This is a genomic window from Alsobacter sp. R-9 (genome assembly GCF_054612375.1).
This window is the reverse complement of record NZ_JBTSWJ010000007.1, coordinates 202,949-259,798: the sequence shown is the minus strand read 5'-3', so window position 1 is coordinate 259,798 and position 56,850 is coordinate 202,949. Positions and strand designations below refer to the sequence as shown.

The 56,850-nt window shown below is 68.4% G+C and carries 51 protein-coding genes (2 of these 51 only partly in view); 33 read left to right on the top strand and 18 right to left on the bottom strand.

Annotated elements, in window-relative coordinates; translation table 11 throughout:
• Both ACX9GQ_RS13660 and ACX9GQ_RS13655 read right to left on the bottom strand, forming a co-directional pair.
• A protein-coding gene (locus ACX9GQ_RS13660; protein WP_459630106.1) for a hypothetical protein crosses the window boundary here: on the bottom strand, positions 1-18 show its beginning. The gene continues 585 nt to the left of window position 1, outside the view; the window shows 18 of its 603 coding nt (coding positions 1-18); its start codon is at positions 16-18; the stop codon falls past the left edge of the window.
• A gap of 34 nt (positions 19-52) precedes the next feature.
• Positions 53-1,327 (bottom strand): tyrosine-type recombinase/integrase, encoded by a 1,275-nt coding sequence (locus tag ACX9GQ_RS13655; RefSeq protein ID WP_459630105.1) that lies wholly within the window; start codon positions 1,325-1,327, stop codon positions 53-55.
• A 722-nt stretch (positions 1,328-2,049) separates the two neighbouring features.
• On the opposite strand from ACX9GQ_RS13655, the gene ACX9GQ_RS13650 reads away from it, so the two are divergent.
• From ACX9GQ_RS13650 to ACX9GQ_RS13630, 5 genes are all read left to right on the top strand, one after another.
• Positions 2,050-3,807, top strand: coding sequence for an outer membrane protein assembly factor BamB family protein (locus ACX9GQ_RS13650; protein WP_459630104.1), 1,758 nt, complete (start codon positions 2,050-2,052; stop codon positions 3,805-3,807).
• A gap of 95 nt (positions 3,808-3,902) precedes the next feature.
• Positions 3,903-4,769 carry a substrate-binding periplasmic protein gene (locus ACX9GQ_RS13645; RefSeq protein WP_459630103.1) on the top strand — a complete coding sequence of 289 codons (867 nt, stop codon included), beginning with the start codon at positions 3,903-3,905 and terminating at the stop codon, positions 4,767-4,769.
• Positions 4,770-4,794: 25 nt separating this feature from the next.
• A complete protein-coding gene (locus tag ACX9GQ_RS13640; protein WP_459630102.1) occupies positions 4,795-5,781 on the top strand; it encodes an ABC transporter ATP-binding protein in 987 nt (328 codons plus the stop codon).
• Positions 5,778-6,638 carry an ABC transporter permease gene (locus ACX9GQ_RS13635; RefSeq protein ID WP_459630101.1) on the top strand — a complete coding sequence of 287 codons (861 nt, stop codon included), beginning with the start codon at positions 5,778-5,780 and terminating at the stop codon, positions 6,636-6,638. Before ACX9GQ_RS13640 ends, ACX9GQ_RS13635 begins: the two co-directional genes overlap by 4 nt.
• 6 nt (positions 6,639-6,644) lie before the next feature.
• Positions 6,645-7,439: a substrate-binding periplasmic protein gene (locus ACX9GQ_RS13630; protein ID WP_459630100.1), complete on the top strand. Its 795-nt coding sequence runs from the start codon at positions 6,645-6,647 to the stop codon at positions 7,437-7,439.
• Positions 7,440-7,473: 34 nt separating this feature from the next.
• On the opposite strand, the gene ACX9GQ_RS13625 is transcribed toward ACX9GQ_RS13630, so the two are convergent.
• The 6 genes from ACX9GQ_RS13625 to ACX9GQ_RS13600 all read right to left on the bottom strand — a co-directional run bounded on the left by ACX9GQ_RS13625 (position 7,474) and on the right by ACX9GQ_RS13600 (position 13,434).
• Complete coding sequence (locus tag ACX9GQ_RS13625) at positions 7,474-8,097, bottom strand: zinc metalloprotease (RefSeq protein ID WP_459630099.1); 624 nt, start codon at positions 8,095-8,097, stop codon at positions 7,474-7,476.
• Between the two features lie 46 nt (positions 8,098-8,143).
• Complete coding sequence (locus ACX9GQ_RS13620) at positions 8,144-8,656, bottom strand: c-type cytochrome (protein ID WP_459630098.1); 513 nt, start codon at positions 8,654-8,656, stop codon at positions 8,144-8,146.
• Positions 8,657-9,204: 548 nt separating this feature from the next.
• Positions 9,205-10,866 (bottom strand): sensor histidine kinase, encoded by a 1,662-nt coding sequence (locus ACX9GQ_RS13615; protein WP_459630097.1) that lies wholly within the window; start codon positions 10,864-10,866, stop codon positions 9,205-9,207.
• A gap of 629 nt (positions 10,867-11,495) precedes the next feature.
• Positions 11,496-11,669 carry a hypothetical protein gene (locus tag ACX9GQ_RS13610; RefSeq protein ID WP_459630096.1) on the bottom strand — a complete coding sequence of 58 codons (174 nt, stop codon included), beginning with the start codon at positions 11,667-11,669 and terminating at the stop codon, positions 11,496-11,498.
• A 180-nt stretch (positions 11,670-11,849) separates the two neighbouring features.
• Positions 11,850-12,671, bottom strand: coding sequence for a class I SAM-dependent methyltransferase (locus ACX9GQ_RS13605; protein WP_459630095.1), 822 nt, complete (start codon positions 12,669-12,671; stop codon positions 11,850-11,852).
• A gap of 169 nt (positions 12,672-12,840) precedes the next feature.
• On the bottom strand, positions 12,841-13,434 hold the full coding sequence (locus ACX9GQ_RS13600; protein ID WP_459630094.1) for a hypothetical protein: 594 nt from the start codon (positions 13,432-13,434) through the stop codon (positions 12,841-12,843).
• A gap of 234 nt (positions 13,435-13,668) precedes the next feature.
• On the opposite strand from ACX9GQ_RS13600, the gene ACX9GQ_RS13595 reads away from it, so the two are divergent.
• The 3 genes from ACX9GQ_RS13595 to ACX9GQ_RS13585 all read left to right on the top strand — a co-directional run bounded on the left by ACX9GQ_RS13595 (position 13,669) and on the right by ACX9GQ_RS13585 (position 17,577).
• On the top strand, positions 13,669-15,024 hold the full coding sequence (locus ACX9GQ_RS13595) for an MFS transporter (protein ID WP_459630093.1): 1,356 nt from the start codon (positions 13,669-13,671) through the stop codon (positions 15,022-15,024).
• A gap of 100 nt (positions 15,025-15,124) precedes the next feature.
• On the top strand, positions 15,125-16,753 hold the full coding sequence (locus ACX9GQ_RS13590; protein WP_459630092.1) for a PEP-utilizing enzyme: 1,629 nt from the start codon (positions 15,125-15,127) through the stop codon (positions 16,751-16,753).
• A complete protein-coding gene (locus tag ACX9GQ_RS13585; RefSeq protein WP_459630091.1) occupies positions 16,750-17,577 on the top strand; it encodes a PEP/pyruvate-binding domain-containing protein in 828 nt (275 codons plus the stop codon). The genes ACX9GQ_RS13590 and ACX9GQ_RS13585 overlap by 4 nt, the downstream gene beginning before the upstream one ends.
• 91 nt (positions 17,578-17,668) lie before the next feature.
• On the opposite strand, the gene ACX9GQ_RS13580 is transcribed toward ACX9GQ_RS13585, so the two are convergent.
• Positions 17,669-18,568: an alpha/beta fold hydrolase gene (locus ACX9GQ_RS13580; protein WP_459630090.1), complete on the bottom strand. Its 900-nt coding sequence runs from the start codon at positions 18,566-18,568 to the stop codon at positions 17,669-17,671.
• Positions 18,569-18,664: 96 nt separating this feature from the next.
• On the opposite strand from ACX9GQ_RS13580, the gene ACX9GQ_RS13575 reads away from it, so the two are divergent.
• Entirely contained in the window at positions 18,665-19,390 is a 726-nt protein-coding gene (locus ACX9GQ_RS13575; protein WP_459630089.1) for an SDR family NAD(P)-dependent oxidoreductase, read from the top strand.
• A 29-nt stretch (positions 19,391-19,419) separates the two neighbouring features.
• On the opposite strand, the gene ACX9GQ_RS13570 is transcribed toward ACX9GQ_RS13575, so the two are convergent.
• From ACX9GQ_RS13570 to rfaE1, 4 genes are all read right to left on the bottom strand, one after another.
• A complete protein-coding gene (locus tag ACX9GQ_RS13570; protein ID WP_459630088.1) occupies positions 19,420-20,472 on the bottom strand; it encodes an AGE family epimerase/isomerase in 1,053 nt (350 codons plus the stop codon).
• A gap of 273 nt (positions 20,473-20,745) precedes the next feature.
• Positions 20,746-23,364 (bottom strand): FG-GAP-like repeat-containing protein, encoded by a 2,619-nt coding sequence (locus ACX9GQ_RS13565; protein ID WP_459630087.1) that lies wholly within the window; start codon positions 23,362-23,364, stop codon positions 20,746-20,748.
• A 206-nt stretch (positions 23,365-23,570) separates the two neighbouring features.
• On the bottom strand, positions 23,571-27,035 hold the full coding sequence (locus tag ACX9GQ_RS13560; RefSeq protein WP_459630086.1) for an FG-GAP-like repeat-containing protein: 3,465 nt from the start codon (positions 27,033-27,035) through the stop codon (positions 23,571-23,573).
• Between the two features lie 685 nt (positions 27,036-27,720).
• On the bottom strand, positions 27,721-29,169 hold the full coding sequence (rfaE1, locus tag ACX9GQ_RS13555) for a D-glycero-beta-D-manno-heptose-7-phosphate kinase (protein WP_459630085.1): 1,449 nt from the start codon (positions 29,167-29,169) through the stop codon (positions 27,721-27,723).
• A gap of 219 nt (positions 29,170-29,388) precedes the next feature.
• On the opposite strand from rfaE1, the gene ACX9GQ_RS13550 reads away from it, so the two are divergent.
• The 3 genes from ACX9GQ_RS13550 to ACX9GQ_RS13540 are packed head-to-tail and all read left to right on the top strand — an operon-like array spanning position 29,389 to position 32,266.
• Complete coding sequence (locus ACX9GQ_RS13550) at positions 29,389-30,507, top strand: glycosyltransferase family 9 protein (protein ID WP_459630084.1); 1,119 nt, start codon at positions 29,389-29,391, stop codon at positions 30,505-30,507.
• Positions 30,504-31,469, top strand: coding sequence for an ADP-glyceromanno-heptose 6-epimerase (gene rfaD / locus ACX9GQ_RS13545; RefSeq protein WP_459630083.1), 966 nt, complete (start codon positions 30,504-30,506; stop codon positions 31,467-31,469). The genes ACX9GQ_RS13550 and rfaD overlap by 4 nt, the downstream gene beginning before the upstream one ends.
• Positions 31,470-31,507: 38 nt before the next feature.
• Complete coding sequence (locus ACX9GQ_RS13540) at positions 31,508-32,266, top strand: class I SAM-dependent methyltransferase (RefSeq protein WP_459630082.1); 759 nt, start codon at positions 31,508-31,510, stop codon at positions 32,264-32,266.
• 78 nt (positions 32,267-32,344) lie between these two features.
• Here ACX9GQ_RS13540 and ACX9GQ_RS13535 read toward each other — a convergent pair whose 3' ends face one another.
• Positions 32,345-32,959 (bottom strand): D-glycero-alpha-D-manno-heptose-1,7-bisphosphate 7-phosphatase, encoded by a 615-nt coding sequence (locus ACX9GQ_RS13535; protein WP_459630081.1) that lies wholly within the window; start codon positions 32,957-32,959, stop codon positions 32,345-32,347.
• 268 nt (positions 32,960-33,227) lie between these two features.
• Between ACX9GQ_RS13535 and ACX9GQ_RS13530 the strand changes: the two genes are divergently transcribed.
• Both ACX9GQ_RS13530 and ACX9GQ_RS13525 read left to right on the top strand, forming a co-directional pair.
• On the top strand, positions 33,228-33,875 hold the full coding sequence (locus ACX9GQ_RS13530; RefSeq protein ID WP_459630080.1) for a DUF2238 domain-containing protein: 648 nt from the start codon (positions 33,228-33,230) through the stop codon (positions 33,873-33,875).
• A gap of 73 nt (positions 33,876-33,948) precedes the next feature.
• A complete protein-coding gene (locus tag ACX9GQ_RS13525) occupies positions 33,949-35,169 on the top strand; it encodes a CaiB/BaiF CoA transferase family protein (RefSeq protein ID WP_459630079.1) in 1,221 nt (406 codons plus the stop codon).
• 12 nt (positions 35,170-35,181) lie between these two features.
• On the opposite strand, the gene ACX9GQ_RS13520 is transcribed toward ACX9GQ_RS13525, so the two are convergent.
• Together ACX9GQ_RS13520 and ACX9GQ_RS13515 are read right to left on the bottom strand one after the other, a co-directional pair.
• Positions 35,182-35,817 carry a LysE family translocator gene (locus ACX9GQ_RS13520; RefSeq protein ID WP_459630078.1) on the bottom strand — a complete coding sequence of 212 codons (636 nt, stop codon included), beginning with the start codon at positions 35,815-35,817 and terminating at the stop codon, positions 35,182-35,184.
• 94 nt (positions 35,818-35,911) lie between these two features.
• Positions 35,912-36,223, bottom strand: a complete 312-nt coding sequence (locus tag ACX9GQ_RS13515) for an NIPSNAP family protein (protein WP_459630077.1) — start codon at positions 36,221-36,223, stop codon at positions 35,912-35,914.
• 224 nt (positions 36,224-36,447) lie between these two features.
• On the opposite strand from ACX9GQ_RS13515, the gene ACX9GQ_RS13510 reads away from it, so the two are divergent.
• On the top strand, positions 36,448-37,584 hold the full coding sequence (locus tag ACX9GQ_RS13510; RefSeq protein WP_459630076.1) for an acyl-CoA dehydrogenase family protein: 1,137 nt from the start codon (positions 36,448-36,450) through the stop codon (positions 37,582-37,584).
• 3 nt (positions 37,585-37,587) lie between these two features.
• On the opposite strand, the gene ACX9GQ_RS13505 is transcribed toward ACX9GQ_RS13510, so the two are convergent.
• Complete coding sequence (locus tag ACX9GQ_RS13505) at positions 37,588-38,472, bottom strand: NmrA family NAD(P)-binding protein (protein ID WP_459630075.1); 885 nt, start codon at positions 38,470-38,472, stop codon at positions 37,588-37,590.
• An 85-nt stretch (positions 38,473-38,557) separates the two neighbouring features.
• Between ACX9GQ_RS13505 and ACX9GQ_RS13500 the strand changes: the two genes are divergently transcribed.
• The 14 genes from ACX9GQ_RS13500 (at position 38,558) to ACX9GQ_RS13435 (ending at position 52,697) form a co-directional block, all read left to right on the top strand.
• Positions 38,558-39,475 carry a DMT family transporter gene (locus ACX9GQ_RS13500; RefSeq protein WP_459630074.1) on the top strand — a complete coding sequence of 306 codons (918 nt, stop codon included), beginning with the start codon at positions 38,558-38,560 and terminating at the stop codon, positions 39,473-39,475.
• A 141-nt stretch (positions 39,476-39,616) separates the two neighbouring features.
• Positions 39,617-40,372 carry an SDR family NAD(P)-dependent oxidoreductase gene (locus ACX9GQ_RS13495; RefSeq protein ID WP_459630073.1) on the top strand — a complete coding sequence of 252 codons (756 nt, stop codon included), beginning with the start codon at positions 39,617-39,619 and terminating at the stop codon, positions 40,370-40,372.
• 72 nt (positions 40,373-40,444) lie between these two features.
• Positions 40,445-41,359, top strand: a complete 915-nt coding sequence (locus ACX9GQ_RS13490) for an SDR family oxidoreductase (protein ID WP_459630072.1) — start codon at positions 40,445-40,447, stop codon at positions 41,357-41,359.
• Positions 41,356-41,766, top strand: a complete 411-nt coding sequence (locus tag ACX9GQ_RS13485; protein ID WP_459630071.1) for a MaoC family dehydratase — start codon at positions 41,356-41,358, stop codon at positions 41,764-41,766. Before ACX9GQ_RS13490 ends, ACX9GQ_RS13485 begins: the two co-directional genes overlap by 4 nt.
• Positions 41,763-42,203 (top strand): MaoC family dehydratase, encoded by a 441-nt coding sequence (locus ACX9GQ_RS13480; protein WP_459630070.1) that lies wholly within the window; start codon positions 41,763-41,765, stop codon positions 42,201-42,203. Before ACX9GQ_RS13485 ends, ACX9GQ_RS13480 begins: the two co-directional genes overlap by 4 nt.
• Positions 42,200-43,366, top strand: coding sequence for an acetyl-CoA acetyltransferase (locus tag ACX9GQ_RS13475; protein WP_459630069.1), 1,167 nt, complete (start codon positions 42,200-42,202; stop codon positions 43,364-43,366). Before ACX9GQ_RS13480 ends, ACX9GQ_RS13475 begins: the two co-directional genes overlap by 4 nt.
• Before the next feature lie 7 nt (positions 43,367-43,373).
• Complete coding sequence (locus ACX9GQ_RS13470; RefSeq protein ID WP_459630068.1) at positions 43,374-43,796, top strand: Zn-ribbon domain-containing OB-fold protein; 423 nt, start codon at positions 43,374-43,376, stop codon at positions 43,794-43,796.
• A gap of 1 nt (position 43,797) precedes the next feature.
• Positions 43,798-45,033, top strand: coding sequence for an acyl-CoA dehydrogenase family protein (locus ACX9GQ_RS13465; RefSeq protein ID WP_459630067.1), 1,236 nt, complete (start codon positions 43,798-43,800; stop codon positions 45,031-45,033).
• A 14-nt stretch (positions 45,034-45,047) separates the two neighbouring features.
• Entirely contained in the window at positions 45,048-47,153 is a 2,106-nt protein-coding gene (locus tag ACX9GQ_RS13460) for an acetate--CoA ligase family protein (protein ID WP_459630066.1), read from the top strand.
• Between the two features lie 66 nt (positions 47,154-47,219).
• Complete coding sequence (locus ACX9GQ_RS13455; protein ID WP_459630065.1) at positions 47,220-48,020, top strand: enoyl-CoA hydratase/isomerase family protein; 801 nt, start codon at positions 47,220-47,222, stop codon at positions 48,018-48,020.
• Between the two features lie 16 nt (positions 48,021-48,036).
• Positions 48,037-49,200, top strand: coding sequence for an acyl-CoA dehydrogenase family protein (locus tag ACX9GQ_RS13450; RefSeq protein WP_459630064.1), 1,164 nt, complete (start codon positions 48,037-48,039; stop codon positions 49,198-49,200).
• Positions 49,201-49,241: 41 nt separating this feature from the next.
• Entirely contained in the window at positions 49,242-50,798 is a 1,557-nt protein-coding gene (locus tag ACX9GQ_RS13445; RefSeq protein ID WP_459630063.1) for a long-chain-fatty-acid--CoA ligase, read from the top strand.
• Entirely contained in the window at positions 50,795-51,550 is a 756-nt protein-coding gene (locus ACX9GQ_RS13440) for an SDR family NAD(P)-dependent oxidoreductase (RefSeq protein WP_459630062.1), read from the top strand. The genes ACX9GQ_RS13445 and ACX9GQ_RS13440 overlap by 4 nt, the downstream gene beginning before the upstream one ends.
• A complete protein-coding gene (locus ACX9GQ_RS13435) occupies positions 51,543-52,697 on the top strand; it encodes an acyl-CoA dehydrogenase family protein (protein WP_459630061.1) in 1,155 nt (384 codons plus the stop codon). Before ACX9GQ_RS13440 ends, ACX9GQ_RS13435 begins: the two co-directional genes overlap by 8 nt.
• 42 nt (positions 52,698-52,739) lie before the next feature.
• On the opposite strand, the gene ACX9GQ_RS13430 is transcribed toward ACX9GQ_RS13435, so the two are convergent.
• The gene (locus ACX9GQ_RS13430; protein ID WP_459630060.1) at positions 52,740-53,414 is read right to left on the bottom strand and encodes a TetR family transcriptional regulator; all 675 of its coding nucleotides are present in this window, start codon (positions 53,412-53,414) and stop codon (positions 52,740-52,742) included.
• A 151-nt stretch (positions 53,415-53,565) separates the two neighbouring features.
• Here ACX9GQ_RS13430 and ACX9GQ_RS13425 point away from each other — a divergent pair, with 151 nt between their 5' ends.
• The 4 genes in view from ACX9GQ_RS13425 to ACX9GQ_RS13410 are tightly spaced (at most 18 nt apart) and all read left to right on the top strand, a layout consistent with a single transcriptional unit that may run on beyond the window.
• Positions 53,566-54,345, top strand: coding sequence for an enoyl-CoA hydratase/isomerase family protein (locus tag ACX9GQ_RS13425; RefSeq protein ID WP_459630059.1), 780 nt, complete (start codon positions 53,566-53,568; stop codon positions 54,343-54,345).
• Between the two features lie 9 nt (positions 54,346-54,354).
• Entirely contained in the window at positions 54,355-55,914 is a 1,560-nt protein-coding gene (locus tag ACX9GQ_RS13420) for a long-chain-fatty-acid--CoA ligase (RefSeq protein ID WP_459630058.1), read from the top strand.
• Between the two features lie 18 nt (positions 55,915-55,932).
• A complete protein-coding gene (locus ACX9GQ_RS13415; RefSeq protein ID WP_459630057.1) occupies positions 55,933-56,718 on the top strand; it encodes an SDR family NAD(P)-dependent oxidoreductase in 786 nt (261 codons plus the stop codon).
• Between the two features lie 8 nt (positions 56,719-56,726).
• Positions 56,727-56,850, top strand: the start of a protein-coding gene (locus ACX9GQ_RS13410; RefSeq protein ID WP_459630056.1) for an SDR family NAD(P)-dependent oxidoreductase. Its footprint extends 674 nt past the window's final position; the window shows 124 of its 798 coding nt (coding positions 1-124); it begins with the start codon at positions 56,727-56,729; the stop codon falls past the right edge of the window.

Genomic DNA, 56,850 nt, shown 5'->3' with positions numbered 1-56,850 from the left:
CTCAGACTTTTCGTCCATGCGCTACCTCAGGGCGGCCCACGTCGGAGGCGATTTAGCGTCGCACTCGGTCCCGGCGGATGGCAACGACATTCGCAGCGCAGTCCACGCTGCAGTGGTCGGACCAAGCTGCCATCAGCTTTCTCCTCTTCTCCAAAGCATCACCCCGGCGATACGCGGCTTCGACCTTGTCCTTTAGCGTGTGCGCCAGCGCCGCCTCGGCTAAGTCCCGCGGGAACGAGGTCTCCTCGCCGCACCAATCGCGGAAGGCGGAACGGAAGCCATGCACGGTGCAATCGACATCTAGTCGGCGGAGGACCATTTCCAGCGCCATGCTTGAAAGGCCTCGGCCCGGCTTCTGGCCGGGAAACACGAAGGCGCCGGGACCGTCGTCCTCCCGCAGCTTGGCCGCGTCCTCCAGGATCGCAAGGGCACGGTCGCTCAGCGGTACACGGTGCTCCCTACCCGCCTTCATCCGCTTCGCCGGGACCGTCCAGACCTTCGCCGCGAGGTCGATCTCGCTCCACCGCGCGCCGAGCACTTCGCCGGAGCGCGCCGCCGTCAGGATCGTGAATTCCAGCGCCAGAGCACTCAGCCCGCGCGTGCCGCGAAGCCGGGCGACGAAGGCCGGAACTTCGGCGTAGGGCATCGCAGCATGGTGGCCGCGCGTGAGCCGCGCGCGCTTTGGCAGGAGCCTGTCGAGGTGATTGCGCCACTGGGCCGGATTGGCGCCCGCGCGGTGGCCCTTGGCGGTAGCGGCGCCAAGCACCGCCTCGATGCGCCCCCGCAGTCGCGAGGCCGTCTCCGGTGCGGCCTGCCAGAGAGGCTTTAGGACCGCGAGCACATCCGCCGTGTCGATCGCATCCACCGGCTTCGCCCGGAGGGCCGTAAGCGCCTTGACGTGCTCGGCGTGAGCCTTCGCCTCGGTGCGGACCTTGCTGGCCGTGTAGGGCTCGGCGCCGAGCGTCACGCGCCACTGGGCGCGGTGCTTCGGGTTCCTCCATGCCGGCTCCATGCTGGCGATGAGGGCATCGGCCTCCTCGCCGAAACTGGGGACCGCCTTGGGGACCGCCGGGGCGGCGTTCGGCTCGGCGCCGTTGGCGAGAGCCTTGCGGGCCGTGTCAGCCTTCACCCGCGCATCGGCGAGCGTCACGTCGCGGGCCGAGCCGAGACCGAACTCGCGCGGCTTGCCGCCCTTGGCGTACCGGAGAACCCATTTCCGGGAGCCGGTCTCCGAGACGATGAGATAGAGGCCGCCGCCGTCGGAGTGCTTGCCTGCCTTGGCCGTCGCGACCGCCTTGGCCGAGAGCCTGTTGATCCCCTTCGCCATCGCCGTCACTCCTCTGGTCCCCAACTTGGTCCCCAAACTGGAACCCGATTGATGACGCACGATAGCGAATGGCGGCGGATAAGTGAATCCATCTCCTTCCCGTTCGTTTCAGTTTTTCAATGGCTTGTCAGAGCTATCGCCGGATGGCTGCGAATGCCGACGGAGAGGGATATGACGGACTCCGTCTCCGCCATCCCAAGTTTAAGCCCAGCCCCCCTTGCGCACGCCGTCTGGCATGTCAGGTTCCTGGCATCGGCGGGGATCGTACGGGCGGGAGGGCGCGGACCGCGAATGGCGACTTGCGTGCCGTCGGCTCGACGTGATCGGGGATGGCCGCCGGAGCCTTGGCGCACTCTGTGGCCCCTCGCGGCATTCGCGATGGCGCGATCCGCACTCCGGTGACGCCGGACAGAGGGACGATTTCCACCCTGCATGGCTGATTTGCGCGCCCCGCATGCGCCATTACGTTCGCTCGCCAGGGGAATAAATCACCCAATGAGGATGTGGAAATAATATACTTTCTTTACCTGCCGTCACAACTATACGATAGCTGGTTCTGGGCAGTGCTCCGACCGTGTTTGACGCGCTGCAGCACTGCTCCCGCTAGCCTTTCGTCGTAGGCGCCAGTGGGCCCCCCATGATACGAAATGCGTCGTGGCTTTCTGGCGAAAGCCGCGTCACGGCAAGCCGCAGGCGAGCCGAACAAAACATGGGGGGAAGCAATGATCGCGCAGGCACTTCTGCGTTCGACAATTCTTGCCACTACGCTGACGGCGATCGCTGCGACAACGGCTCTCGCGCAGACGTCCGCCGCCAACAACCCGGCGACCCGCATCAGCACCGTCACGGACGAGATGCTGAAGAATCCGCCGGACGGCGACTGGCTCATGTGGCGCCGGACGTATGACGGCTGGGGCTACAGCCCGCTCGACCAGATCAACAAAAGCAACGTCAAGAACCTGCAACTCGTGTGGTCGTGGGGCATGACCCCCGGCGGCACGACGCAGGAAACGCCGCTCGTGCACGACGGCGTCATGTACGTGCAGAACTCGACCCACCTGATCCAGGCGCTGAATGCGGCCACGGGCGAGTTGCTCTGGCAGTACCAGTACCGCCTGCCCGAGGGCACCCTCCCGAACGGCGTCCGCAACAAGGCGATCTACGGCGACAACCTCTACGTCGCCACCCGCGACGCGCACATCCTCGCCATCAACGCCAAGACCGGCAAGCTCGTCTGGGACCAGCAGGTCGCGGACGTCAAGAAGGGCTGGGGCTACACCAGCGGGCCGCTGATCGCCAATGGCGTGCTCATCCAGGGCATGACGGGCTGCTCCAACGCGCAGCCGGGCGGCTGCTTCTTCTCCGGACATGACCCCAAGACGGGCAAGGAGCTGTGGCGCGTCAACACGATCGCGCGCGGCGACACGCCGGAAGGCAACAGCTGGAACGGCGTCCCGACCGAGGCGCGCTACGGGGCGTCGGCGTGGATCGCGGGCTCATACGACGTCGAGCAGAACCTGTTCTACGCCGGCGTCGGCCAGCCCTACCCCTGGCCGGCCGTCATCAACGGCCTCCTGCCGAAGAACCCTGATCCGAAGTACACCAACAACGCGCTGTACACGGACTCGACCCTTGCCATCGATCCAACGACCGGCAAGCTGAAGTGGTATCACCAGTACCTGCAGAACGACACGCTCGACCTCGATTACGTCTACGAGCGTCTGATCCTCGACCTGCCGGTCAACGGCCAGACGCGCAAGACCGTGGTGACGACGGGCAAGCTCGGCATCATCGAGGCGATCGACCGGACCAACGGTGAGTGGCTGTGGGGCAAGGAGACGGTCCCGCAGAACGTCGTCCAGTCGATCGATCCCAAGACCGGCGCCAAGACGATCAACCCCGCGGTGATCCCGCAGCTCGGCCAGACGACCTTCAACTGCCCCGCGGACCCCGGCGGTCGGGCCTGGCAGGCGACGTCCTACAGCCCGAAGACGCGCATGCTCTACCTGCCGACGGTCGAGTTCTGCTCCAACACGGTGCTGAACCCGCTCGACCAGGGTCAGGTCTACACGGGCGGCGGCCTCGCCACCTACAACCGCGTGCCGGTGCCGAACGGCGACGGCAAGATCGGGCAGGTCCGGGCCGTGAAGCTGGACGACCGCACGGACGCGTGGATGTACCGCCAGTATGCGCCGGTCACCACCTCGACGCTGCCGACCGCGGGCGGCCTCGTCTTCGTGGGCACGCTGGACCGCAAGCTGCTGGCCTTCGACGACACGACGGGCGAGCTCTTGTGGACGAGCCCGACCTTCCCGAACTCGATCGAGTCGTTCCCGATCTCGTTCATGGCGGGCGGCAAGCAGTACATCGCGGTCGTGACGAACTGGTCCTCGGGCCTCGGGCGCCTGAAGCTCATCACTCCCGACATCGCGCTTCCGGCACACAACCCCCACGAGGTCTACGTCTTCGCGGTGCGCTGACGCCACCGGCGCGCGCCTCATAGCGTGCGCGTGACATGATCGACAGCGAGACGGACCGGTTCCCGGCCCGTCTCGTTTTTCGACGAGGTGCGGGCTTGTCAGTGTTCCGGCTCTTCCTGCGCGCCGCCGTGGGGCTCGGACTTGCCGCCATCGTGGCGGTGCCGGGCGCCAGGCAGGCGCGCGCCCAGCTCGAACCTGAATTCTACAACGACCAGCCCTACGCCTACGGCGAATGGAACATGGGGCGGCGGACGGACGACTCGCAGTTCCGGTACTGCATCGACCGGCGGGACCCGGACTTCGAGCAGGACGGCGAGATCGCGGACGCCATCGCGCACGGGTTGCTGCTGCAGCCGCAGCGCTACGTCATCCCCAACGACGCCGAGCTCGAGGACCTGACCCGCCTCTACTCCATCCTTCTCCAGCATTGCGACGTCGTCATGGGCTTCAAGCTCATTCCCGGCGGATATCCGCCATGGGTTGGCGTGACGCGCGCCTATGCGGAGGTTGCGTATGTCTACGTCACCGCGAAGCCCGGGTTGCGCGCGCTGGCGGACCTGCCTCCCGGCCGACCCATCGCGGCCACGGGCGGCACCACCGCCCATGTGAGGCTGGCGAGCTACAATCTGAGCCTCCAGCCGCAGCAGCGCTGGCCGATCTTCCCGTATGGCAGCGACCAGATGGCGCTGGAGGCAGTGGCGGGAGGCATGGCGGATGTCGGCCTCGTCTGGGCCCCGAGCTTCCGCGCCATCCAGAAGGATAACCCGGCGCTCGCGTCGTTCAGGGTGATCGCGCCCACGCCCCTGCCCGCCACCTCCCTCGGGGTGGGGGGCCTGCTGCTGCGCCAGAACACTTTCCTGCGCAACGCGATCGACCAGGCCATCGCGGCCCTCACGGCCGATGGCTCCATACCCGCGATCCTGGGCCGGTACGGTTCCAGAAACCCCGGGCCGGCGCGATGATGCGATCGTCCCGGAGGCGACGGCCGTGAGCGCCATCGGACCTGCGATCCGGATCGCCTCCGTGACCAAGCGCTACGGACGCACGCTGGCACTCGACGGCGTCAGCTTCGACGTGCCACGACAGCAGGTGTTCGCGCTGCTGGGGCCCAACGGCGCCGGCAAGACGACGTTGATGCACATCCTTTGCACGATCCTCGCGCCGGACGGCGGCGTGGCGGAGATCGCAGGGTTCGACGTCCGTCGCGATCCCGTGGAGGCGCGAAGCCGGCTCGGAATCGTGTTCCAGGAGCCCAGTCTCGACGACCGTCTCACCGTGCGCGAGAACCTCGAGATCCACGGGCTCGTGTTCGGCGTGCCGCAGCCCCTGCGTCGCCGGCGCATCGCCGAGATGCTCGCGATGGTGGATCTCACGGACTGGGCCGACAAGCCGGCACGGGCGCTCTCGTCCGGCATGAAGCGCCGCGTGGAGATCGCCCGCGCACTGATCCACGATTCGGAGATCATGCTGCTTGACGAACCAACCGCCGGGCTGGACGCCCAGAGCCGCGCGCGAATGTGGGACTATGTGCGCCGCCTGAAAGCGGAGAGGCAGCTCACGGTGCTGGTGACCACCCACTACATCGAGGAGGTGGAGGACGCCGACCAGGTCTGCATCATCGACAAGGGAAAGGTGCTGGCGATCGACACGCCCGCCGCGCTGCGTCAGCGCCAGGGCGAACAGGTCCTGGTGTGCACGCCGCGTTCCGAGGCCGACCACGCTGCCATCCTCGCGCGCTTCGCCGACAGGATTGCGCACCAGGAGGGAGGCGAGATCGCGATCAGGGCAGACGAAGCCTTCATCGAGACCTTTCTCGACCAGTTCGGCAACCGGGTGCGGGCCCTGTCGACCAAGACGCCCAGTCTCGAGACCGCGTTCCTGTCGCTGACCGGACGGGAATTGCGGGATCGCAGTGCCGACGCTCGAGACGTGACACTCGCCTTCGGCAAGCGCGGCGGGGAGCATACGCGATGATCGGCGATGCAGGCTCCGGGGCTGCCCCGCCTGTCCGGCAGCGTCGCTCCTGGCTGATGCTGCAACTCGGGGGTCTCTACGGGCTCTGGCTCCGCGAGGTCATGCGCGCGGTCCGCGATCGCGGGCAGCTGATCGGCGGGGCGAGCCGCCCGATCCTGTGGGTCCTGATCCTCGGGATCGGCCTCAATCCCTATTTTCGCGGAGAGGTGTACGGGCAGGCGACGTTCGTGGTGCCGTTCACCTACCTGCAGTTCATCTTCCCGGGCGTCGTGGCCCTGAACGTGATGTTCACGTCGGTCCAGTCCGCCGTGTCGGTGATCTGGGACCGGCAGTTCGGCTTCCTGCGCGAGGTGCTGACCTCGCCCCTGTCGCGCACCACGATCCTGCTGGGCAAGGTGCTGGGCGGCAGCACGGTCGCACTGGCACATGGCTGCCTCGTCCTCATCCTTGCACGGTTCGCGGATGTCCCGCTGACGGCCCTCGGCGCCCTCAAGGCGATCGGGTTGATGGCGATCCTGTCCTTCGCAGTGACGTCGCTGGGGGTGGTGATCGCCAACCGCATTCGCACGTTCGAGGGCTTCGGGATCTTCTCGAACGCCGTCATCATGCCGCTCTACTTCACCTCCGGATCGATGTTCCCGCTGGATCCCTCCCTCTCGAAGGACCAGACCTACGTCACCTATCCGGAATGGCTGGTCACGCTCGTGACCTGGAACCCGCTCACCTACGCGGTCGACGCCCTGCGAGGCGTGCTCATCGGCTATCACCAGTTCCCGTTGTGGATGGGGATCGGGGTGATGGTCGGGGCGGCCGTCATCCTGTTCTCCCTCGCGCTCCACGACTTCCGGCGAGCCTGAGCCGCCATGCCGGACCTGCGTCGCCTTGCGGGCAATTTCGGGGCGATCGGAGTCGTCGTCGGGCTGCTTCTGGCGGTGACGTTTCTGCCCCCCGACAATGCGCTGAAGGAGGTGCGGGCCGGAGGCGCCCTGCGGGCCTGCACGCCCGCTACCTACCCGCCACTCGTCACCGGGGACCCGGAGCGGCCTGGGGTCGACATCGAACTGCTGAAGGCGGTGGCGGCGCGCCTGGGGGTGGACCTCGCGCTGAACGTCAACGACGCCATTGGCCGCGACTTCAATCCGCGCAACTGGGGCCTGACGCGGGCGCAGTGCCAGGTGATCGCCGGTGGCGTGGTCGATTCGGATCAGACCCGCTCTTTCCTCGAGACCACGCCGCCACACGCCCGCACGGGCTGGGCCGTGATCTCTCCGCAGCCGCTGGCCGACTGGAAGGGCCGGACCATCGGAGTGCTCACGCTGGTGTCAGGGCTCGACCGCATCGGGCTTTCCAACCTCCTGCGCGGCGCTGGCGCGCGGATCGTCGTGGTGCGAACGCCCGAGGACCTCGTAGCCGGAATCGCCGACCACCGCTTCGACGCCGGCGTCACCGAAGCCCTCCTCGCGGCACGGCTCGCCAGCGAACGGAACTGGACGGTGGCCTGGGCACCCGCAAGCCTGCCGCGTCACGGCCTCGTCTTCGGACTCTGGAAGGGCGACCTGACCCTCAAGCGGGCCATCGACGATGCCATGGCAGAGCTTGCGGCGACCGGAACCACCGCCGGGATCCTTCGTCGCTACGCAGGCGCCCCGCTGAACTAGGGCATCCTGAGCAGCGTGGCAAACGCGGCGCGGTCTAGGTCAGCGCGACATCGGCGCCCAGCACGAGGGGAGCGATGGCCTTGTAAGCGGGCGTGAGGAGCCATTGGGTCCACCCTGCCAGGGAAGCAAGCGTCAGCGCTATGGCACCCGCGACGGCAGCTCGCGGGGGAAACCGGACGCCCATCGCCTCCAGCAGGTGCGCGCCCGCGAGCGGGGGGACAGGCAGGAGGCTGAACAGGGCTATCCAGACACAAAGGCGTCCCGCAACCCGCACGAAGGCCGCAGCCGTGACACCGGCCGTGAAATCGAGAGCGCGGAGGGCCGGGCTGGCCAGCAGCAGGAGAACGAACCCGAGCAGCAGAAGGGCCGCCGAGCCCGCCAGGACGGGGAGGACCAGCGCGATGCGGCCGCCCTTCAACCTGTCGCCGGCAATGGTGACAGGCGCGGCCCAGCCGAAGCCCGTGAGCATCAGGGCGCCGATCCCCGGTAGGCTGATGTGCCCCGAGGAGAACGGCCTCGTGCGGCCGTCATGGCGGGGCCCGTCGTCGCCCAGAAGCACGGCCACGCGGGCTATGGCGAGACTGTGCACCATGGCGATCGCGATGCCGGCAAGCAGGCGCATCGCCACGAGTTGAATGGTGAGTTCCGGGCCGATCACCCCGGTTGCCCGCACCTTGCGAGCGCTTGCCCCGCGATGCGGCGCCTCATTTCTCGACGATCATGTGGTCGAGCGCAGCCGGATTGGTCGGCATGGGCGCCCCGGACGAGTCGATGCCGTTCTCGCGAAGGATGAAGGCCGTGAGGTCCACGTACTCGCCGGGAGAGTACTGGCCGGGAGAATCGGGCGGCATGAGGGTGCTGTTGAACAGGAACAGCGCCGAGGCGGGCGTGCCGTTCAGGAATTTCTGGGCGAAGGCCGAGCCCGTGAGAGGCGGGCCGCCGATCAGGCCGCCGCGCAGGCTGGCACCGTGGCAATCGGCGCAAACCTCCTTGAACAGTTTCTCGCCGCGCGAGGCCTGGACGTCGGACCAGGATACCGGACGGTTGCCCGTCGCGGCCTGCGCCAGCCTCACGGGCGCCTGTGCCGCGCCTTGCGCAGGCTCGGCCGTGGTGCCGGCGAGGCCATTGGCTCCGCCCGCCACTCCCGCCACTGAAGAAGACAAGAACCCGAGGAGGGCCGCCACGCCCAGACCCCAAACCGCCGCTGGCTTTCCCACGTTGCATCCTCCCCTAGCGCGCACTGCTGCGGTGCGTCGTCATGGGCGGCTCCACCACGCCGGCGGGATGGGCGTCGGGGGCCGCCGTCAGCAGCATGTGAAAGGATCCTCCACGAAGCAAGGCCAATGTTTTCAACGGCCTGCGAGCAGCGCGGGCCTGATATGCCTGCCGCGCCTCCTTTCGCTCGGCGCTCGCCGCACCGCCGTGCCTCCAGTCGGCCTGCCACGCGTCCTTACGTCTGGCCGCCGGTGTCCTCGCCAAGTGCCGGAACCCGTCCGTCCACTGCTTCGGCCAGAACCGCCTGAAGCTCCTCGAAGGCAAACGGCTTGCGCAGCAAAGGCGCCGTCGAACCTGAATTGACTTGGATCTCCGTGCTATCGGCAAAGCTTGAGCTTGCCGTTCCTGTCAAAGCGGCTCTGGGCCTCTGCCATCTTCACGTCAGACCCTGGAGGACGACGCGCATCCATCGCTGCGGGGGCTGCTGCCGCGGCGGCGGAGGCTTGCGCTGCACGAGCGCTTCAGGCGGCTCGAGGGCCTCGCGTATTGGTTACGACGTTTCGACCAGCGCATCCTCCGGCGGCATGGCCACCGACGCGGCATCGCCAAGGAGACTGCTGAGCGGAAACGACCACTGGATGGTCCATCCGGTCGGGGCCCGGGAGATCGTCAGGGACCCGTCGAGCTGTCGCTCGATGGACAGCCGCACGAGTTTCAGACCGAAGCCTTCGGCCTCGTTGCATCCGACGATGGCGCCCCGCTCCCGCCAGTCGAAACGGACCCGTCCCTCGCCGACCGTCCAGCGCAACTCAACCGCTCCAGAGGGAGCCGAGAGAACCCCATGCACCTGGGCATTGTGCAGAAGCTCCTGAACGGCCTGCGAGACGCTGGTGGCAGCGCGGGCGGTCAGTTGAACGGACGGTCCGGACAACCGAACGTCGGCTGCGGCGGCCGAGCATGCCGCCCGGAGCAGCGACGAGAGGTCGATTCCCTTCCCCTCCCCTGAACTCAGGGCCTCCTGCGCATAACTCAGGGCCGAGAGGCGACGGATGATCTTGTCCCGGTCGCCGGGATCGCGAACGGTCCTGCTCGAGATGGACTGGATGATCGACAGCGTGTTCTTGACCCTGTGATCAAGTTCCTTGACCAGACCTCGAACCTGTTCCGCTGCCCGGATGAGCGCTGACTGCGCGGTCTCGATCTCGACGATGCGCCCGGCGAAGGGATGGAGAGCGTCCCCGTTCTCCATGGCCCTCGCGTTTTCCGCCAGCCGCTTGAGCTCACGCTGCAGGAGCCGGCCGAAAGCGATCGCTCCTGCCATACTGAAACCAAGGATTGCGAGGCCCAGGGCAAGCACCATCAGCACGAGACGCTTCACCGGCGCGTCGAGCACCGCCTTGGATACGCTAACGACGGTCGTCAGTTCGCCTTCGCCCTTTCGGAAGACGGTCCACACATCCTGTCCGTCCAGGGTCCGGGACAGCATGGTCCCGCTGGACGCGTGGCTGATCGCGGCGAGCAGGTCGGAGGACGCCTTCTGGCCCACGTAGCGGGCGCTTTCTCGGGTCCGGGCGACGACACGCCCGTCCTGACCCACGATGGCCGACAGCCAGTCGGCATCGGCGAGGCCGCTCAGCCGGAGTTGTTCCTCCAGCCTGTCCGAGGTGAGAGCGAGCGTCAGGAGGAAGGCCGGCCGCCCGTCCCGGAAGACCGGAAGAACGATGCTGATGAACCGGCGGCCGTCCGTCGCGCCCTTGTAGACTCCTGAAAGGACCCATGCCCCCTTCTCGAGCGCGGCCTTGTCGGCATCGAGCAGCACCTGATCCCGGGTCACCGGCATGGGCTCGAAGCCGAACGGCAGCAAAGTGCTCACGACGTGCTGGCCGTTGAGCTCGCGAAGCGCGATGCCTGCCCGATTCCTGTCGGCGACCGAGACCGCCTGGTCCCGAAACCGGCGCAGGTCACCGGACATGAGCGCCGGCGACGTCGCGAGCGTCTCCAGCACACCGACCAGCTTCTTGATCTCGGCATCGGTGGCCTGGCTGAAGTTCTGCGCTGTCAGTACGGCCTGCTCCTGAACCCGGGCGCGCTCTTCGTTGACCGCGCTGAGCCCCGTAAACGCCAGAGCCACCATTGCCGGCATTGAGCAAACGAGCGCGAAAACGATCAGGTACTCGGAGATCGTGAAGCGACGCCACCGGCGCATTTTCATGGCCCTGCCCAAAATTCTTCTTATTATGATTGAACTTCCGTCGGTCCCGTTATTGCCACGCTCAAGTTAAGCTTCGACCGTCCGCTCCCTTTGTTTCTCAATTCATGCCACGGGTGGCGAATTATTTCTGGAATGTATCAGAAGACGCAGTCGCGGTACAACGCCGGTCGATCGTCTCACGATGACAGGCAGGCTTCAAAACGTCATGTCGGTCGGCGATGGGATGACGCTCGGGCGACCATCGGTTCTTCGTGCCGACCGGCGAGCCAGCTGGACCCCGATAGCCGGCAATATCGTGCTGGCGACCCTCGTCCCATCCTCACGGCGGTTGCGATCCGGGCCGATCGTCGATCCGTGCCGCTTACGGCGCAGGAGCGCACGTCATCGAACGCGTTCGCCATCGCCAACGATCACAGCGCCGTCCATGGACGGATGGCCGGGACCAGCAGGTCGTCGGGAGAGTCGGTGGGTGGGAACGCCGCTCCGTCTTGTGGAACGGATGGGCCTCACCACCACAAAAGCCCCGGCCGCGGGCTGGAGGTGCGGCCGGGGGAAGCGGGATGGGTCGTCGTCTGACGTGAAGGTCAGCAAACCCGAATGCCGAAGTCAGGCCTTAGTTCCCGTCCGGGTCATTGGGCGCTGGCGATGGTCCCGCGATTGTCAGGCTGCGAAACCGAATAGTCAGGACCGACATGCGACGGAAGCCGCCGGGGGCGCCTTTCCATGCTGCTCATCACCACCAACCCGATGGTCGGTGCAATCACGATCCAGCTGAACAGGATGATGCCGAAGTAGGTGTCCATGGGGATGGTCTCCTTCCATGGGCAATCAATCCTCAAGCCCCGCACTTCGTTCGCGAGGGTCGACGAGCCGCGGCGAGGCCTGAAGCCGTGCGTCGTCGCGGGCGCCCCGGGCGCAGTGCGGGCGCGGATCCGCCATCGTTGACCGTCGGCCCGGCTCCGAGGTCCGAGCGCCGGGAGGCCTCAGGCCTGGCAGACGTAAGTGACCGTGCGGATCCGGCGCTCCCGCAGGTTGGCCACCTGGTTGCGCGCCATCGCTGGGAAGTCGTTCCCCAGGAACGACTGGAACGTCACGGCCGGCACGGCGCCAGCCGCCATCCGCGCCGCCATGGCTTCGAACCAGCGCTGCCCCTCGTCGGTCGAGTCCTGTACGTCCACGATGGCGAACCCCGCCGTGGTGAGGAGGGTCTGCATTTCGTCCAGTGTCGCGAGGTGGCTGATGGAGGGTTCCCGGGCCCATGGGACCGGGTAAAGCACCTCGCCCCCTTCCCCCTGCAGGACGTCGTAGATCACGAAACGCCCGCCGGGCTTCAGCACTCGTCTCGCCTCTGCGTAGACCTGGTCCTTGCTGGCGATGTTCATCGCCACGTGGATGGTCATCGCCGCGTCGAACGTGCCGTCTGCGAACGGCAACTGCGTTGCATCGCCCTGCCGGAAGGCCACGCGGTCGCCGAGACCGACCCAGTCGCTGAGGGTGGCGGCGGCGTCGCAGAAGGCCTGCGTGAGGTCGATGCCCGTCACGCGACACCCGTAGGCCTCCACGAGGGTCCGGGCCGGGCCCCCGAGGCCGCTTCCGATATCGAGCACATGGGACCCGCTATCGAGATTCAGCGACCGGGCGAGTTCCAGCGTGGCCGGACGTCCGCGAATGTGGAACTCGTCGACCGTCCCGAGATCCGCCGTCGTCAGGTGGGCGGTATCCTTGCCAGCCCTGCGGAGGCTCTCGGCGATGGCGCCGACGACGTCGGTACCGCCGGCATAGTGGTTGGCGACCTTGTCGACCATGGCCCCTCTCCATCCGGAAAAGAAGCATAAGCCCAGAACGGACCAGTCGCCAAACAGCATCTGCGTGAACCTGCGCCCGCTTGCGCAACCGTCCGCAAGAAGCGCGGGCGGCCGGCGGCGCGGGCATCGCGCATGGACGCAGGTCGCAGAATGACCCGTCGCGAACGCCTCACTGCGTCGGCTTGACCCCGTCCTTGCTCACTTGAACGCGGGCGGCGGTCAGACCACCGCCTTCCGCGCGTCGTGCCGCGACGAAGACGGTCTCGCCCGCCTTCAGGTCGCCGCGGCTTCCCGGTGCGGCCTGCGACATCGCCGTACCCGGCGGCACGAGGACCGTGATGGTGCCGCTCTTGTAGTTGAGCGTGAGCTCGTTGCCTTCCGCCGCAGTCGCGGTGCCCTCCACTGCGGCATTGGTCATGGTGGAGTCCGGCGCCAGGTCGTGCGGGGAGAGCCCCTGGTTGGCCGTGGCCGGAATGGGCCGCACGTCGATGGCCACGACCCTGCCGTCGGCACGGCGGACGGTGGTGACGCCAAGGACCATGCCGGGCTTCACGTCCGCCAGCGTGAAGGGCTTCGTGATCGCGACGTTGATCGCTTCCGGCACCTCGACCACGACGGCCTCGCCGCCGCGCGTGGTGACGGCCAGCGTCTTCCCGTCGAAGCCGGTGATGGTGCCGCGGATGTTGGTGTTCTGCTGCGCCAGTGCGGCGCCGCCGGAGGCCAGCAGCGCGAGGGCCGCCGCGAGCGTGATGTGTCGTGCCATGGCATCCCCTTCCGGGCGGACTGTGGTCCCGTCGTCGCCTCGTGCGAGAGCTTAGCCGTGGCGTGCGGGCCGGACCACGGCGGCGGCCGGCGCCACACGCGCATGTGAAGGCGAGCGGTCGTGAAGTCGGCGGCATCGGGAGACCGGATTGCGTCGCTGCTTGACGCGACCCGGTCGGCACGACAGCGTGGCCGGTGGCGACGGGTCGCCGTGGCTTGGGTCGGGGGCCCGCCGTTGAACCGGGTCATCCTGACGGGTCTTCTCCTCGCCAGCGCGCAGTCGCCCCTCGGGTCGACCCTGATGGCGGTGGCGCTGCCGCAGATCGCGGCAGGGCTCGATGTCGAGGTGGTGCAGGCGGCCAGCCTTCTCGTCTCGAGCTATCTCGTCCTCACCATCCTCTGCCAGGGTCCCGCCGGACGGCTCAGCGACACGGTCGGTCACCTCCGGACGTTGCACTGGGGCATGGGGCTGTTCGCGCTCGGCTCCATCGCCGGGTTCCTCGGCCCGACGCTCGGCTTCATCGCGGCTGCCCGGTGCGTCACCGCGGTCGGTGGTGCGCTCGTCGTGCCCTCGACGCTGGCGATCATCCGGATCACGGCTGCCCCGGACCGACGCGGCAGCCTGTTCGGCACATTCGGCGCGGTGATGGCGCTGTCGGCGGCCCTCGGTCCCCTGCTCGGAGCCGAGATCGTCGGAGCGCTCGGCTGGCGCTACACGTTCCTTGCTGCCCTGCCCTTCCTTGCCGTGGCTGCCGTGCTCCTGAAGCTTCATCCGGTCCCTGAGAGCGGCGGCGATGCCGCCGAAGGGCTGCGGCGCTTCGTGGGGAGCATCGACTGGACGGGCCTGGGCCTCCTCGGCGCCGCGCTCGTCCTGATCGTGGCGGCAGGGAAGATCGAAGGCCCATGGCGCCCCGTCCTCCTCGCCGGAGGCGCCTTCGCCGGGGCGGCCTTCGCTTGGATCCAGTGCCGCTCCCCGCGTCCGGCCCTCGACGTCGCGCTGCTGGGCCGGCCCGTCGTCGCGGCCGGCACCGGGATCATGGCCCTCCACAACTTCGCGATGTACGGCCTGCTGTTCCAGCTTCCGGCCTACTTCGCCCACTTCCACCAGAGCCCGCCGCGCAGCGTGGGCCAGGGCCTCTTCGCGATGATGATCGGCATGGTCATCGCCTCTCCCGTCGGCGGGCGGCTCGTCGACCGGTGGGGCCCGCGTGTCGCCGGCCTCGCCGGGGCGGCCGCGACGCTGGCCGGTACGGTCCTCATGTGCAGGCTCGCGCAATACGACACCCCGGCCGACGCCATGCCCGGACTGCTTCTGATTGGCACCGGCCTCGGCCTCGCGTCGTCACCCGCGCAGTCCGCCGTCATGGCGGCGGTTGAGCCAGCCCGGGCGGGAATGGCGGCGGGCCTCGGCTCCACGATGCGGTACCTCGGCGGCATCGCGACCATCGCCGTGCAGGCGGTGGTGCTTTCGGGCGGCGACGAGGCCTCGGTGGACGATCACGTCACGCTGACCGTCGTCTATGCCATCGCGGCTTTCGCGGCACTGGTCGCCGCCGCCCTGCTGCCGCGGAGCCGGAACACCGGCGTTTGAACTTCACGGAACTGTGAAACACGCGGTGCGCGTTTACACATGAGCACGCATTCGACAGTTGTCATCATTCCGTCATCAAACCCCCGCCTGGAGGAATGCCATGACGGCTGGTGCCCTCGCCTTCGAGCCCCCGGGACCGGGGACCTGGCTTCTCGACGCCGTGCACATGCCGCGACCGTTCACGCGGTTCCAGGCTGCGATCCATCCGCCGAACATCGCCATCGGGTGCCGGGAGGGCTTCAGTCGCTACGGCCTGCTTGTCGACACGCTCGACTTCCGGATGATCCACGGCCTCGGCTTCTTCATGCCAGTGCCGGTCGGGCCCGACGTCGTCCCCGCCCGGTTCGACGCTGCGCAGCAGGCTGTTGCACGGAAGCTGTGGCGGGAGGACCTGAGCCGTTGGCTGAACGAAGCGAAACCCGCGTCGATCCGGGACAACCTGGCCTTGCAGGCCATCGACCCGACGACACTGGACGACTCGGCCCTCGCCGCTCATGTCGACCGCTGCATCGACCATCTGGGCCGGATGGTGCGGCAGCACCATTCCTTCAACGCAGCGGCACTTCTGCCCGTGGGCGATTTCATCGCTTCGGTCGCCGAATGGACCGGTGCGGCCGTCGGGGAGTTCCTCGCGGTGATGCGAGGGGCAGCGCCGGAATCGGCCGGAACCTGCCCTGAACTGGAGGTTGCGGTCGAGGCCCTGAAGGGATCGGCGGGCGCGAGGGCCGTGCTCGGTTCCACCGCCCCGGCGGCAGAGATCCTGACGCGGCTGGCGGCCGAGCCCGCACCAGTCGGGCCGGCTGTGAAGGCCTATCTCGACATCGTCTCTTGGCGGCTGCTCGACAGCCTCGACACTGGCGACCGGGCGGTGATCGAGGCCCCGGAGGTGCTGCTGGAGGGCCTGCGGGTGGCAGTAGAGGGCCGCCACCCGGGCAAGGCGACCTCCGCGGACGTTGCGCGGCTGCGTGAACGGGTGCCGGCCGAGCACCGCGCCGCCTTCGACGAACTCCTCGACGAGGCACGGGCCCTGTCCCGGCTGCGCGACGAACGAGGCCTCTACAGCGATGTCTGGGCGGCCGGAATCACCCGGCGGGCCCTGCTCGAGGCCGGCCGCAGGCTCGTCGACAAGGGGCGTCTGCACGAGCCGGCTCACCTCATCGAGGCCGAGCCCGACGAGATCCGGCAGATTCTCGCCGGGACGGGCGGCCCTGATGCGGACACGCTCGCGGAGCGGGCTGACGACCGGATGGCGCTGCGCGCCTCCGACGCGCCGCCTTTCCTGGGAGAGCCGCCGCATCCGCCGCCGCCCCTCGACGGCCTGCCGCCCGCCGTGCAGCGGCTGATGCGGGCGATGGGGACAGCGATCGACGCCATCTTCGCGCCCTCCGGTGCCCAGAGCGACGAGCGGACCGTGCGCGGCACCCCCGCAAGCCCGGGCCGCTACACGGGCACGGCTCGGCTTGTGGGCGGCCCCGACGATTTCGGCCGACTGCAGCGCGGCGACGTGCTGGTGACGGGCACGACCACCGAGGCCTTCAACCTCGTGCTGCCCCTGCTCGGTGCCATCGTCACCGACAACGGCGGGCTGCTCTCGCACGCCGCCATCGTCAGCCGCGAATACGGCATCCCCGGCGTCGTCGGCTGCCTCGACGCCACGGCGCGCATCCAGGACGGCGCGACGGTGACGGTGGACGGCACCACGGGCGAGGTGCGGCTGGACGCGTCATGACGGCGGTCCGGCTCGTCGAGGCCCATGATCCGGGCGCCTTCGGCGGCAAGGCGGTGCAACTCGGCGCGGCTTTGCGAGCCGGATTGCCCGTGCCGGAGGGCTTTGCGCTCTCGGCGACGGTGGTCGAGCGGGTGGTGGCGGGGGACACGGCGACCGTCGAGGCGGTGCTTGGCCATGTCGACGCCGTGGGGTGCGGCTTTGCCGTGCGGTCGTCGGCGGTGGGCGAGGATTCGGCCCAGGCGAGCTTCGCCGGGCAGCACGCGACGAAGCTCAATGTGGTCGGCGCAGGCGCCGCCCTGGAAGCCATCCGGGAAGTCTGGGCGTCGGGGCGCACGCCCGCCGCCCTCGCTTATCGGCAGCGGATGGGTGCCTGCGGGGCACCACAGGTCGGCGTCGTGATCCAGCGTCTCGTGAGCGCCGACTCCGCCGGCGTCCTTTTCACGTGCGACCCTGTGGACGGGCGCGACGAGATCGTGGTTGAGGCAGGATGGGGACTGGGCGAGAGCGTCGTGCAGGGCATGATCGTGCCCGATCGCTATCGCATGACCCCGGACGGACAGGTACTGGAACGAACGGCGGGGCGGAAGGACCGACAGGTGCGGCTCGCCGCGGACGGAGGCACGGTCCACGATCCCGTGCCGCCCCACCTGTCGCGGCGGCTGTGCCTGGGATACCCCGATCTGAAGGGACTCCATGGCCTCGCACGGCGCTGCGACGCCGTCTTCGGGTGTGAACCGCACGACATCGAATGGGCCATCGAGGGCGGCGTCCTGTTCCTGCTTCAGCGGCGCCCCGTGACACGGCGGGGTGCATTCAGCCCGTGAGTGCGACGCCGCCCGGCTTGCATTCCGTGCCTTCACGCGCGCCGAGGGACTGACCGGGGCCGCATGCGGCCCGAGCCGCCATCGGCGATGCTCACCGCAGCAGGAATGCCTCGGCAAGTGCCGCGACCTCTTCAGGGCGGTCGTGGTGGAGATTGTGACCGGCGCCAGGCACGCGCACGAGTTCCGCGTGCGGCAGGAGAGCGCGGCGCTCGGCCACCGTCGCGGCGTCGTAGAACGGCGTGTCGCCGGGGCCGTCGCCTGAGGCGATCCACAGAACCGGAGCGGTGACGCGCGACCACACGCTCTGCCACTCCGCCAGCGTATGGAGCGTCGGCAGCGAACGGGTCATGGCCGGGTCGAAAAGCCAGCGCCAGAGACCATCCGTGCCGGGGGCGGCGGAGATCTCGGCGAGCACTGCGGCACGCTCCTGCGACAGGCGCGGGTTGGACAGGCGCAGCCGTGCCGCGACCTCCTCCCGCGTGGCGTGGCCACGATGCGCCCGCGGCCTCTGGCGGGTGAGGAAGTCGACCAGGGTCGCGGCGGCTTCGACCGGAAGGCGGCGCGCCGGCGGTCCCATCGCATCGAGCGCGACGAGGCGGCGGATGCGGCCGGGCCGAAGGCCGGCGTGCAGCGTGGCGACGTTTCCGCCGAGGCTGTGGGCGACGACATCCACTTCGTGGCCTGACCACAGCGTGTCGAGCAGGACGTCGAGGTCGGCGACGAACTCGTGCATCCAGTAGCTGCCGGCGGCGCGTCCGGAGTGGCCGTGACCGCGCCAGTCGGGCGCCACGATGTCCCAGTCGCCGCCCAGCGCCGCCACAAGGAACCCGAAGGAGCCGCCACAGTCGCGCGCACCGTGCAGCAGCAGCAGCGGACGCCCGCCGACCCGACCCCAGCGCCAGAGGTGGCAGGCGAGCCCGCGCAGCGCGATTGTCTCGCGGCGCGGCGGCGGCAGGTCGCCGGCGGGCGTGTCGTCCGGGGAGCGGCTCATGGCGAGGGCGGAGCTAGCATGCCCGCACGGCAGACCGCCAGCCCCTCGCCCGTGCCATGATGGCCCCAGCCGGCATGGAGCGGGAGGAGACTGGCGATGAGGGATCTCGAGGGCGAGGCGTGCTGCGTGACGGGCGCAGGCCGCGGCATCGGGCGGGCGACGGTGGAGGCGCTGGCGGCGCGTGGCGCGCGGGTGCACGCGGTGGACCTCACCGAGCCGGGCGATCTGCCGGACGGCTGCACGGGCCATGCCTGCGACATCACCGACCGGGCCGCGGTCGCCGCGCTCGCGGCGCTGCTCAAGGAGACGCACGGAACACTCGACGTGCTGGTCAACAACGCCGCGACGGTGACGCGGTCCGTGCCGCTGACGCAACTGCGGCCGGAGGAATGGGATCTCGCCATGGCGGTCAACGTCACCGGCACGTTCAACGTGACGCAGGCCCTGCTGCCGCTCATGCGGCGCGGCAGCCGCATCGTCAATGTCGCCTCCACCTTCGCCCATGTCGGCTCGGCGACGCGGATTGCCTACTCCACCACCAAGGGCGCGATGCTCTCCTTCACGCGCAGCCTCGCATTGGAGGTTGCCGGCGAGGGCATCAGGGTCAACTCGGTGTCTCCCGGCGCCATCGCGACCGAGCGGCTGGTGCAGCAGTTCGGCTCCGAGGACGCTGCCGAGCGCACCATGGCGCCACTGCACCCCGTGCGCCGCCTCGGCCGTCCGCAGGAGATCGCCGAGGCCATAGCCTTCCTCGCCTCCCCCCGCGCCGGCTTCATGACCGGCGCCGACGTCCTGGTGGACGGGGGCTACACGGCGCAGTGACGGGGTTCGAGGCGCCGATGTGGCCCAGGTCAGCGACCGTCGAAGAGCCGTTCGAGCGCCAGCCACGCACCCATGATGTGGTAGAGCGTGCTTGCGGGGATACGCTGCTCCGTCGCTACCCCACGAGCATCGAACGCCTCGGTCCAAGTACCAGCAGGGCTGCGTGACAGGAAGGTCTCGCGAAGGCCCCGGATAAGACCAGCAAGGCGCGCCGGCGAAGCCGGCAGGCCATGCACAAGTCTCAACGCGTGGGCTCTGATGGCCTCGGTCTGAGGCCAGATTCGCAGGCCCTCGTCGCGGCGGGACAGATCGGCGAAGACGCCGTTGACGACAAGATCGCTGCCGGGAGCGTGGCCGTTCGTGGAGGCCCACGAGAAGAGGGCGTCGATGACGTCGTGGTCCCTGAATGCCGCTTCGCCCCGCCTCGTACGCCGCTCCTCGTCCCATAGGAGCAAGGAAATCCATTCGTACACGTGGCCGGGTTCCACCCGGTCGCCGGACGGACACGGCCGGTTCCAGGCTTTGTCGAACTTTTCCGAGACGGTGCCGTCAGCAGGGTTGAATATCCGTCGCCGGAAGAGATCCACGAGATCATCGGCGAGGGCGTGGTATCGATCCTCGCCGGTGGTGTCCGCCAGCGCCAGCATGGCCTCGAGAAGATGCATGTGAGGGTTCTGGAGCCTGTCTCCGGAGGTCGCAGGGCGATGCTCCTGGAAACCCTCTCCGTCGGGCGCGCGCAACCGTTCCGTCACGTCCCGGGTCAGGTCGCGCGCCATCGAAATGGCCGGTGAGTCCGGATGAAGCCGGGCGTGCCAGGCGCAGGCAAACAGGACGAACGCCGTGTCATACAGATCATGGGCGGGATCGAGGAGGCGCCCGTCGCGGGACAGCAACTTTCCGATCCCGCCATCCGCCCGCCGGGCGTGGTCGCGCACAAACGACAATGCATCCCGCCCTGCGTCGACCCCGACCGCGCACCCCATGAGGGCGGCCTGCGCATACACCGCGATCTGGCGCGCCTGCACCCGCACGCGCTTGTAGCCGACCGAGGCCGGCCGTCCGTCGAGGTCGAGGTGCTCCACGAAACCCCGCCCGGTGCCGTCATGCCCGACCGTGCACCAGTAGGGTAGCGCCTTTGAAATCAACCAGTCACGGAGTAAGCAAGCTTCCAGGGCCACGTGATCAAGGGCCGTATCGCGACCGCGATTTCGCTGACCAACGGCGAATGAGAACCGCGCGCAAGACATTCTAATACTGTCAGGAATAATGTATATCTGTAAATTCTTAATATTATAACTTTATAAACGCAATAAAATATTATCGGACTGGTATCATTTACTGATCGCGAACTGGCTTCAAAGAAGTTTGTTCGCCACCATTGTCCAGTTCCGCGGGTCAGCGCCACCGATGATCGCGGCGGCGGCCGTCCCGAACCCGTCTGGCGTAGTGGTCCACACCAGCACGGCGCCGCTGGCATCGTGACGCCACAGGATGTCGGCAAGACCGTCGGCGTTGTAGTCAGCCACGCCCTGGATCGACCAGTCGGTGCCACCGACGCCGCGGGAGCCGGACGCCTTCAGCGTCGCGCCATCGAGTTGCCACACAACCGTGGCGCCGTCGGTGTAGCGCCAGAGCAGGTCGTCCTTCGCATCGCCGTCGAAGTCACCGATGCCCTGCAGGCTCCAGCCCGCACTGGCGCCGGCCACCACGCCACCGCCGATGATGGCGGTGCCATCCATCAGCCATTCCGCGACGGCCCCGGACGTGTGCTGCCACAGGACGTCGTCCTTGCCATCGCCGTTGAAATCTCCCGTGCCAACGACCGTCCAGTCAGCAACGGCACCGCCGACGGCACCCCCTCCCGTCAGGGCTGTGCCGTCCTGCTGCCATGAGAGGACAAGGCCAGACGTGGCGTTGCGCCAGAGCACGTCGTCGCGCCCGTCTCCGTTGAAGTCCCCGATCCCTACAATCTTCCAGTCCGCGGTCGCGCCACCCACCACACCGCCGCCGACGGTGGCCCGGTCGTTCAGCTGCCACTGCAGGACGGTGCCGTCGTCATTCCGCCAGAGGATGTCCTTGTACCCGTCGGCATTGAAGTCGCCAGAGCCGTAGATCTTCCACGCCGATCCCGCGCCGCCTAGCGAGCTCCCGCTGACGACAACGGGCGGCCTGGTTCCATGGGAGGCGATGTTCCAGCGCAGGACGTCTCCCGCGGCGTTCCGGAACAGCACGCCCGGCTCGTATGCGTAACCGTCTAGGTTCACGTCGAGCGAAACCGTCCTGTCCGTGAAGGCTAGGCTTTCCACGTTGCTGACTTCCAGCGTGCCTGTCGGTGTCGTGATGCGTGTCCCACCGAACCATCGTCCGCCGGAGAGGGACTTCGTGAGGGTCGCCTGGGTGCTCGCGATGTTGAGCACGAGGACATCTCGACCTTCGTCGCCGCTGATGACGTGATTGCCGCCGGATACGGCGATGACATCGTTCCCTGCTCCCGCGAAGACCCGGTCGCTGCCACCGAGCGTCTCTATGCGGTCGTCGCCGCTACCGCCCCATATGCTGTCTTCGCCGGCTCCGCCCCGCAGGGTGTCGTTGCCTGCACCGCCGGACAGCTGGTTACGTCCGGCTCCTCCGTCGATCGAGTCGTCGCCCGACCCGCCTGCGAGAAGATCATCCGCCGAGCCGCCGCGCAGCTTGTCGTTGAACGGCGTTCCTGCCAGCCACAGGCTCGTCGTCGCCGAGGCCTGATCGACGCTGATCGCGCCCGTCCGGGGATCAAAGATCTGCGCATGGATCTCATTGGCGTTTCCGCCCAGTTCGAGGCGATAGACGAGTTCGATCCGCCCATCCGAGAGGGCGCGGATTCGGTCGAAAACAGTCACGCGTTCGACGTAGCCGCCCTCCTCGTAGGGCGGAACGATGAAATCTTCCCCGATCTGCGCTCCGCTGGGTTCGTACTGTCGAATGTGAACGCCGGCCGCGTCCGAATAGGCCAGCACGACGTTGCCGTTCGTCGAGACGGTCGCGCTCAGCCGGAGGCCACTCGTCCCTGACAACGCAATCGTCGACGTACCCGTCACGATCCCCGCCGCGTTCATTCTCAACAGCCTGATCACGGATGCAGAGGACGAGACATCGGGCTTGCCGAGGACCGCCAGGAAGGAGCCGGTCGAGTCCAGCAGGGGCTCCGACCAGCCGGTGATGTCTGCAAGGCCCGTCGCGACGAATACCGACGGCGATCCGACGGCACCCGTCGAGGGATCGTATGTCGCCCTCATCAGGGCGCCGGACGCCGCAGCCTGCTCGTACAGGATCGTGTAGACCCCGTTCCGGAAATAGGCCCCATAGACGCTACCGGACGGTATCGGAATGACGGAGACCCCTGTCATCGCGGTCGCGATCTGGTCGAACGTCTGCAACGACAAGGCGCTCCCCGAGCGCCAGGACAGCACGAGGCTGGACCCGTTCCAGTCGAAGTCGAGGCCCTGGAAATCTACGATGCCCGTGACAAGCGTCACCGGCGCGCCCACAAGCGCGACCTCGCCGCCCGCCTTGGGGGCGAAGAATACGCCATTCGACCTTATCCGCGTGGAGGTCCCGAACTTCTCGGCCCAGATCACGGCGCCACTGTAGCCGGTCTCGCGGTTGCCCCCATATTGCAGAACCCCATAGCTTCCCGCCCCGGATGCCGCGAAGTCGATCGTATAGTTCTCGACGACGGGAACGACGAACCCCTTGCCGCCGCCGAGGGCATTCTGGCCATAGAGATAGAGCGACGCCGTGGTGATCGTGGCCGGCGGGTTGGCGTATTCCGCAAGACCGATGGACGATACGGCGTAGAGTACGTTGGGTCGCCCCCATGCCGCGGGCCTCGCAAACCTCTGCTGGCCGACGATATCGCCCCGACCGTCGGGCCTCACTACTCGCGGAAAGCCGAACCCTCCGATGCCGAAGTCCCGATCCCACGTTGCCAGCATGATTGCCCTCAAGAAACAACAAATCGAGTTTAATCATGCAGCCAATTCAATCAATACAACTTTTAATATTTTATTCTATACTTACAACCTAAGGGCATTTCACCCACCGTATGCAGGGCTCCCGACGCTTCTGGCCACTTCGACCTTCAGCCCTGAGGGCGGGGTCGTGGGATCGAGGAGCGGATCGCTTCAGCGCATTCAATCCTTCAGAATGCCCTGTTCCCCGTCACCGCCCACTCCCGCGGGTCGGCGCCTGCAATGAGGGTGGCCGCGGCGGTGCTGAAGCCGTCGGGCGCCGTCGTCCACACCAGAACGGCGTCGCTCGCCTCGTGCCGCCACAGGATGTCGGCAAGGCCGTCGCCGTTGTAGTCGCCCGTGCCCTGGATCGACCAGTCACCACCACCGGCGCCATGGCTGCCAGAGGCCTTGATCGAGAGCCCATCGAGCTGCCACACCAGCGTCGCGCCGTTGGTGTAGCGCCACAGCAGGTCGTCCTTCCCGTCGCCGTCAAAGTCAGCAATGCCCTGAAGGCTCCAGCCAGTGCTGGCTCCCGCAACCACCCCGCCGCCGATGATCGCGGTGCCATCCATCAGCCACTCCAGGACGCTGCCGTCGGTGTGCTGCCACAGGATGTCGTCCCGGCCATCACCATTGAAGTCACCCGTGCCCTTCACGCTCCAGTCGGCGCTCGCCCCGCCGACCGCACCGCCGCCCTTGATCGCCGTACCGTCCATCTGCCACTCATGCACGCCGCCCGTCGGCGCGTGGCGCCAAAGCACGTCGCTCTTCCCGTCGCCGTCGAAGTCGCCGATACCGGCGACCGACCAGTCGGCTGAGGCCCCCCCCAGTGCGCTGTCGCCTGTCAGCGCGGTCCCATCGAGTTGCCAGACCAAAGCGGTCCCCGACGTCTTGTTACGCCAGAGGATATCGCTGCGGCCGTCGCCGTCGAAATCTCCAAGGCCCTGCACCACCCAGTCGACCGAGGCGCCGGCGATGACACCGCCGCCGCTGAACTGCGGCCGGCCGGCGCTGTCCGTGACGAGCGACCAGGCGAGAACCGTGCCGGCTGTAGAGCGAAACAGGACATCGGACACACTGTCCCCGCCGATGTCCGCCGCGACCGGCCGGACAGCGAAGACTTGCGCGTGGATGTCGTCTGACGATTCGCCCGTGGGATCGGCGGTGTCCGTCCAGGTGACCAGGAACCGGTTGGTCGAGAGCGTCGCGATCGCCGGGGCGGCCTGTCCGCTCGTCGAGCCTTCGACGAGGAACTCACGCGATGCCACGCGTCCGTCCGCCCCATAGACCCGCAGGCGTATCGCGGACCTCGGAGCTCCCGTGGCAGCCCATCTGTCCGAAATGGTCCAGGCCACGACAAAACCGTCAGCGGGAAGTGCAGCGATGCTCGAGGCCGGCTCGTCCCACGCATTCGCCAAACCGACCAGTCGTTCAGCGCCCTCCTTCGTCCCATCAGCGCGGAAGACCTGGGCGCGCATGGACTTCGGCTCGAGTGCATCGCCACGACCAGCCCATGTCACAACGAAGCCCCCTGACGACAGGGCCGCGATGCCGACACCGGCCAGCGATGCTGCGGATGAAGCCACCGCGAAGTCGGGTCCCACCCTCCCGCCGTCGGCCTTGAACACCTGCCCCCGCAGGCCCGATGCAATCGGGTCCTCCCAGATGAGGACGAAACCGCCTCCCGAAAGCGCTGTCACCGACGGCCGGCTCTGGCTCCCGGCCGCCCTGGGGTTCCCGCGGAACTCCGATCCCCGTCGACTGCCGTCCGCGTTGAACACCTGGCACCAGACGTCAGACGAGTCCGCGTCGAAGACGAAGTACCGGTACTCCGCCCAGCTAACGACGAAGCCGCCGTCGGCGAGCCCGACGACCCCGGGCTGGCTCTCGCTAGCTTGCGGCGCCGACTTAACGATGAACTCTCTGCCCGCCTTGCTCCCGTCGGAGTTGAACATCTGGCCGCGGACGCCGGAGAAGATCCCGCTTCCGTCCGTCCAGGTCACGACGAAGCGCCCATCCGCAAGGGCGGCGACCGAAGGCGCGGACTGAAACATATACGTCGTCGTGTTGACGAGGAACTCGCTGCCGACCTTGCGACCATCGGGCGCGAGAACCTGCGCTCGGATGGCGGAAAACGATGTGTCTCCCGCGCTCTCGCTCCCGTCGACCCATGCGACAACGAAACGACCGTCCGCCAGCCGCACGCAGGCCGGGTCGCGCTGGTAGCGCGCGGTCGTCGCGTTGACGAGGATTTCGGGGCCTGTCCGGCGCACGGTCTTCGGCCAGAACCCTTCCGGCGCCCTGCCATCGAGGTTGAACTGCCCGTCGAGGAACGACAACTGCTCGACGTCCTGCAGGACGTCGGTGCCCATACTGGCCGTCCGCACAGACCAGGTTCCGTCCGCCCGACGGGACCAAGTCGCCGCAGATGACGACATGGCATAGAAGGCGGTATCGCGGCCCGTACCGCCGACGAGGCTGTCATCGCCTTCGCCGCCGCGGAGACTGTCGTCGCCCGCGCCTCCGTCGAGGGTATCCTCGCCGGCCCTGCCGTCGAGGGAATCATCGCCGGCATTTCCCTTGAGGGCGTTGGCATCGATGCTTCCCGCCATCGCGTCGTTGCCGGCTCCGCCGATGACCCCGGCGATGCCCTTGAGCGTGTCGAAGCCGATGTCGTCGCCCTTGGCCGACTGCACCAGACTGTACATCGCATCGTAGACGCCGGTCAGGTCGACCGTGATGGCCGCCGTTGCGTCCGAGTAATCGGCCCAGTCAAAGTCGGAGATCTCGTAGGCGCTGCCGCCGCCGTACAAGCAGTCGTTCCCGCGGTCGCCCCTGAGCGTGTCGGTGCCTGCCCCACCGAGAAGTGTGTCGTCACCCTCGCCACCAGCGAGGAAGTCGTGGCCACCGAACCCCGCCATCAGGTCGCACCCTGCGCCACCGCTCATGATGTCGGCGACGCTGACACCACGAATGGTCTCGTCCCCGGCCCCGCCAGTCTGCGACAGCGTCGCGGTTGCGGCGTTCCACGACCACGCCTCCACCTGCGTGCCATCCATCGCGTTCGACCCGTAAAGGAAGGCGATCGCCTGAAGGTCGAGCGTACCGAGGGCGGGAGCGTATCCCATGTAGCTCATGACCGTGTGAGCCGCGTTGTCGAGCGACGGATCGAGGACGGGATCTCCGTCGAAGGGATGCTTCAGCCCTAGCGTGTGGCCGATCTCGTGCAGTATCAGGTGCAGCTTGTCGGCGGCATTCATCGTCTCCTGGCGCGTATTCAGATAGATGTAGCTGGCCTCGCGCCTGGCCGCCGTCGATGAGAGACTGCTGATCGGATAGTACCCGTAACCCGCGTACTGGAATTTCCCCGGTATCGTGTAGAAGTCGACGTACTGGAGCCTGATGTCCCCTTGGCCTGGCGGCACCTCCATGAAGACGATGCCGCAGGCGTCCGCCCAGGTACGGAAGGCCTGCCTGGCGATCGTCTTCTCCTCCTCCGTTGCCGGGTGGAACGTCGCCTGGGTCAAAGTGGAGTCGACGGAGCGTGGTGAGGTTTCGAACGAGAATGTCACGAAGACTGGCAGGCCCGCCGCACCGTTGCCGTTCCAGGTGGAGCCGCTGAGGAGAGCCGTGTAGTCCGATACAACCGCCATTCAAGATCTCCGATCGCGAGGCGAAACCGCCGCGGCAGGCCGCCGCGGTCGAAAGACGCCCTGACTTTACCGATGGAGGCCGACCGCCAGCCTCGACCCAGGCGTGCAGCGGCAGCAGGGAAGTTGCCCCGCGTCTCTGCCCCCGACTGTAACGCCATTATGAAGAGGCCGACCCTAAAAACCCCAGCCCTATCAATATTCTGCCCCTCATCTACCCGCGTCAACAGACTTTTACGGACTGATATATTATTTTTTGCACCAGTACCTGATATCACAATCTGTAGTTGCAACACTATTCACTTTCATGATTCTATGGCTTGCTCAATCTTTTGGATCAAAGAACAACACGGCCTTGAGTTTCTGGCGACGAACCGCTTCGGGCTCAGTTCGCGATACGGTCCGCAGATATTCGTTCGTCGGCTGGCCCTCCCGATTCCCGCGACCCAGTTCCGCGGGGCGGCGCCAGTGATGAGGAGGCTGCGGCCGTGCCGAAGCCGTTGCAGTCGCGCATCCCCGGATATGCAGCACGAGCGCGACGAGCGTCGGCACCGCGACCGCGGTGCCGACGCAACAGAAGGGGCCTCAGCCTCAGCGTCTCTCCACTCCCGCGAGACGGCCGCCGGGGCCCCGGAGCCTGATTCCTGAAATGGGGCAGCCAATTGCCGGCACGCCCGGGCCATGGCCTTTACTCTGCCACGGCCGCGACCCCTAGGCGGCGCCTCGACAACTCGGTGGTCGACAGGCCGGGCAGCAGGTCAACGATGACGACGCGCCCCCCCGCGGCCCTTACCACCTCTGCGCCGACCACGGAATCGGGCGTGTAGTCCCCGCCTTTCACGATCACATCGGGCACTAGCCGCTGGATCAGATTCGCTGGTGTATCGTCGTCAAAGATTGTGATCGCATCGACCGCCGCCAGAGCCTCCAGCACGGCGCAACGATCCAGAGCCGTATTGAAAGGCCTTGAAGGTCCTTTCAGGCGGGACACGCTCCGATCGCTGTTGACGCCTACGACAAGCCGGTCGCACGCTCCCTTGGCCTCCTTCAGGAGCTTGACGTGCCCCGCGTGAAGAATGTCGAAGCAGCCGTTTGTGAATCCCACGACCTGCCCCTCGCTCTTCCATCGGCGGACCCGACGCTCGAGGGCATCCCACTGGCCCAGAACCTTGGAATGGACCGGCGTATCGGGGACACGTAGTTGCTCTTCCAGTTCCTCACGTGAACACAGCGCGGTGCCTGGCTTGCCGACGACCACGGCCGCGGCTGCGTTGGCCATCCGCATGCCCGTCTCGAGCGGGAGACCAGACCCTGAGGCCAGCGCCAGCGTGGCGATCACCGTGTCCCCTGCCCCCGATACGTCTGCAACCTGTCGCGCGAAGGCCGGTATTGCCTGGACTTTGCCCCCCCGCTCTACGAGGAGCATTCCCCTCTCGGACAGCGTCACGAGGATGGCTTCGAGGTCCAGCCGCGTCACGAGCGCGGCAGCGCCCTCGGCGATATCGGCATCGCTCCGGAGTTCATCACCGAGGACGCCGCGCAGTTCGGCCAGATTCGGCGTCAGGCAGGTCGCGCCACGATACTTCCCGAAGTCAGTTCCCTTTGGATCGACGAAGACGGGCAATCCGGCCGCCCGTGCCATCGAAACGGCGCGCGAAATGACATCCTGAGATAGCAGGCCCTTGCGATAATCGCTGAGCACCACGGCTGCGGAACCGCGTAGCCCCGTTTCCATCTCGTGACATAGGCCGGCCTCGACAGAACGGGCGAAAGGCTGAGCATCCTCGATATCGAGCCGGACGATCTGCTGGCGATTCCCCACGAGCCGCGTCTTGACAATTGTGCGCCGCCCAGGAGCGGCCGCAATTCGCGCACTGACGCGCGGAGCGCCATCGAGAAGGCGCATGAGTTCAAGCCTCTCGGGGTCATCCCCGGCGGCCGCGACAAGACGGCCTACGCCTCCCAGGGCCGAGACGTTCCGGGCGACGTTAGCAGCCCCACCCGGCATGCAGACAGTCCGATCGACCCGCAAGACCGGCACCGGCGCTTCAGGTGACAGCCTCGATACGTCACCGTAGACGAAGCGGTCCAGAATGACGTCACCGACGCACATGATGGGCCTATCGGCTAATTTCATGCTGCAATCTCTTGATGAATGAAATAGATTCACCTACCATATTACACGTGATAAATGCCACGGGTCAATTTTATCGGAACTTATGCATTGGGAATAGTCGTAGCAACGGCCTTACAACTTAAACGAGCATACCTGAAAGCCTATTCGATCTATCTGGCGACAGGAAGTCTGTCGCGGTCGGCATCGTACTTCGCCGGCTACGTGGGACTAAAATCAAGCATGTTTCTGGAGCACTTCAGGTTCGCCCGCAGGGCTCGCGCCGTGGGGGCGGAGATCGACGAAGCCCTCAGCGACACGACACGGCCGATAGTCGTCGCTATCGCCGTCTCCGGAGGCGTTGGCGACCTTGTGGTAATCGCGCGCTTTATCCGGGACCTCCAGGCCACGGCGGGCCCCTTCCGCTTCGACATCTACTACCGCCATGCGGGTACGGCCGAGTGGGTCTTCGCCAACGTCGAGGGCTTTCGCTCGTGCTACAGCGATTTCCTGTTCGACCGCTTCAGGAAGGAGTATGCGGCCGCGATCCGGGTCAGTTCGGTCGCGGTGATCTACCACGACTGCCTTGGACGCCGCTTGCGAGAGAACCGAAACCTGTCGGCTGCGCTTCAGGCCATCGACCGCTTCCGGGGCAAGATTTCCATCTTCGTCGATCGCCATCCCTTCATGGACGGCTTCCTCGGCCAAGCGGCCGTCTACATGAACAGGACCCGTGCGGACTTCCTCCACCACATGGCGGACATCCGCTTCGGCGGAAGCCAGCTTGATCTGCCGCTAATCCGGGACGTGCTGACGCGGCTTGATCTTGCAGGACGGCCTTACGTCACGGTGCACAACGGTTTCGATCCCGACTTCATCGTGAGCGGACGCAGAGCCACCAAGTGCTACCCCCATACCGATCGCCTCGTTGAGATCCTGCGCGAGCGGCGACCCGATCTCGTCTTCGTGCAAGTCGGCCTGCCTTCAACCAGCGTTCCGTTGGCCTCGGTTCACGTCGACCTCGTCGGTCGAACAACGCTGACGGAGGCCGCGACCATCGTGGGTGAAGCGCAGATGCATATCGACAACGAGGGAGGTCTCGTGCATATCGCGGCTGCCTTTGGCGTGCGGAGTTGCGTCATCTTCGGGCCGACCTCCGCCGACTACTTTGGCTACCCAGACAACATCAACGTACGACCCAGTTTCTGCGGGGGATGCTGGTGGGTCAACGATACCTGGATGGATCTGTGCCCACGCGGCTTTCCTGACGCTCACTGCATGAGCCTCCAGGACCCTGTCGCCATAGCCGAGCGGATCCTTGCCGCGCTGCCTCCGTCCGATGGAGCGAGGGGCCCGCAATGATCATCGTCACCGGAGGGGCCGGCTTCATCGGCTCCAACCTCGCCGCGCGCCTCGTCGAAGAAGGTGCCGACGTCGTCGTGGTCGATCGACTCGGCTCCGGCGGAAAATGGAAGAACATCGCAGGCCTGGCACTCCATGAGTTCATAACGCCTTGCGAGGCCCCTGCCTTCGCCGACAGTCATGGCACCGACATCGAGGCCGTGTTCCACCTTGGCGCGAACTCCAGCACGCGGACCACGGACGGGGACGCCATCCTGCGGACGAACTTCCGTTCGACCGTGGACTGGTTTGCATGGTGCACGCGTGCGGAGGTGCCGCTGATCTATGCCTCGTCCGCCGCCACCTACGGCGACGGCACGGCCGGCTTCGTCGACGACGATCGGCCCGAGGCCTTGCAGAGGCTCAGGCCTCTCAACCTCTATGGATGGTCGAAGCACGCCGCCGACGTTAAGATCGCGCGTGCCCGGGCGTGCGGCGTCCCGACACCACCGTCGTGGTACGGCTTCAAGTTCTTCAACGTCTACGGTCCCAACGAGGCCCACAAGGGTCCCATGCGCAGCGCGGTCCTTGCGCTGATGGAGCGCGTCCATCAGGGCGAACCCGCAGCCTTGTTCCGGTCCTGCCAGCCGGAGGTTCCCGACGGCTGCCAGAGAAGGGACTTCGTGCATGTCGACGATGTCGTCGACGTCATGCTCTGGGCGTGGCGACACCGGCCCGCGAGCGGCCTCTACAATCTCGGAACCGGTGCCGCCCGCACGTTCATCGACGTCGCCCAGGCGATCTCTAGGGCCTATGGCACGCCACCGCGGATCGAGTTCATCGACATGCCCGCCGATCTCCGCGGGCGATACCAGTCCTACACGGAAGCATCCGTCGAACGCCTGCGGGCCGCGGGGTACCGCAAGCCTTTCACCTCATTCGAGGACGGCATTGCCCGCTACGTCGCATGGCGCGCGGAATAGAACGCGAGATCGAAGCGCCCTCTCAGGAAAATCTTGCCATGAAGCTGTACGTGGGTTCCCGCGACTACAAACCCGATGGCTACCTCACCGTCGACATCGACCCGGCCAATGCTCCCGACATTGTGGCGGACATCATCACGTTGTCCCCCATCCAGGACGTCAGTTGCGACGAGATCGTCGCCGGACATGTTCTCGAACATATCGAATGGCCGGACGGGTTCCGGGCGATCTCCCAGTTCGCCAGGGTGCTGAAGATCGGCGGGACGCTGAAGATCGCCGTCCCCGATCTCTCCTTGCTGACCCGGATGGTGGCGGCTGGAACGACGCCGTTCCATGCCGTGGGGCTCATCTTCGGGGTGGGCGGACGCCACAACGCATTCGAGGCGCATCGCTACGGCTACACCGCGGACATGATGGTGGATATCCTGCGCCTGCTTGGCTTCGGCGACTTCCGGTGGTGGAACTCCGACCTCGCCGACGCCTCGAACGGGTGGTGTCCCCAGCCCTCGAACGAGCAGTACGCGATCTCCCTCAACATCGCGGCCACGAAGACGAGCGGGCCGGTCGTCGATCCGCATGCACTATTCAGTGCCCTCGAGGCGCGTCCTCTCGACGACATCACAACCGTGGCCGCGTCGCTGGCGCGAGACGCCATCCCTCAGCTCGACCGCTCGGACCTGGCCAAGCTCTATCAGTCTATCCACTTCCAGTTGATCGAGCAGCGCCAAAGGACCCGCTATCTCGAGGAACAGATCGAAAGCGCTTTGGCCCATCCCGGCCGCATCGTCGGCCGATGACGCGATCCACGTCCGGCGCCCCATGCAGGGGCCCGACACGTGCCGCGAGACCGTCGCGAACGTCGAATAGCGAGGCGATCAGTCGCGGAACAGCTTCCGGCTCAGGTCCTCGACCGTCGAGGGCCCGTTCGCGCACTCGCAACTCTCCTCGGGGGGCACACACTGCGCGCCGACGAGGTACCGGCGTCCGATCCCCGCTGAGCGACCCGCCTGCAAGTCAGTCGGCTGGTCGCCCACAAGGAGCGATCGTTCGAGGTCGAGATCGAAGTCGGCTGCCGCCTGCAGGATCATTCCGGGCCGCGGCTTTCGCCAAGGGTGATCCCGGCGATAGGCCGCGACACGACCCTCCGGATGGAACGGACAGTGATAGACGGCCGTGAGGGGCGCGTCGCGCCTCTCGAATTCCCGCAACATCCACGCCGTGAGGTCGTAGAAATCGGCCTCGCGGAAGTAGCCTCTGGCAATTCCTGACTGATTGGTCACGACGATCACGAGGTAGCCGGCAGCCACCGCGCGACGGGTCAGGTCGAAGACACCCTCCATGAAGACGAAGTCCTCGCGCCTGTGGACATAACCGTCGTCACGATTGATCACGCCGTCACGGTCCAGGAAAAGCGCTCGCGATCGCGTCATGGCCGCCTGTTGCTCAATCGACTTTGAGAAAACAAATGAAATTACACCTTCACTCTTCAAGATGAGCTACGGTTCTGCAAGTCCCGAGATGGCGACGCCGCGCAGATCGGACGCCCACGGCCGTCGGCGAGATCGTCGGGTGGGCGGCGACGGAGCGATCCGAGATTCGGCTATCGCCAACCCTTGCCTGACGGCATCGCCTCCGAGGCGGGGCAGCGGCAGAGTAAGACGTCTACCGGGCGTTCCGGACTGAGGCGGTCGGACGCGGAGGCGGCAGGTGCGGAGCGCGCGGTCAGGAGAGCCAACTGATGCGACGGCCACTGCCGCGATGGCCGTGCGCAAACGGGTCCTCGCCCTTCGACTCGCGCTGCTCGCGGTCGTCGCGGCGGCGGTTCCGGTGTCCTACGTCGGATCCTTCGACCGGCTTACATGGTGGCTGGAATCCGTGCCAGTGTTGGTGGCTGCCCCCCTGCTCGTGCTGACGCACCGGCGGTGGCCGCTGTCGACCCTGCTGTGCGTGCTCATCGCGGTCCACGCGCTGATCCTGCTGGTCGGAGGTCACTACACCTATGCCCGCGTGCCGCTGGGCGACTGGGCGTCGCAGTGGTTCGGCTGGCCGCGCAACAACTACGACAAGCTCGGTCACCTGGCGCAGGGCTTCGTGCCGGCGCTGCTGGCGCGCGAGATCCTCATCCGCTTCTCGCCCTTCCGGGCCGAGCCGGGCAGCCGCTACGTCCCCGTCATCGCCGTCGCGATGCCGCTCGCCTTCAGCGCGCTCTACGAGATCGTCGAGTGGCTCGCCGCCGTGGCGGCGGGCGGCGCGGCGGACGAGTTCCTCGGCACGCAGGGCTATGTCTGGGACACGCAGTCCGACATGGCCCTGGCGCTGGTGGGGGCCGTTCTGGCGGTGGCGCTCCTGCCGCGCCTGCACGACCGCTCGATGGCGCGGATCGATCCGGGGCTCGCGCTGCGCTGAGCGCAAGGGCCGGGTTGCGTTTTTCGAACAGTCGTTCAGAAATGGGGGCTGTTCGTGCGGAGGAGAGCGTGACATGACGCGAGGCGCCGGGGCGCTGGCCGGGGTGCGGGTGCTCGACCTGACGCAGATGCTCGCTGGGCCCTACTGCACGATGATGCTGGCCGACCAGGGGGCGGAGGTCGTCAAGATCGAGCCGGTCGACGGCGACCCGACGCGGCAGTTCGGGCCGTTCCTCGCAGACGACGCGCTGAAGGCGTTCGGCGGCTACTTCCAGAGCACCAACCGCAACAAGGAGAGCCTGGCGCTCGACCTGAAGGCGCCGGAGGGCGCGGCCCTGTTCCGCCGGCTGGCGCGGGAGGCGGACATCGTGGTCGAGAACTTCCGCGCCGGGGTGATGGACCGGCTCGGGCTCGGCTACGAGACGCTGGCGGCGGAGAACCCGCGGCTGGTCTACGCCGCCATCCGCGGCTTCGGCGACCCGCGCACCGGCGCGAGCCCCTACGCCGACCGGCCGGCCTTCGACGTGGTGGCGCAGGCGATGGGCGGGGCGATGAGCATCACCGGGCCCGACGCGGCGACACCGCTGAAGATCGGCCCGGGCATCGGCGACATCTTCCCCGCGACGCTCGCCGCCTTCGGCATCCTCGCGGCGCTCCACCATGCGCGGGCGACCGGCGAGGGGCAGTTCGTCGACGTCGCCATGTACGACGGCATCGTCGCGCTGTGCGAACGCATCGTCTACCAGCACTCCTACACCGGCCGGGCGCCGGTGCCGGAGGGCAACCACCACCCCATCCTGTGCCCGTTCGGCACCTTCCCGGCGCGCGACGGGGCCGTGACCATCGGCTGCCCCCGGGACACGTTCTGGCGCGAACTGGTGACGGCGATGGGCCGGCCGGAACTCGCCGCCGACCCGCGCTTCGCCACCAACAACGACCGCCTCGCCCACGCTGCCGAAACCGTGGCGCTGGTGGAGGCGTGGACCCGGCCGCGGACGAAGGCGGAGATCGCGGCGGCACTCGACGGCCGCGTGCCGTTCGGTCCCGTCAACACGGCGGCCGACATCGTTGCCGACCCGCACATGGCGGCCCGCGGCATGCTGGTGGAGGTGGAGCATCCCGGCTCGCCGCGACGCGTCACCATCGCCTCGACGCCGATCCGCATGACCGCCACCCCTGGCGGCGTCAACCGCCGCGCCCCGCTGCCGGGCGAGGACACCGACGCGGTGCTCAAGCGGCTGGGGCTGGACGCCGGCGCGATCGCGGACCTGCGGAAGCGGGGAATCGTGCGGTAACGGCGACGCGCCTCAGGGGCGCGTCAGCGCGAGCCTCAATCCAAAGCCGATGAAGACGACACCCGTGACCCTGTCGAGCCACTTCACCACTGGCCCTCGAGACAGGAGACGCCGCAGGGGGGTGGTTGCGGCGATCAGCAGCCCGAACCAGACGAGCCCGAGCGCCACGTGGATCAGGGCCAACATGAACGTGAAGGTAGCGACCGGCGCTCCCGCCGGCACGAACTGGGGAAGGAAGGTGACGTAGAACACCCCGACCTTCGGATTGAGCATGTTCGTGGCGAAGCCTCTCCAGAATGCGTCCGACGATCCGCCCTCGCCCAGTGGCCCGGCGGAAGGATCGGCCAGGACGGTCCGCGGCCTGAGGATCAGTCGGACGCCAAGCCAAAGCAGGTAGAGCGCTCCCGCCCACTTCAGCGTGGCGTAGGCCGCCTCCGACGCGGCGAGAAGAGCGCCGAGTCCAACCGCCGCCGCCGCGCCCCAAGCGAGGCAACCGAGTGCGATGCCAGCCGCCGCCAGTGCAGCTCGCCGGCTCCCGTCGACTGCGGCGGACCGGAGCACCATCGCGGTGTCCAAACCCGGCGTCATCGTCAGGATGACCGCGGCGACGCTGAAGGCGAGTACTGGGGAAACGAGGCTGCTGACCATCGGCTTGCGATAGCGTCTTCGGGAGCCATACACAACGTCGCGATGCCGACCGGCGCGAGCGGCAGAGGAGTGGATGCAGTGCGGCCGACGACCCTTACCGGATCGGGGAAAACCGGGTCGGCTTGAGGATGACGTTTTCCGCGGCCTGCACCATCGGCACGGTCTTGGCCAGCACGGCGAGCCAGGCGGGGTCGGCGTAGAGGCGGGCGCGGCGTTCCTCGCGGTCGGCCATGCTGTCGAAGCTCCAGAGCGTGATCACCTGGTTCTGCGGGCCGATGTCGGAGGTGAAGTAACCCAGCATCGTCAGGTACTTCGTGTGGATGGGCAGGCCCTCAGCCTCGTAGATGGCGAGGAACTCGGCCATCGTGCCCGGCCGCAGCGTGTATGTGCGCTTCTCGACGATCATCGGTGTCCCCTTCCCTGTCGCGGCGCCTGCGGACGCCGCCCCTCATCCGGCGCTTCGCGCCACCTTCTCCCCGCCAGCGGGGAGAAGGGAGCGGCTCCGGGCGCCGGCGCCCGTTGGGCGGAGCGTAGCGCGGGCGCCGGCGTGTTTCAAACAGATGTTAGAATCGCACTTGATCCCGCCGCCGCGGTGGTGTGGACTCCCCGGCAACAAGAGGAGGACCCGCCATGATCCCGCGCACGCTGTTTTCCGAGGAGCACGAGATCTTCCGCCAGTCGGTGCGGCGCTTCATGGAGAAGGAGCTCGCCCCCCACCACGAGGCGTGGGAGGAGGAGGGGCAGGTGGCGCGCTGGGCGTGGACGCGGGCCGGCGAGGAAGGCTTCCTGTGCGCCGCGATCCCGGCCGAGTACGGCGGCGCGGGCGCCGACCGGCGCTACTCGATCGTCCTGATGGAGGAGCAGGCGCGGCTGAACCTGACAGGCCTCGGCTTCGCGCTGCACTCAGACATCGTGGCGCCCTACATCCATCACTACGGCACGGAAGCGCAGAAGAACGCCTGGCTGCCGGGCATGGCGACGGGCGAGCTCGTCGCCGCCATCGCCATGACGGAGCCGGGCGGCGGCTCGGACCTGCAGGCGATCCGCACCTTTGCGCGGCGTGAGGGCGACGACTACGTCATCTCGGGCCAGAAGACCTTCATCACCAACGGCCAGACGGCGGACCTGATCCTCGTCGCCTGCAAGACCGACCGCAGCGAGGGTGCGCGGGGCATCAGCCTGATCGTGGTGGAGGCGGACCGGCCCGGCTTCGAGCGCGGGCGGCGGCTGCGCAAGCTCGGCACCAAGGCGCAGGACACCTCGGAGCTGTTCTTCAACGAGGTGCGAGTTCCGGTCGGCAACCGTATCGGCGAGGAGGGCAAGGGCTTCGCCTACATGATGCAGGAGCTGCCGTGGGAGCGCATGCACGTCGGCATCCAGGCGGTGTCGTGCTGCGAGGCGGCGCTGGAGTGGACGACCGCCTTCACGCGCGACCGCAAGGCCTTCGGCAAGGCGGTGATCGACTTCCAGAACACGCGCTTCACGCTCGCGGAGATGAAGACGCAGGTGCAGGTGGCCCGCGTGTTCCTCGACCGCTGCCTCGAGCTGGTGCTCGAGAACCGCCTCGACACGACCACGGCGGCGATGGTGAAGCTGTACACGAGCGAGATGCAGGGCCGCGTGCTCGATGCGCTGCTGCAGTTGCACGGCGGCTACGGCTTCATGTGGGAGTATCCAATCGCCCGTGCCTATGCCGACGCGCGCGTGCAGCGCATCTACGCCGGCACCAACGAGATCATGAAGGAACTGATCGGGCGCACGCTGTGAGGCTCAGGCGGGCGGCAACTCGCCGAGGCGAGCGCTGGCGAAGCTGCGCCACGTCACCGGCGGGCGGCCGGTGACGGCGCGCACCGTGTCGTCGACGGCGTCGGCCATGGGCAGTTCGCCGCGCTCGGCGGCGGCGACGCCGGCGGCGAGGCTCGCGGCGTAGACGGGCTCCATGCCCTGCCGGGCGAGGATGGCGGGCAGGTCGGCGGCCGGCCGCGGGCGATACTCCACCGGCCGGCCGGTGACCTCCGTGAGCACCCCGGCCACCTCCCCGAACGAGAGGCACTCGGAGGCGAGGGGGTAGACCTTGCTGGCGTGGCGTTCGGGCTCGGCCAGCGCGGCGGCGGCGACGGCGGCGATGTCGCCGGCGGCGATCCAGCTCACCGGGCGGTCGCTGACGAAGTGGACTATCCTGTCGGGGCGGTGGCGGAAGCCGGCCCACACCGTGTCCATGAAGAAGTTGGGGCGCAGGTGCGTCCAGCCGAAGCCCATCGCGGCGATGGTGCGCTCCACCAGTTGGTGCCACGCGAAATGCGCGTATGGCGTGTCGTCGGGCGCCAGCGCGCCGAGATGGACGACGTGGCGCACCCCCTCTGCCTGCGCGGCGTCGAGCAGGCGCTTGGAGTGGACCAGCATGTCGACGGTGTAGCCGGTGGCGAGGAAAATGGCGTCGGCGCCGCGCAGCGAAGGCCGCAGGCTGGCGGGGTCATCGTAGTCGAGGCGGACGGAGTCGTGGCCGGCCGCCCTCAGGGCCGCGGCGGCGGAGTCGCTGCGGGCGGCGCCGACGACGTCGACGTCGAGGCCGGTAGCCCGGTGGGCGGCAAGTTCGGCCATCACGTAACCGCCGACGGTGCCGGTCGCGCCGGTGACCACGATGCGTCGTGCCATGGGGCACCCTCCCCGTCACGGCCGGCCGCTTGACCGGCGCCTTTTTCTAACGTCTGTTTGTTTTTGTAGCGACAAGGGGCGGCGCATGTCCAGCAGCGGCGCGGCGACGGCGAACTTCCGGCCCGGGCCGGCGGAGTTCGCGCTGCTCGCCGCCATCAGCCTGGCGTGGGGCACCTCCTACATCCTCACGAAGATCGCGGTCACCTCCTTGCCGCCGCTGACGCTGATCGCGGCGCGCACGCTCATCGCCTCGGCGGCGATGGTGGCGCTCGCAGGCAGCCAGGGCGGGATCCGGCTGAAGGCGGCCGACCTGCCCGTGATCGCGGTGGTGGGGCTCGCCAGCGGGGCGGTGCCGCTGGCGCTGATCGCCGTGTCGGTGAGCTACGTCAACGCCTCGACCACGGCGACGGCGATGGCGCTGGTGCCCATCCTGGCGGCGGCCTACGGGGTGCTGTGGGGCCAGTACCCGACACCGCGGCAAGGACTAGGCCTGCTGCTCGGCTTCACGGGAATCATCGTGCTGTTCGGCCCCGGGGCGCTGATGGCCCTGGGCGACAGCGCACGCGGCGCGGCGGCGGCGCTTTCGGCGGCGCTCGTCTTTGCCGGGTCACTGCACATGGCGCGGCGGGTTCGGGGAATCGATTCGCTGACGGTCGCCACCGTGTCGCAGGTCGTCTCGGCGGTGGCGGCTACGGCGGTGGCGCTCGCGGTGGACGGCGTGCCGCGGGCCCTGCCCCCGTCCGGGGTCGTGGCGGCGGTGGTCGTGCTCGGCATCGCGAACACGGCGCTGGCCAATCTTCTGCTTTTCGCGCTGCTGGCGCGTGCCAATGCGGGCTTCACGGCGCTCAACAATTATCTCGTGCCTGCCGTGGCGGTGACGAGCGGGACGCTCGTGCTCGGGGAACCGATGACGGCCGCCTCGCTCGGCGGGACGGCGCTGATCCTCGCCGGGGTCGCAGTGTCTACGATGCCGCGCGCTGCGCCGGCCCGCGGAACCGGTTGACCGCGCGACAGAGCGCCTTGTCATGATTTCGAACGGGTGTTAGGTTTTGATCATCAGGGTCGCCTCCGCCAGAGGGGCGGCCGGGAGGAACGCCCCGCGCGACCGGCCACCGGCCGCGGGTGACCGAGGGAGCAGGACCCAATGCGCCGTCTCGACGGGAAACTGGCGGTGGTGACGGGCGCCGCCAACGGCATCGGCCGGGCCTCGGCACTGCGCTTCGCCGCGGAGGGCGCCAACCTCGCCATCATCGACCTCGAAAAGGACGGCGTGGAGCGCGTCGCCGAGGAGGCCCGGGCGAAGGGGGCCACGGTGCTGGCGCTATCGGGCGACTGCACCGACGAGGCGACCGTGAAGGACGCGTTCCGGCAGGTCTACGACCGCTTCGGCTTCGTCGACATCCTCATGAACAACGTCGGCCAGAGCGCCCGCGAGCGCGCCTCCGAGTTCTACAAGTCCGAGCCCGAAGTGTGGCGCTTCGTCATCGACGTGACGCTGATGGCCACGCTCATCGCCTCGCGGCAGGTGGTGCCGTCGATGCGCGAGGCCGGGCGCGGCAAGATCGTCAACGTCGCCTCGAATGCCGGCATGGCCGGCGAGGTCGGCATCAGCGACTATGCGGCGGCCAAGATGGGCGTCATCGGCTTCACGCGGTCGCTGGCCCGCGAGCTCGCGCCCTTCAAGGTCAACGTCAACGCGCTGTGCCCCGGGGTGACCAAGACCCGCGTGATCGACCGGATCTCGGAGGAGATCCTGGCCAAGATCCGCGCCTCCATCCCGCTGGGCTTCTTCGCGGAGCCCGAGGACATCGCCGCCGCGGCGGCCTTCCTCGCCAGCGACGACGCCCGCTACATGACCGGCCAGTCCGTCGTCGTCGACGGCGGGCGCTGGATGATCTGACGACGCGGTCGGGGCCGGCGCCCGCCGCCGGCCCCGACCGCCCCACGCGACGCAGGACAGAAGGGCCCACTCATGTCAGGACTGCTCGAAGGCAAGGTCGCCCTGGTGACGGGGGCGGGACGCGGCATCGGCCGCGAGATCGCTCTGCTGATGGCAGCGCACGGCGCCAGCGTCGTCGTCAACGACCCGGGCGTGGCGCTCGACGGGCGCGACGACGAGACCGACGGCCCGGCCCGCGCCGTGGTGCGCGAGATCGAGGCGGGCGGCGGCAAGGCCGTCGCAGACTTCGGATCGGTGGCCGAGGGGGCGCAGGCGCGGGCGATGGTGCGCACCGCGGTCGACGCCTTCGGCCGGATCGACATCGTCGTCAACAACGCCGGCATCCTGCGCGACGTCATCTTCCACAAGATGACCGACGAGGACTGGGACTCGGTGATCAAGGTCCACCTCTACGGCAGCTTCAACGTGAGCCGGGCGGCGGCCGAGTTCTTCCGGGCGCAGTCCTCCGGCGCCTTCGTGCACATGACCTCGACGTCGGGCCTCGTCGGCAACCCCGGCCAGGCCAACTACGCGGCCGCGAAGATGGGCATCGTGGGGCTCTCCAAGTCGCTGGCCCTCGACATGTCGCGCTTCAACGTGCGGTCGAACTGCATCTCGCCCTTCGCCTGGAGCCGCATGGTGGGGTCGATCCCCAACACCCCGGACCAGGAGGAGCGGCTCAAGGGCCTGCGCATGCTGACGCCGGACAAGATCGCGCCGGTGGCGGTGTTCCTCGCCAGCGACGCGGCGGCCGACGTCAATGGCCAGATCTTCGCGGTGCGCGGCAACGAGATCTTCCTGATGAGCCAGCCGCGGCCGCTGCGCTCGGTGCACCGCTCCGAGGGCTGGACCCCGGAGACCCTGCGCGACCACGCGCTGCCGGCGCTGAAGACCTCGTTCGTGCCGGTCGAGATGTCGCGGGAGGTGTTCTCGTGGACACCGGTGTGAGCGAGACCGCCTTCCGGCGATACGAAGACGTGGCGGTGGGGGACGCGTTCCCCGAGCGCCCCCTCGCCTTCGCCGTGACGGCGGAGCGGGTCGAGGCCTTCCTCGCCGCAACCGGCCATCGCCGGCCGGCGGGCGACGGGCAGGCGCCCTCGATGATCGCCAGCGTCTACCTCATCGACCTGCTCACGGCGCGGCGCAGCCCGCCGGGCGGCATCCACGCCAAGCAGTCGCTGCGGTTCCACCGCCCGGTTCGGATCGGCGAGGTCCTGTCGATCCAGGCGCGGGTGACCGACAAGTACGTGCGCAAGGAGCGGCCCTACGTGGTGTCGGACTTCGAGGCGCGCGGCGAGGACGGCTCGCTTGTGTCCACCGGACGGGTCACCTCGATCTGGGGGCGCGACCCATGAGCGCCGCCGCCTCCCTCGCCCCCTCCGCCGGGACAGCGCTGCCGACGCTGACGCGGCATGTGACGCAGGCAACGATCGACGCCTACGCGCGGGCCTCCGGTGACTTCAACCCGATCCATGTCGATCCCGACTTCGCGGCGAAGGGTCCGTTCGGGCGCACCATCGCGCACGGCCTGATGACGCTGGCTTTCGTCGCCGACCTCCTGAACGGCTGGAGCGACGGGGCCTTCGACGCGGAGGGCGAACTCGACGTCGCCTTCATCGGCCCGGTCTTCGCCGGCGACACGGTGAGCATCAGCGGGGTCGTCGAGTCAGTGGAGACGGGCGCTGGCGGCGCCTCAACAGCGGTGGTGCGGCTGGAAGGCCGCGCCGGCGAGCGGTCCATCCTCGCCGGGACGGCGCGGGTGCCGGTGGGACACGGGGAGACGGGGCGGTGACGCGGGAAGCGGTGATCGTGGGCGTGGGCGACGTGCCGCTCAAGGACGGGCGCGTGGTGGGCGGGGGCTCGGTGCTGCAGGTGCAGGCGCGCGCCGCCAAGGCCGCGCTCGACGACGCCCGGCTGTCGATGGGCGACGTCGACGGGCTGCTCGTCGCGGGCCTGTGGGGCGTGCCGGGCCCGGGACAGCTCGCCTCGGTGACGCTGGGCGAGTACCTCGGCATCATCCCGCGCTTCGCCGACACGACCAACATCGGCGGCTCGGCCTTCGAGGCGCACGTCGCCCACGCGGCCATGGCCATCGAGAAGGGCTACTGCGACGTCGCGCTGATCGTCTACGGCTCGATGCAGAAGAGCGAGCGCAGCCGCACGCTCGGCGGGCGGCCGCCGGTGCTGACCATGCAGTTCGAGAACGTCTGGGGCATCCCCCAGCCGGTCGGCGGCTACGCCATGGCAGCGCAGCGCCACATGCACGAGTTCGGCACGCGGCCGGAGCAGCTCGCCGAGATCGCCGTGGCGACGCGCAAGTGGGCGCAGCTCAACCCCGCCGCGACGATGCGCGACCCCCTCACCATCGACGACGTGATGGCCTCCACGCCGGTCTGCGACCCGCTTAAGCTGCTCGACTGCTGCCTCGTCACCGACGGCGCCGGCGCCGTGGTGATGACGACGGCGGAGAACGCGCGGGCCCATGGCAGCCGCATGATCCACATCCGCGGCTACGGCGAGGCGCACACGCACTGGTCGATCGGGGCGATGCCGGACCTCGCGCGCCTCACGGCCGCCGAGATCTCGGGCCGGCGCGCCTTCGAGATGGCCGGGATCGGCCGCGACGCCATCGACCTCGTGGAGTGCTACGACAGCTTCACCATCACCGTGCTGATGACGCTGGAGGCGCTCGGCTTCTGCGGGTGGGGCGAAGGTGGCGCCTTCGTCTCCGGCCAGCGCACGGCGCCGGGCGGCGCATTCCCCATGAACACCAACGGCGGCGGGCTCTCCTACTGCCACCCCGGCATGTACGGCATCTTCCTGCTCGTCGAGGCGGTGCGGCAGCTGCGCGGCGACGCCGGCGACCGGCAGGTGGCGGGCGTCCGCACCGCCCTCGTCCACGGTACCGGCGGAACGCTGTCGTCGGGCGGCACCGTCATCCTCGCCAACCACTGAGGGCCCGATGTCCGAGAGCGCAGCCTACGAGAAGCCGCAGCCGGTCATCGACCCCGGCACGAAGCCGTTCTGGGACGCGGCGCGTCAGCACCGCCTGTCGATCCCGCGCTGCCGGGCCTGCGGCAAGCACCACTTCTACCCGCGCGAGCTGTGCCCGCACTGCCATTCCGACGACCTCGAATGGACGGACGCGAGCGGGCGCGGGGAGATCTACACGTTCACGGTGGCGCGCAAGCCCGCCGGGCCAGTGTTCGCCGCGGACGTGCCCTACGTGATCGCGCTCGTGACGCTGGACGAAGGGCCACGCATGATGAGCCTCGTCGTCACCGACAACCCCGACGGCGTGCGGATCGGTGACCGCGTGCGCGTCCACTACGACGACGTGACGCCCGAGCTGACGCTGCCGAAGTTCGTCATCGACAGGCCGTGAGATGAACACGACCCATGTGCCGGCCGAGATCGTCCAGGTCGGCGAAAGCCTGATCCGCTTCGTCGAGCAGGAGGTCGTGCCGCTCGAGACCGAGCACCGCGATCTCCTGGCGAGCGACCGCACGATCTTCGACGAGGAGGGGCGCTACAGCGACGCGGTGCAGGCGCTGCGCCTCGTCGTGCGCCAGCGGTCGGCGCGGGACGGCTTCTACACCATGTTCGGGCCGGAGGAGCTCGGCGGCGGCGGGCTCGGGCCGGTCGCGGCGGTCTACCTCAACGCCCTGCTCTCGGCCCATTGCGGGCCGGGGCGGCCGCTGATCCACCCGGTCGTCATCCCCTCCCCCTTCACCAACGGCCTGTCGCCGGTGCTCACCAGCCTGCGGCCGGACGTGCGCGAGCGCTACCTGCCGTCGCTGGCCAGCGGCGAGAAGACGCTGTGCTTCGGCCTCAGCGAGCCCGACGCCGGGTCCGACGTCTTCGGCCTGAAGACGAAGGCGCTGCGCGACGGCGACCACTGGGTCCTCAACGGCTCCAAGCAGTGGATCACCAACGGCCCCTATGCCGACTACGCCATGATCTTCGCCATCACCGACCCGGAGAAGGTGGCGCGGCGGGCCGGCGGCATCACCGGCTTCTTCGTCGACACGAGGAGCCCCGGCTTCTCCGTGGTGTCGACCATCCCGATCATGGGGCACCTGGGGGCGGAGATCGGCATCATTGCCTTCAATGACCTGCGCGTGCCGGACGAGCAGCGTCTCGGCGGCGTGGACGACGGGCTGCGTGTGGCCATGAACGGCGTGAACACCGGTCGGCTCGGCCTCTCGGCGACCTGCATCGGGCTCGCCCGCTGGGCGCTGGTGCAGGCGGTGGAGTACGCGAAGATCCGCAAGACCTTCGGCCAGCCGATCGGCGAGCACGGGGCCGTGCAGATCCTGCTGGCCGAGAGCGCGGCGGAGATTTATGCGGCCGAGACGATGCTGATCGACTGCGCGCTGAAGCTGGAGCGCGGCGAGCGGGCGCTGGCGGAACTCTCCATCGTCAAGCTGCACTGCACGGACGCGGCGAACCGCGTGTTCGACCGCTGCATGCAGGTGCACGGCGGCATGGGGCTCACCAACGAGCTTCGGCTCGAGGCCGGCTACCGCTTCACCCGCTCCATGCGCATCCCCGACGGGACCAGCGAGATCCAGCGCCGCACCATCGCCCGCGAGCTCCTGACCCGCGGCGTGACCTTCTGAGGCCCGAGGCCGTCATGTCCCATCGTCCAGCCCCTCCCCTCGACCGGCTGTTCGCGCCCCGCGCGGTCGCCATCCTCGGCGCGTCGGACGACCCGACGCGCATCTCCGGGCGCCCCGTGCGCTACCTGATCGAAGGCGGCTTCCAGGGCGGCATCTTCCCGGTGAACCCCAACCGCGAGACGGTGCAGGGGCTGAAGGCCTACAAGACGCTCGCGGACTGCCCCCAGGTGCCCGACGTGGTGCTCGTCGCCGTGCCGCTGGCGCTGACGGAGGCGGCGATCCGCGACTGCGTGGCGCTGGGCGTGGCCGGGGCCGTGATCTTCTCGGCAGGCTACGCCGAGGCCGGCGAGGACGGCCTCGCCGTGCAGGAGCGCATCACGGCGATGGCGCGGGAGGGAGGGCTGCGGCTGCTCGGCCCGAACTGCCTCGGCATCTTCAACCCGCGCATCGGCTTCTACGGGACGTTCACCCAGTCTCTTGACCGGGAAATGCCGCGGCCAGGCCACCTCGGCATCGTCAGCCAGAGCGGCGCCTACGGGTCCCACATCGCCTACCTGGCGCGCCGGCGCGGGCTCGGCATCGCCGCGTGGATCACGACCGGCAACGAGGCGGACGTCGACGTGGCGGAGGCCATCCAGTGGATGGCAGAGAGCGACGATGTGAAGGTCATCATGGCCTATGTCGAGGGCGTGCGTAACGGCCCGCGCTTCCGCGCCGCGCTGGAGGCGGCGCGACGGCGCCGCAAGCCCGTGGTGATGATGAAGGTGGGCCGCTCGGAGACCGGCGCGAAGGCGGCGAGTTCCCACACCGCCTCGCTGGCGGGCTCCGATGCGATCTACGACGCGCTGTTCCGGCAGGCGGGCGTCTACCGCGCGACGACGACCGAGGAGCAGATCGACGTCGCCTATGCCTGCCTGCGCGGCATCTTCCCGGCGTCCGACAAGCTCGGCGTGGTGACGCTGTCGGGCGGCGCGGGCGTGCTGATCTGCGACGCCGCGGAGCGGCACGGGCTCGACGTGTCGCCGATGCCGGAGGCGGCACAGGCGAAGCTCAAGGCGCTGCTGCCCTTCGCCACGGTGACCAACCCGGTCGACACGACGGCGCAGGCGCTCAACGACATGACCCTGCTGGCGAAGAACCTCGAGGTGATGCTCCAGGAAGGCGGATACGGCTCGCTCGTGGGGTTCTTCACGACCGTGCCCAACACGCGCACGCTGTCTGGACCGCTGCGCAAGGCCATCACCGAGGGCTGCGCGCGCTTCTCGGACCGTCTGATCGTGCTGTCGATGATCGGCGACCCGGAGGTGGTGGCCGACTACGAGGCGAGCGGGTTCCTGGTGTTCGAGGATCCCGAGCGCGCGGTGGTCGCCATGGCCGCGCTGGTGCGCTTCGCGCGGGCTTTTGCAGCGGAGCCGGCGGCGGTCGCTCCGGCCGGCGAAGGCGATGCCATCCCGCGGCGACCGCTCTCGGAGCCCGAGGCCAAGGCGCTGCTGCGCGCGGCGGGCATCCCGTTCCCGGACGAGCGGCTGGCGACGAGCGCGGCGGCGGCCGGCGAGGCGGCGGCGGCGATCGGCGGCAAGGTGGCGATGAAGATCGTCTCGGCTGCCATCGAGCACAAGACCGAGATCGGCGGCGTCATGCTGGACGTCGAGGGCCGCGCCGCGGCCGAGGCGGCCTACGAGGAACTCATGCGCCGGGCGCGGACGCACCGCCCCTACGCGGCGGTGGAGGGCGTGCTCGTCGCGCCGATGCTGTCGGGGGGCGTCGAGATGATCGCCGGCGTCACGCGCGACCCGGTGTTCGGGCCGGCGGTGATGGTGGGCCTCGGCGGCATCCACGTGGAAGTGCTGCGCGACGTGCGCTTCGCGCTGGCCCCGTTCGACGAGGCGGAGGCGCGCCGGCTCATCGACGGGCTGCGTGGCCGCGCCCTGCTCGACGGCGTGCGCGGTGCGCCGGCCTGCGATGTCGATGCGATGGCAGCGCTTCTGGCGCGCCTCTCCGTCTTTGCGGCGGCGCATGCCGACACCGTCGAGACGATCGACCTGAACCCTGTCCTCGTACGCCCGAAGGGCCAGGGCGCCGTCGCGCTCGATGCCCTGCTGGTGCCGCGCGATGCTTGAGTTCGGGGCAGTTTCAAACTAGCGTTAGAAAATCAAGAGACGACGGCAAGACGGGAGGACGGCGGGATGGGCGTGGACTATTCGGGCTACCGGTACATCCGCTTCGAGCGGCGCGAGCGGGTCATGACGGTGACGTTCAACCGTCCCGAAGCGCTGAACGCCATGACCGCCGACATGCACGAGGAGGCCTCGCGGCTGTTCTACGACCTCGGCATGGACCACGACATCGACGTCGTGGTGCTGACCGGCGCCGGCAAGGCCTTCAGCGCCGGCGGCGACATCGCCGGCATGCGCGAGATGTACGAGAACCCGGAGAAGTTCGACCGCTCCATCATGGAGGCAAAGAAGGTTGTCTTCGGCATCCTCGACTGCGAGAAGGTGATCGTCTGCAAGATGAACGGCGACGCGGTGGGCCTGGGCGCCACCATGGCACTGTTCTGCGACATCATCTTCGCCGCCGACCACGCCCGCATCGGCGACCCGCATGTGCGCGTGGGGCTGGCGGCCGGCGACGGCGGCGCGGTGATCTGGCCGCAGGCCATCGGCTATGCCCGGGCCAAGGAGTACCTCCTCACGGGCGACCTCATCGGCGCCAAGGACGCGGCGGCGATGGGCCTCATCAACTACGCGGTGCCGGCCGACGAGCTTGACGCGCGCGTCGACGCCTTCGTGGCGAAGATCGCGGCCGGGGCGATGACCTCGATCCGCTACACCAAGACGGCCATCAACATCGGGCTGAAGCAGTTGGCCCACTCGATGATGGACACCTGCATGGCCTACGAGGCGCTGACCAACCGCACCTCCGACCACCTCGAGGCGATCAACGCCTTCAGCGAGAAGCGCAAGCCCCGCTTCACCGGGCACTGAGGAGCGGAGGCCGGCCATGGACTTCGGCGAGCCCGAACACATCGGCATGCTGCGCGAGAGCATCCGGCGGATGCTGGAGCGACACGCGCCGCGCGAGCTGATGGCGAAGTGGGACGAGGAGGACAAGGTCCCCCGCTCGCTCATGGGCGCCATCGCCGAGCTGGGCGTGTGCGGCATGACCGTGCCGGAGGAGTACGGCGGCAACGGTCGCGACATCCTCGCCACCATGGTGACGGTGGAGGAGCTGTCGCGCCGCTCGATGGTGATCGGCACGCTCTACCTGATGAACGCCTGCTACGGCAGCATGAACATCGTCGCCTCGGGCAGCGAGGAGCAGAAGCAGCGCCTGCTGCCGCGCCTCTCTGCGGGCGAGATCCTCTTCGCCTACGGGTTGTCGGAGCCCGACGTCGGGTCCGACCTCGCCAGCGTGAAGACGCGCGCCGAGCGCCGCGGCGACACCGTGGTGATCAATGGCTACAAGCGCTGGTGCTCGGGCGCCGAGAACGCCGACTACATTTACGCGCTGGTGCGCTCGGGCGACCCGGATGCCCGGTACAAGAACCTCTCGCTCGTGCTCATCCCCCCCACCGCGAAGGGCGTGACGCTGACCCACATCCCGGCCATGGGCGCGCGCGGGCTCAACACCAACGACGTGACGCTCGACAACGTCGAGATCCCCATCACCGACGTCGTGGGCGGCGAGGAGGGCTGGAACCAGGGCTGGACGAAGCTCGCGGGGCCGGCGCTGGAGGTGGAGAAGCTCGAGGTCGCCGCCATGGCGCTGGGCATCGCCGCGCAGGCAGTCGACGACGCATGGGCCTACTCGCAGCAGCGCAGCCAGTTCGGCCAGCGCATCTGCTCGCACCAGTCCATCCGTCACATGCTGGCCGACGTGCAGACGAAGCTGGCGGCGGCGCGGCTGATGCTCTACCGCGGCTGCTGGCTGGCGCAGAACGACATGCCGTGCAGCGTCGAGACCTCGATGGCGAAGATGTACGTCTGCGAGACCGGCCTCGACATCGTCCTGACCTGCCAGAAGGTGATGGGCGCCTACGGCTACGCGCGCGGCTTCGACATGGAGCGGCACGTGCGCGACATGCTGCTGATGCCGATCATCGGCGGCTCGACCGCGATCCAGAAGAACAACATCGCCAACCGGATGGGCCTGCCGAAGCGCTGACAGACCCGACAAGGGAGGGGCACCATGATCGAGACGGCACCATGATCGAGACCCTCGGCGACATCCTGCGCAACAACGCGCACAAGTTCCCGAACGAGACGGCCTTCGTCTACGGCGGCCGGCGCGTCAGCTTCCGGCAGTACTTCGAGCGCGCCTCGCGGCTGTCGTCGGCGATCTGGCAGCGCGGCCTGCGCCGGCAGGACCGCGTGTCGATCCTGTCGCAGAATACCATCGAGTTCCTCGAGACCTACTCGGCCTGCGAGCTCGCGGGCTTCATCGCGGCGACGGTGAACTGGCGCCTCGCGCCGCCGGAGATCGAGTACATCCTCACCGACTCCGGCCCCCGGATGCTGGTGTTCGAGGCGCAGTACACAGCGACCGTCGACCAGATCCGCGCCCGCCTGCCGCACATCGAGACGTTCGTGTGCTTCGGCGGGCCGGTCCCGGAGTGGGCGGAGGACTTCGAGGCGCTGCTCGCGTCCGGGCAACCGGAGGGCGCGCCGACGCGGCCGCTGCCCGACGAGATCATGCACCTGATCTACACGAGCGGCACCACCGGCCGCCCGAAGGGCGTGATGCGCACGCACAAGGCGGAGCTTGCAGTCGCCGACCTCATGGCGACCGAACTCGGCCTCATCGTGTCCGACCGGCTGCAGCTGATGATGCCGGTGTTCCACGTGGGCTCGCGCTTCCTGCAGCTCGCCGCGCACCTGCGCGGCGCCACGGTGATCCTGCATCACGACTTCAAGCCGGCCGACATCGTCGAGACGATGGTGCGCGAGAAGGTGACCATGACCCACATGGCGCCGACCATGGTGCAGGCTGTGCTGTCGGTTCCCGGCATCGACGAGGGGGACCTCTCGGCGCTGCACACGGTCTGCTACTCGGCCGCGCCCATGCCCGTGCCCCTGCTGCGGCGCGGGCTGAAGCTGCTCGGCCCCGTGTTCCTGCAGCTCTACGGCATGACCGAGGGCGGCGGCACCACGCTGCACAAGCGCCAGCACAAGCCGGACGGCACGCCAGAGGATATCCGGCGGCTCGGATCCATCGGCCAGGCGGCGCCCAACGTCGACGTGCGCATCGTCGACGAGGAGGGTCGCGACGTTCCGCTGGGCCAGCCGGGCGAGATCATCACCCGCACCGACACGCACATGGCCGGGTACTGGAACAACTCGGCCGCCACCGTCGCCGCGCTCAAGGGCGGCTGGTACTACACCGGCGACCTCGGGACGATGGACGAGGAAGGCTTCGTCACCCTCGTCGACCGCAAGAAGGACATGATCATCTCCGGCGGCGAGAACATCTACTCGCGCGAGGTGGAGGAGGCGCTCGCCACCCATCCCGCCGTGCAGGACGTCGCCGTCATCGGCATGAAGGACGACTACTGGGGCGAGGTGGTGCGCGCCATCGTCGTGCTCTCGCCGGGCGCAGACGCGGCGGAGGCGGAGCTGATCGACCACTGCAAGACGCAGATCGCCAGCTACAAGAAGCCGAAGTCGGTGGTGTTCACGAAGGAGCTGCCCCGCCTGCCGAGCGGCAAGATCAACAAGGTCGTGCTGCGGCAGACATACGGCCGGCCGGACGGGGCGAGCTCATGAGCGCGACGCAAGAGACGGCCTTCGTCACCGGCGCGGCCAAGGGCATCGGCAAGGGCATCGTCGAGCGCCTCGCCGCGGAAGGCTACCGCGTCGTCGCGGCCGACCGGCTCGACGCCGTGAATGACGTCGCGGCGGTGCTGCGCGCTCAGGGCCACGCCGTCGAGGCGGCCATCCTCGACATCCGCGACCGGGCCGCAGTGGCGGCGTTGCTCGATCGGTTCGCGCCGCTCGACGTCATCGTCAACAACGCCGCGGTGACGAGCACGCACCGGTTCGAGGAACTGACCGAGGACCACTTCCGCGAGATGTTCGACATCAACACCGTCGGCACCTTCGTCGTCGCGCAGGAGGGCGCTCGGCGCATGCGCAACGGCGGGCGGATCGTGAACATCGCGTCGCGCTCCTTCGCGGGCGCGCCGCAGATGGCGCACTACGTCGCCTCCAAGACCGCCGTCGTCGGGCTGACCCGCGCCATGGCCATCGACCTGTCGCCCCGCGACATCCGGGTGAACGCCATCGCCCCCGGCGTCGTGGACACCGACATGCTCCACTACATGACACCGGAGCGGCAGAAGGTGATGCTGAGTCTGCAGTTGCTGGGCCGCATCGGGCAGCCCGAAGACATCGCGCGGGCGGTGTCCTTCCTCGCCTCGCGCGACAACCGCTACATCACGGGCCACGTCCTCGTCGTCGACGGCGGGCGCTCGCTCGGGCAGGGCCAGCTTCCGCCGGAAGAGGATCCCCATGCCTGAGCTGACCGAGGAGCGCCGCCTCATCCAGGAGACGGCGCGCGCCTTCACGCGCGAAAAGGTGCGCCCGCTCGCCGACAAGCTCGACCCCGTGAAGGGCTCGATCCCGGACGAGCTCATCGCCGAGATGGCGGAGTTGGGCTACTTCGGCATTCTCATCCCGGAGGAACACGGCGGCCTCGGCCTCGGCGCCTACGAGTACTGCCTCGTGGCGGAGGAGCTGGCGCGCGGCTGGATGAGCGTCGCCTCACTCATCGCGCGCGGCAACGGTCTCATCGGCTCGCTGAAGGCGATGACGCCGGAGCAGAAGGCGCACTACCTGCCGCGCATGGCGCGGGGCGAGTTCCTCGGCGCCTTCTCGCTGTCGGAGCCCGACGCGGGGTCGGACGTCGCCAACATCTCGTGCCGGGCCCAGCGCGTGGGCGATCACTGGGAGATCACCGGCAACAAGTACTGGTGCACCTTCGCCGACGGGGCGGACTTCATCCTCGTCTTCGCGCGCACGCAGGCGCCGGACCCGAAGGCGCGCCACCGCGGCATCTCCGCCTTCATGGTCGAGAAGCCGCGCGGCCAGCTGCCGGAAGGCGTGTCGGGGGCGCCGATCCCGAAGATCGGCTACTTCGGCTGGACGACGTGGGAGCTCGCCTTCGACCGCTGCAGGGTGCCGGCGGCGAACCTGATCGGCGAGGAAGGGCGCGGCTTCTACCTCGCCACGGCCGGGCTGGAGACGGCCCGCGCCCACACGGCGGCGCGCTCGATCGGACTGGCGCAGGCGGGGCTCGACGACGCGGTGGCCTTCGCCGGGCAGCGCCGGCAGTTCGGACAGCCGATCGCGGCGTTCCAGGCCATCCGCTTCAAGATCGCGACGATGGCCACCGAGATCGAGGCGGCCCGCGCCCTGCTCTACGCGGTGTGCGAGAAGATCGACCTCGGCGTGCGCTGCGACAAGGAGGCCTCGATGGTGAAGCTCTTCGCCTCCGAGATGTCCGAGCGCGTGACCAGCGAGGCACTGCAGATCCACGGCGGCGGCGGCTACACCACCCTCAACCAGGTCGAGCGCCACTGGCGCGACGCGCGGCTCACCAAGATCTTCGAGGGCACCTCGGAGATCCAGATGCGGATCATCTCGGACCACATCCTCGGGCGGTGATTCGGCGGTCACGGCAGAAGTCTGGGGAGAACGCGGACGACGTCAGGAGGCCCGGCGGGCGGCGCGCAGGCGCGGGCGCGCGACGACGGGTTCGGGTTCCGCCTCGGCGGGCACCGGGAGGCCGGCGGCCATGCCGCGGACCACGAGCGCGGCGAACTCGCGCGCCACCTCCTCGATGCTGCGGCCGCCGGGCTTGTACCACTCGACCACCCAGTTGAGGGCGCCGAGCACGAAGAGGCGGGTGAGCGTGAGGTTGACGTCCGGGCGCAGTTCGCCACGCTTCTGCGCGTCGAGGAGGATGTCGCGCCACATGGCGGCATAGGTGTCGCGTAACTTCAGGTTCTTGGCGCGGATCTCGTCCGGCACCTGTCCGAAGACCCGTCGGGTGGCGAGCGTGTAGTCGCCGAACTCGAGGATCGCGGAGAGGTGGGCGCGGATGGCCGTCTCGATGCGCTCGACGCCGGTGGCTTCCGGCGGAAGCGCGGCGGTGGCGTTGCGCACCGAGTCGATCACGGCGTTGATGCCGATGTCGAGCACCTCGCCAATGAGTTCGTCCTTCGACTTGTAGTGGTAGTAGATGCTGCCTGCCTGGAGGTCGGCCTCCTCGGCGATGGCGCGCATCGTCGTGCCGGCGTAGCCATAATCCCGGAAGATCTTGGCCGCCGCGTCGAGGAGGCGCTTCTGGGACTGGGCCGACTTGGCGAGCTTCCTGGCCATCAGGGGTCCTCGGGGGCAATGGAGCACCATACCGCGCAAGCCGCCGCGATGGAATCGAACAGGCGCTCGATTTCGGACGATATTTTCTAACTAGTGTTAGGTTTCGGGCTGGTGTAGCCTGCGACCAACGACAAGATGCGGGGGAGGTCCGATGGCCCTGGTCGAGGTGGAGCGACACCGTCGCGGCATCGTGCGTGTCGTCATGAATCACGAGGAGGCGCGCAACGCCGTCGGCGAGGCGCTGCGCGGCGCGCTGCTGGAGACATTCGGCGCGCTGCTCCCGGACCCCGCCACGCGCGTGATCCTGCTCGCCTCGGCGCTGAAGAACTTCTCCGTCGGCGGCGACCTCAGCCGCATGGACACCCTCTCCGACCCGAAGGAGGGACGCCGGCGCATCCTCTCGGCGCACCGCCTCGCGCGCCTGCTGCTCGCCGCCGACAAGCCGATGATCGCCGAGGTGCGCGGCTACGCGATGGGCGCCGGCGCCGGGCTGGCGATCGCCTGCGACACGGTGGTTGCCGGCGAAGGCGCCGTCATCGGCTTCCCCTTCCCCAAGGTCGGCCTCGCGCCCGACTTCGCGCTCGGCTACACGCTGCCGCGCCGCGTCGGCCCGGCCCGGGCAAGGCAGATGCTGCTCTTCGCCCGCAACGTGCCGGCCCCCGAGGCGCTGGCCAGCGGTCTCGTCGACGAGGTGGTGCCGGACGAGCGGGTACCGGCGCGGGCGATGGAGCTCGCGGAGGAGCTTGCCGCCCTCCCCTCCCTCGCGCTGCAGCTGACCAAGCGCATGCTGGAGCATGCCGGCAATCCCGAGGCCGTGCTCGACTGCGAGGCGCAGGGCCAGCCGCTCTGCTTCGCCAGCGACGACTTCCGCGAGGGCCTCGCCGCCTTTCGCGAGAAGCGCAAGCCCTCCTTCGATCCCGACGTCGCCTGAGGCCCGACCATGAGAGTGCCGGAAACCCTCGCCGACATGCTCGACAACAACGCCTGGAAGTACCCGGACGAGACGGCGTTCGTCTGGGGCGACCAGCGCGTCACGCATGCCGGTTTCCACGCGCGCGCTTCCCGCCTCGCCAGCGCCATCCGCCGGCTCGGGCTGAAGCGGCAGGACCGCGTCGGCATCCTCAGCCAGAACTCGCTGGCGTTCCAGGAGGTCTACGGCGCCTGCGAGATCAGCGGCTTCATCTGCTCGACGGTGAACTGGCGCCTCGCGCCGCCGGAGATGCTCTTCATCATCAATGACAGCGCGCCGCGCATCCTGATCTTCGAGGAGGGATATGCCGGCGTCGTCGAGGCGCTGCGGCCCAAGCTGACGAGCGTCGAGCACTATGTCTGCATCGGCGCGCCGCCGGACTTCGCGGCGTCCTACGAGGACCTCGTCGCCTCGGGCGACGCATCCGGCCCCGGCTTCCGGCCGAAGCCCGAGGACATCGCCTTCCTCATCTACACGAGCGGCACGACCGGGCGCCCGAAGGGCGTGATGCTGACGCAGCAGGGCGAGGTGGCGGCGGCCGAGATCCTCGGATCGGACATGCGCAACTCGCCGGCCGACCGGCTGCTGATCATGATGCCGCTGTTCCACATCGGCGCGAAGATCATCCAGCTGGCCCAGCACTGGCGGGCCGGGACGGTGGTGGTGCAGCGCGGGTTCGATCCCGTCGCCGTTCTGGACGGCCTGGAGCGCGAGCGGATCACCGTGACGCACATGGCGCCGACGATGATCCAGTCGCTGCTGGAGGTGCCGGACATCCGCAGCCGCGACCTCTCGCACCTGCGGATGATCGTCTATGCGGCGGCGCCGATGCCGCTGCCCGTCCTGCGCCGGGGCCTCGAGATCCTCGGTCCCGTCTTCCAGCAGCAGTTCGGCCAGACCGAGGGCATCGGCACGACGCTGCTCGCCCACCAGCATCGGCCCGAGGGCACGGCGCGCGACCGCGAGATCCTGACCTCGGTCGGGCAGGCATCACCGCGCGTCAACGTGCGCATCGTCGATGACCACGGCGAGGACCTGCCGACCGGCGAGGTCGGCGAGGTGCTGCTGACGAGCCCGGCCGTGATGAAGGGCTACTGGAACAACACGGCGGCGACGCTGGAGACGCTGCGCGACGGCTGGGTCCACACCGGCGATGTCGGCCGCCTCGACGCTGAGGGGTACCTCTACCTCGTCGACCGCAAGAAGGACATGATCATCACCGGCGGCGAGAACGTGTACTCGCGCGAGGTGGAGGAGGCCGTCGTCACCCACCCGGCCGTCTCGGAGGTCGCCGTCATCGGCGTGCCGGACGAGCGCTGGGGCGAAGCCGTCATGGCGGTCGTGGTGCGGCGCGCGGGCGCCGCCGTGGAGGCGCAGGAGATCGTCGACCACTGCCGCACGCTGATCGCGTCCTACAAGAAGCCGCGGCACGTCGTGTTCGTCGACGAGATCGTGAAGCTGCCAAGCGGCAAGATCGACAAGGTGCGCCTGCGCAAGCTCTTCGCCGCAACCGGCGGGCCGCAGGCGTAGCGGCGCGGAGGAGACGACATGCTCGACCTGTTCTCGCTCAAGGGCAAAGTGGCCCTCGTCACCGGCGCCAGCCGGGGCCTCGGCCGGCCGATGGCGGAGGGCCTCGCTGCCTGTGGCGCCCACGTCGTGCTCGTGGCCCGTGACGCCGCGCGCCTCGAGGAGGTGAAGGCGTCGATCTCGGCGGCCGGCGGCAGCGCCTCCGTGCTCGCCGTCGACCTCTCCGACGAGGCGGCGGTGCGCGACGGCATCCGCCGCACCGGCGAGGCGCTCGGGCGGCTCGATGTCTGCGTCAACAACGCGGGCATCATCAACTGGCAGGCCCTTCTCGACAGCGACCTCGAAGACTTCGAGCGCATCATGGCGACGAACGTGCGGGCGACCTTCGTCGTCGCGCAAGAGTGCGCGGCGCTGATGCGCGCCGGCGGCCGCGGCGGGCGCATCATCAACATCAGCTCCATCCTGGGAACGGTCGGGCGGGCGAAGCTGCACGCCTACTGCGCATCGAAGGCCGCCATCGTGGGGCTGACGCGCTCGCTCGCGGCCGAACTCGGCAAGGACGGCATCACCGCCAACGTGGTTGCGCCCGGCTACTTCATGACCGACATCAACGCCAGTCTCACCGCCCGCCCGGGCTACGTGGAGGCGGTGAACGGCGTCAACCCGATGCACCGCTGGGGCAAGCCGGAGGAGCTCGTGGGAACGCTGGTCTACCTCGCCTCGGCGGCGTCCGGCTACGTCAACGGGCAGGTCATCCATGTCGACGGCGGGACGTCTGCCGCCTTCACCTTCGAACTGGCGGCGTGAGGCCGACAATGACATCCCGCTTCTCTCTCGAAGGACAGGTCGCCGTCGTGACCGGCGCGTCCCGGGGCCTCGGCCTCGAAATGGCGCGCGCCGTCGCGGAATCGGGCGCCCGCGTCTATATGACCGCACGCG

Bases quoted from the DNA above. Each gene is read 5' to 3' on its own strand.
- ACX9GQ_RS13655 (WP_459630105.1), bottom strand. From the start codon at position 1,327: ATGGCGAAGGGGATCAACAGGCTCTCGGCCAAGGCGGTCGCGACGGCC.
- ACX9GQ_RS13650 (WP_459630104.1), top strand. From the start codon at position 2,050: ATGATCGCGCAGGCACTTCTGCGTTCGACAATTCTTGCCACTACGCTG.
- ACX9GQ_RS13635 (WP_459630101.1), top strand. From the start codon at position 5,778: ATGATCGGCGATGCAGGCTCCGGGGCTGCCCCGCCTGTCCGGCAGCGT.
- ACX9GQ_RS13630 (WP_459630100.1), top strand. From the start codon at position 6,645: ATGCCGGACCTGCGTCGCCTTGCGGGCAATTTCGGGGCGATCGGAGTC.
- ACX9GQ_RS13615 (WP_459630097.1), bottom strand. From the start codon at position 10,866: ATGAAAATGCGCCGGTGGCGTCGCTTCACGATCTCCGAGTACCTGATC.
- ACX9GQ_RS13610 (WP_459630096.1), bottom strand. From the start codon at position 11,669: ATGGACACCTACTTCGGCATCATCCTGTTCAGCTGGATCGTGATTGCA.
- ACX9GQ_RS13605 (WP_459630095.1), bottom strand. From the start codon at position 12,671: ATGGTCGACAAGGTCGCCAACCACTATGCCGGCGGTACCGACGTCGTC.
- ACX9GQ_RS13600 (WP_459630094.1), bottom strand. From the start codon at position 13,434: ATGGCACGACACATCACGCTCGCGGCGGCCCTCGCGCTGCTGGCCTCC.
- ACX9GQ_RS13590 (WP_459630092.1), top strand. From the start codon at position 15,125: ATGACGGCTGGTGCCCTCGCCTTCGAGCCCCCGGGACCGGGGACCTGG.
- ACX9GQ_RS13585 (WP_459630091.1), top strand. From the start codon at position 16,750: ATGACGGCGGTCCGGCTCGTCGAGGCCCATGATCCGGGCGCCTTCGGC.
- ACX9GQ_RS13580 (WP_459630090.1), bottom strand. From the start codon at position 18,568: ATGAGCCGCTCCCCGGACGACACGCCCGCCGGCGACCTGCCGCCGCCG.
- ACX9GQ_RS13575 (WP_459630089.1), top strand. From the start codon at position 18,665: ATGAGGGATCTCGAGGGCGAGGCGTGCTGCGTGACGGGCGCAGGCCGC.
- ACX9GQ_RS13565 (WP_459630087.1), bottom strand. From the start codon at position 23,364: ATGCTGGCAACGTGGGATCGGGACTTCGGCATCGGAGGGTTCGGCTTT.
- ACX9GQ_RS13560 (WP_459630086.1), bottom strand. From the start codon at position 27,035: ATGGCGGTTGTATCGGACTACACGGCTCTCCTCAGCGGCTCCACCTGG.
- rfaE1 (WP_459630085.1), bottom strand. From the start codon at position 29,169: ATGAAATTAGCCGATAGGCCCATCATGTGCGTCGGTGACGTCATTCTG.
- ACX9GQ_RS13550 (WP_459630084.1), top strand. From the start codon at position 29,389: ATGTTTCTGGAGCACTTCAGGTTCGCCCGCAGGGCTCGCGCCGTGGGG.
- rfaD (WP_459630083.1), top strand. From the start codon at position 30,504: ATGATCATCGTCACCGGAGGGGCCGGCTTCATCGGCTCCAACCTCGCC.
- ACX9GQ_RS13540 (WP_459630082.1), top strand. From the start codon at position 31,508: ATGAAGCTGTACGTGGGTTCCCGCGACTACAAACCCGATGGCTACCTC.
- ACX9GQ_RS13530 (WP_459630080.1), top strand. From the start codon at position 33,228: ATGGCCGTGCGCAAACGGGTCCTCGCCCTTCGACTCGCGCTGCTCGCG.
- ACX9GQ_RS13525 (WP_459630079.1), top strand. From the start codon at position 33,949: ATGACGCGAGGCGCCGGGGCGCTGGCCGGGGTGCGGGTGCTCGACCTG.
- ACX9GQ_RS13520 (WP_459630078.1), bottom strand. From the start codon at position 35,817: ATGGTCAGCAGCCTCGTTTCCCCAGTACTCGCCTTCAGCGTCGCCGCG.
- ACX9GQ_RS13515 (WP_459630077.1), bottom strand. From the start codon at position 36,223: ATGATCGTCGAGAAGCGCACATACACGCTGCGGCCGGGCACGATGGCC.
- ACX9GQ_RS13510 (WP_459630076.1), top strand. From the start codon at position 36,448: ATGATCCCGCGCACGCTGTTTTCCGAGGAGCACGAGATCTTCCGCCAG.
- ACX9GQ_RS13505 (WP_459630075.1), bottom strand. From the start codon at position 38,472: ATGGCACGACGCATCGTGGTCACCGGCGCGACCGGCACCGTCGGCGGT.
- ACX9GQ_RS13500 (WP_459630074.1), top strand. From the start codon at position 38,558: ATGTCCAGCAGCGGCGCGGCGACGGCGAACTTCCGGCCCGGGCCGGCG.
- ACX9GQ_RS13495 (WP_459630073.1), top strand. From the start codon at position 39,617: ATGCGCCGTCTCGACGGGAAACTGGCGGTGGTGACGGGCGCCGCCAAC.
- ACX9GQ_RS13490 (WP_459630072.1), top strand. From the start codon at position 40,445: ATGTCAGGACTGCTCGAAGGCAAGGTCGCCCTGGTGACGGGGGCGGGA.
- ACX9GQ_RS13480 (WP_459630070.1), top strand. From the start codon at position 41,763: ATGAGCGCCGCCGCCTCCCTCGCCCCCTCCGCCGGGACAGCGCTGCCG.
- ACX9GQ_RS13470 (WP_459630068.1), top strand. From the start codon at position 43,374: ATGTCCGAGAGCGCAGCCTACGAGAAGCCGCAGCCGGTCATCGACCCC.
- ACX9GQ_RS13465 (WP_459630067.1), top strand. From the start codon at position 43,798: ATGAACACGACCCATGTGCCGGCCGAGATCGTCCAGGTCGGCGAAAGC.
- ACX9GQ_RS13460 (WP_459630066.1), top strand. From the start codon at position 45,048: ATGTCCCATCGTCCAGCCCCTCCCCTCGACCGGCTGTTCGCGCCCCGC.
- ACX9GQ_RS13455 (WP_459630065.1), top strand. From the start codon at position 47,220: ATGGGCGTGGACTATTCGGGCTACCGGTACATCCGCTTCGAGCGGCGC.
- ACX9GQ_RS13450 (WP_459630064.1), top strand. From the start codon at position 48,037: ATGGACTTCGGCGAGCCCGAACACATCGGCATGCTGCGCGAGAGCATC.
- ACX9GQ_RS13445 (WP_459630063.1), top strand. From the start codon at position 49,242: ATGATCGAGACCCTCGGCGACATCCTGCGCAACAACGCGCACAAGTTC.
- ACX9GQ_RS13440 (WP_459630062.1), top strand. From the start codon at position 50,795: ATGAGCGCGACGCAAGAGACGGCCTTCGTCACCGGCGCGGCCAAGGGC.
- ACX9GQ_RS13435 (WP_459630061.1), top strand. From the start codon at position 51,543: ATGCCTGAGCTGACCGAGGAGCGCCGCCTCATCCAGGAGACGGCGCGC.
- ACX9GQ_RS13430 (WP_459630060.1), bottom strand. From the start codon at position 53,414: ATGGCCAGGAAGCTCGCCAAGTCGGCCCAGTCCCAGAAGCGCCTCCTC.
- ACX9GQ_RS13425 (WP_459630059.1), top strand. From the start codon at position 53,566: ATGGCCCTGGTCGAGGTGGAGCGACACCGTCGCGGCATCGTGCGTGTC.
- ACX9GQ_RS13420 (WP_459630058.1), top strand. From the start codon at position 54,355: ATGAGAGTGCCGGAAACCCTCGCCGACATGCTCGACAACAACGCCTGG.
- ACX9GQ_RS13415 (WP_459630057.1), top strand. From the start codon at position 55,933: ATGCTCGACCTGTTCTCGCTCAAGGGCAAAGTGGCCCTCGTCACCGGC.